Origin of the sequence: Streptomyces sp. NPDC085946, from assembly GCF_044540485.1 — a bacterium.
In the GTDB taxonomy this organism is placed as follows: domain Bacteria; phylum Actinomycetota; class Actinomycetes; order Streptomycetales; family Streptomycetaceae; genus Streptomyces.
In genome coordinates this window covers 274,908-316,243 of sequence record NZ_JBITSF010000010.1, presented here as the reverse complement: position 1 = coordinate 316,243, position 41,336 = coordinate 274,908, and the positions used below count along the sequence as shown (strand labels likewise).

24 protein-coding genes and 1 pseudogene (1 of these 25 only partly in view) are annotated in these 41,336 nt (G+C 69.3%); 15 read left to right on the top strand and 10 right to left on the bottom strand.

All coding sequences use genetic code 11. From position 1 onward, the window contains the following. Nucleotides 1-164: 164 nt before the first annotated feature. Nucleotides 165-1,976, bottom strand: coding sequence for a coagulation factor 5/8 type domain-containing protein (locus ACIF8T_RS22170; RefSeq protein ID WP_400037575.1), 1,812 nt, complete (start codon nucleotides 1,974-1,976; stop codon nucleotides 165-167). 354 nt (nucleotides 1,977-2,330) lie between these two features. Here ACIF8T_RS22170 and ACIF8T_RS22165 point away from each other — a divergent pair, with 354 nt between their 5' ends. The 3 genes from ACIF8T_RS22165 to ACIF8T_RS22155 all read left to right on the top strand — a co-directional run bounded on the left by ACIF8T_RS22165 (nucleotide 2,331) and on the right by ACIF8T_RS22155 (nucleotide 8,640). Further along, a complete protein-coding gene (locus tag ACIF8T_RS22165) occupies nucleotides 2,331-4,229 on the top strand; it encodes a discoidin domain-containing protein (protein ID WP_400037573.1) in 1,899 nt (632 codons plus the stop codon). A gap of 201 nt (nucleotides 4,230-4,430) precedes the next feature. Further along, entirely contained in the window at nucleotides 4,431-6,320 is a 1,890-nt protein-coding gene (locus ACIF8T_RS22160) for a DNA/RNA helicase domain-containing protein (protein ID WP_400037571.1), read from the top strand. Between the two features lie 205 nt (nucleotides 6,321-6,525). Further along, entirely contained in the window at nucleotides 6,526-8,640 is a 2,115-nt protein-coding gene (locus tag ACIF8T_RS22155; protein WP_400037595.1) for a DUF2075 domain-containing protein, read from the top strand. Between the two features lie 56 nt (nucleotides 8,641-8,696). Here the strand turns inward: ACIF8T_RS22155 and ACIF8T_RS22150 are convergent, their stop codons facing one another. Then, nucleotides 8,697-8,825 (bottom strand): DUF6408 family protein, encoded by a 129-nt coding sequence (locus tag ACIF8T_RS22150; RefSeq protein WP_400037569.1) that lies wholly within the window; start codon nucleotides 8,823-8,825, stop codon nucleotides 8,697-8,699. Nucleotides 8,826-9,210: 385 nt separating this feature from the next. Here ACIF8T_RS22150 and ACIF8T_RS22145 point away from each other — a divergent pair, with 385 nt between their 5' ends. Further along, entirely contained in the window at nucleotides 9,211-9,738 is a 528-nt protein-coding gene (locus ACIF8T_RS22145) for a DUF1648 domain-containing protein (protein ID WP_400037567.1), read from the top strand. Between the two features lie 114 nt (nucleotides 9,739-9,852). Here the strand turns inward: ACIF8T_RS22145 and ACIF8T_RS22140 are convergent, their stop codons facing one another. Further along, nucleotides 9,853-10,065 (bottom strand): hypothetical protein, encoded by a 213-nt coding sequence (locus ACIF8T_RS22140; protein WP_400037566.1) that lies wholly within the window; start codon nucleotides 10,063-10,065, stop codon nucleotides 9,853-9,855. Nucleotides 10,066-10,264: 199 nt separating this feature from the next. Here ACIF8T_RS22140 and pglW point away from each other — a divergent pair, with 199 nt between their 5' ends. Both pglW and pglX read left to right on the top strand, forming a co-directional pair. Further along, entirely contained in the window at nucleotides 10,265-14,938 is a 4,674-nt protein-coding gene (gene pglW / locus ACIF8T_RS22135; RefSeq protein WP_400037564.1) for a BREX system serine/threonine kinase PglW, read from the top strand. Beyond that, nucleotides 14,935-18,531: a BREX-2 system adenine-specific DNA-methyltransferase PglX gene (gene pglX, locus ACIF8T_RS22130; RefSeq protein ID WP_400037562.1), complete on the top strand. Its 3,597-nt coding sequence runs from the start codon at nucleotides 14,935-14,937 to the stop codon at nucleotides 18,529-18,531. Before pglW ends, pglX begins: the two co-directional genes overlap by 4 nt. On the opposite strand, the gene ACIF8T_RS22125 is transcribed toward pglX, so the two are convergent. Next, nucleotides 18,458-19,045, bottom strand: a complete 588-nt coding sequence (locus ACIF8T_RS22125; protein ID WP_400037560.1) for an ATP-binding protein — start codon at nucleotides 19,043-19,045, stop codon at nucleotides 18,458-18,460. The two genes, pglX and ACIF8T_RS22125, sit on opposite strands and share 74 nt — an antisense overlap. Nucleotides 19,046-19,207: 162 nt before the next feature. On the opposite strand from ACIF8T_RS22125, the gene ACIF8T_RS22120 reads away from it, so the two are divergent. The 5 genes from ACIF8T_RS22120 (at nucleotide 19,208) to pglZ (ending at nucleotide 28,803) form a co-directional block, all read left to right on the top strand. Beyond that, nucleotides 19,208-20,038 (top strand): helix-turn-helix domain-containing protein, encoded by an 831-nt coding sequence (locus ACIF8T_RS22120; RefSeq protein WP_400037558.1) that lies wholly within the window; start codon nucleotides 19,208-19,210, stop codon nucleotides 20,036-20,038. Nucleotides 20,039-20,052: 14 nt separating this feature from the next. Beyond that, complete coding sequence (locus ACIF8T_RS22115; RefSeq protein ID WP_400037556.1) at nucleotides 20,053-20,238, top strand: DUF397 domain-containing protein; 186 nt, start codon at nucleotides 20,053-20,055, stop codon at nucleotides 20,236-20,238. A gap of 255 nt (nucleotides 20,239-20,493) precedes the next feature. Further along, entirely contained in the window at nucleotides 20,494-21,369 is an 876-nt protein-coding gene (locus ACIF8T_RS22110) for a hypothetical protein (protein ID WP_400037555.1), read from the top strand. A 628-nt stretch (nucleotides 21,370-21,997) separates the two neighbouring features. After that, nucleotides 21,998-25,879, top strand: a complete 3,882-nt coding sequence (locus ACIF8T_RS22105) for a phage resistance protein (protein WP_400037553.1) — start codon at nucleotides 21,998-22,000, stop codon at nucleotides 25,877-25,879. After that, nucleotides 25,876-28,803 (top strand): BREX-2 system phosphatase PglZ, encoded by a 2,928-nt coding sequence (pglZ, locus tag ACIF8T_RS22100; RefSeq protein ID WP_400037551.1) that lies wholly within the window; start codon nucleotides 25,876-25,878, stop codon nucleotides 28,801-28,803. Before ACIF8T_RS22105 ends, pglZ begins: the two co-directional genes overlap by 4 nt. 59 nt (nucleotides 28,804-28,862) lie before the next feature. Here pglZ and ACIF8T_RS22095 read toward each other — a convergent pair whose 3' ends face one another. Further along, entirely contained in the window at nucleotides 28,863-29,078 is a 216-nt protein-coding gene (locus tag ACIF8T_RS22095) for a DUF397 domain-containing protein (RefSeq protein ID WP_400037549.1), read from the bottom strand. Further along, nucleotides 29,075-29,934, bottom strand: a pseudogene (locus ACIF8T_RS22090) (Scr1 family TA system antitoxin-like transcriptional regulator). The gene ACIF8T_RS22095 and the pseudogene ACIF8T_RS22090 overlap by 4 nt, the downstream one beginning before the upstream one ends. Nucleotides 29,935-30,108: 174 nt before the next feature. Between ACIF8T_RS22090 and ACIF8T_RS22085 the strand changes: the two are divergent. Beyond that, nucleotides 30,109-30,558, top strand: a complete 450-nt coding sequence (locus ACIF8T_RS22085; RefSeq protein WP_400037547.1) for an ATP-binding protein — start codon at nucleotides 30,109-30,111, stop codon at nucleotides 30,556-30,558. Nucleotides 30,559-30,588: 30 nt separating this feature from the next. Here ACIF8T_RS22085 and ACIF8T_RS22080 read toward each other — a convergent pair whose 3' ends face one another. From ACIF8T_RS22080 to ACIF8T_RS22065, 4 genes are all read right to left on the bottom strand, one after another. Continuing rightward, nucleotides 30,589-31,641 (bottom strand): CBS domain-containing protein, encoded by a 1,053-nt coding sequence (locus tag ACIF8T_RS22080; RefSeq protein WP_400037545.1) that lies wholly within the window; start codon nucleotides 31,639-31,641, stop codon nucleotides 30,589-30,591. Beyond that, entirely contained in the window at nucleotides 31,638-33,455 is a 1,818-nt protein-coding gene (locus tag ACIF8T_RS22075; RefSeq protein WP_400037544.1) for a DUF262 domain-containing protein, read from the bottom strand. Before ACIF8T_RS22075 ends, ACIF8T_RS22080 begins: the two co-directional genes overlap by 4 nt. Before the next feature lie 219 nt (nucleotides 33,456-33,674). Continuing rightward, nucleotides 33,675-33,887 (bottom strand): hypothetical protein, encoded by a 213-nt coding sequence (locus tag ACIF8T_RS22070; RefSeq protein ID WP_400037542.1) that lies wholly within the window; start codon nucleotides 33,885-33,887, stop codon nucleotides 33,675-33,677. 293 nt (nucleotides 33,888-34,180) lie between these two features. Then, the gene (locus ACIF8T_RS22065) at nucleotides 34,181-36,298 is read right to left on the bottom strand and encodes a reverse transcriptase domain-containing protein (protein WP_400037540.1); all 2,118 of its coding nucleotides are present in this window, start codon (nucleotides 36,296-36,298) and stop codon (nucleotides 34,181-34,183) included. Between the two features lie 408 nt (nucleotides 36,299-36,706). Here ACIF8T_RS22065 and brxD point away from each other — a divergent pair, with 408 nt between their 5' ends. The 3 genes from brxD to ACIF8T_RS22050 all read left to right on the top strand — a co-directional run. Beyond that, the gene (brxD, locus tag ACIF8T_RS22060) at nucleotides 36,707-38,056 is read left to right on the top strand and encodes a BREX system ATP-binding protein BrxD (RefSeq protein WP_400037538.1); all 1,350 of its coding nucleotides are present in this window, start codon (nucleotides 36,707-36,709) and stop codon (nucleotides 38,054-38,056) included. After that, complete coding sequence (locus ACIF8T_RS22055) at nucleotides 38,056-40,263, top strand: DEAD/DEAH box helicase (protein ID WP_400037536.1); 2,208 nt, start codon at nucleotides 38,056-38,058, stop codon at nucleotides 40,261-40,263. The genes brxD and ACIF8T_RS22055 overlap by 1 nt, the downstream gene beginning before the upstream one ends. A gap of 290 nt (nucleotides 40,264-40,553) precedes the next feature. Then, nucleotides 40,554-41,336, top strand: the 5' portion of a protein-coding gene (locus ACIF8T_RS22050; RefSeq protein ID WP_400037534.1) for a hypothetical protein. Its footprint extends 723 nt past the window's final position; 783 of the gene's 1,506 nt are visible here — the first part of the coding sequence; the start codon lies at nucleotides 40,554-40,556; the stop codon falls past the right edge of the window.

Genomic DNA, 41,336 nt, shown 5'->3' with positions numbered 1-41,336 from the left:
GGGGGGGCGGGGGGGGGCGGGGGGGGCCCCCCCCCGCCGGGGCCCCCCCCCCGCCCCGCCCCCCCCCGGGGCGGGCGGGGGGGGGGGGGGGGCCCGGGGGGGGGGGGGGCCCCCCCCCCCCCGGCTCCGCGGGGAGGAGCGGAGGAGGCCGGGGCCGCCGCCCGTCAGGGGTACGACACCACCGTCGACGGCACGGTGCTGCTGCCCGACGTCGGTGCCCCGGTGTCGTTGATGACGCACTCGTACTGCCCGTTGCCGCCCAGGGAGACCACCAGCAGGTGGTGGAAGCGCACGCCCGGCCGGACCGGGGCGGCGAAGCCGTGGTGCTGCACGATCGTGGGGTCGACGTTGTAGTAGCAGTAGCTGCCCAGGCCCCAGCCCTCGTGCGTGGTCACGTGGTCGCCGACCTTGTAGGCGGCGTACCCCTTGAGCGGGCCGTTCTGGATGGCGGCCTGGTCCGGGGCGTCGTACGCCTTCTCGTTCTGGAAGAAGACCGTGCGGCCGCGCTCGCCGTTCCACTGCACGTCGTACTTGTTGAAGTGCTCGACGAACAGGCCCGTCGCGAGGACGTCGGAGCCGTTGACGACCACGCCGTAGTCGGCGCGGTTGGTCTCCCAGCCGACGCCGTCGCCGTGGTCGGCGCGCCAGACCCAGGTGTGGTCGATGATGGTGTGGCGGCTGTTGACGACCATGCTGGTCGTCGCCTTGCCGGGGCCCGCCCCGCCGATGCGGATGAACACGTCCTGGACGGTGGTCGGGTTGGCGGAGTGGTCCCGGGACGCGCCCGCCGGGCCGACCTCCAGCAGGGTCGCGGAGTTGACCGGTCCGGCGTCGATGAGGAAACCGGCGAGGCGTACGCCGTCGACGTCGGCGACCTTCAGGGCGGTCACGCCGTTGTCGGGAATGATCGTGGCGTACCCCAAGCCCAGGACGACGGTGTCGGCGCGGGTCACCCGGACCGGCTGGTCGACGTGGTAGATGCCGGGGGTCAGGAGCAGGTTCAGGCCCTGGTCGAGCGCCTGGTTGAGGGTGGCCGCCGAGTCGCCGGGGCGGGCGACGTAGAAGCGGGTCAGGGGCAGGGAGGTGCCGCGCGGGGTGCCGTTGCCCCAGGTCACGCCCCGGGCGCCGGTCCGCTTCTCGGGCAGGAACACGCGGAACCGGTCGCCGCTGACGTACAGGAACGGCTTCTCGCGGGAGACCGGTGTGGTCGGGAGCGTGGTGTACGGCGGGTTGGGGAAGCTCTGCGCGGGAGCGCCCTCGACGCCGGAGAACACCATGTTCCAGACGCCGTTGAGCCAGCCGCCGACGACGCTGTCCCGGGTGTACCACTGCTGCTGCGAGTACGGGCCGACCTGGCCGTCGATGCGGCTGTCGGCGATGTAGCCGCCGCTGGCCCAGCCGTAGCCGCTGGGCGCGAGGTCGAGGCTGCCGCGCACGTGCATCCGGCGGAACGGCGCGGCCTGCGCGACCGCCCAGCGGTTGGTGCCGCTGACCGGGACGAGGGCGAGGTTCTCCGCCGACCGCCAGAAGTTCTGGGTGGCGTTGCCGCCGAACCAGCCGGCGTCCACCGTCACGTCGCCGTTGATCGTCGTGTCGTCGGGGGAGAGGCCGAGGCCGGCGATGGAGGTGTAGAAGCCGATCTGGGCGTTGAGGCCGTGGTAGGTGCCCGGCTTGAACAACAGCGCGTAGCGGCCGGTGCCGAACTGGGCCGACTCCTGACGGGCGAAGACCTCGTCCAGCCTGGCCTGGATGCCGGGCGTGGACGGGTCGAACACCAGGACGTTGGGTCCGAGGTCGCCACCGCCCCGCAGACGGCGCGGCCGGCCGCGCCCGGTCGAGGCCGCCGAGGGGGCGGAGGCGGGGGCGGCCGAGGCCACGGAGGGCAGGGCCGCCAGGACGGGCGCGGCGGCCGCGGCACCCAGGACGGCCCTGCGGCCGATCGCGGGCGGCGGGGAGGAGGGGGAGTCGGTGGACATGGGACGGCTCTCCTGGTTCAGGAAGTGAACGGTGTGGGGGTGGTGGGAGCGCTCTCTTGCCGCTGAATAGTTCATCGGCGCACCAGATGCGTCAAGGGTTGGGGCGAGAGTGGAGAGAGTGCGTCAAAACCCTTGACGAGGGCACTTGTTGAGGCTTAACTCACGTCCTAAATTAAGCTATGAGTGCAGCTGGTCGGACGAGTGGCGGGCGAGCCCCGCCGCCCGCGTCGGCGTGATCGGCGCGCGTGCCACCGCCGACACGCCACCAGCACGCCACCAGCGATGCACCACCGGTGACACGCCACCGGCTGTGCGCCCGGGACCCGGCACCCCCAACTCCCCTAGGAGAGCCGCATGCCATCCCGCACCCCCCGCAGATCCCGCACCCTCCTGACCGCCCTCGCCGCGACCGCCGCGCTGTCGACGATGCCCGCCTTCGCGGCACCCGCCCCCGGGGCCACCGCCGCCGGGGCCACCGCCGCGGCCGCCTGGGACACCGACCTGGCGGCGGCCGCCCGCACCGCGAACCCGGCCTCCGTGACCGCTTCCGGCAGCGAGAACGCGGGCACCGCCCCCGGCCTCGCCTTCGACGGCAACGGCACGACCCGCTGGTCCAGCAACTTCGCCGACGACGCCTGGATCCGCGTCGACCTCGGCTCCACCGTCCGCATCCACCGGGTCGTCCTGGACTGGGAGGCGGCCCACGGCAAGCGCTACGCCCTGGAGGTCTCCCGGAACGGCACCGACTGGACGCCCTTCTACACGGAGACGGCCGGCACCGGCGGCACGGTCACCGCCCACACCTACCCCCAGGAGGTCACCGGCCGCTACGTCCGCCTGCGCGGCATCGAACGCGCCACCCCGTACGGCTACTCCCTGTGGTCCTTCCGCGTGTACGGCGGCGCACCGGCCCCCGCCTCCACCACCCGCACCAACCTCGCCCTGAACCACCCGGCGTACGCGAACTTCTACCAGCACGCGGGCAACTCACCGGCGTTCGCGACGGACGGCGGCTGGCCGGCCGACCTGAAGGCCGACGCGAGCCGCTGGTCCAGCGACTGGAACGCCGACCGCTGGATCGCGGTGGACCTCGGCGCAACCTCGACGATTGACACCGTCGACCTGTACTGGGAGGCGGCCTACGCCGTCGACTACCGGCTCCAGGTCTCCGACGACAACCGCACCTGGCGCACGGTGCACCAGCCGTCCGCGTCAGAGGCCGCCGCCCGCCGCGCCGACGTCAGGTCGCCGTCCGAGGCGGTGGGCCTGCACGACACCGTCCGCCTGCCCCAGCCGGTCACCGGCCGCTACGTCCGCGTCCTCGGCGTCGAACGCCGCTCCTTCCACAACCCGGCCCCGTCGACCGCCCAGTTCGGCTACTCCCTCTACGAGTTCCAGGTCTGGGGCACCGGAGGCAGCGCGGCGGCCGCGTACCCGGCCCTCCCCGCCGACCAGCAGGGCACCTACCGCACCACCTTCTTCGACGACTTCACCACTTCCGGGCTCGACCGCTCCAAGTGGCGGGTGGTGCGCACCGGCACGGAGATGGGCCCGGTCAACGGCGAGGCACAGGCGTACGTCGACTCCCCGGACACCGTCCGCACGGAGAACGGCAGCCTGGTCCTGACCCCGAAGTACTGCAAGGGCTGCACCCGGGCGGGCGGCGGCACCTACGACTTCACCTCCGGCCGCATCGACACCCACACCAAGTTCGACTTCACCTACGGCCGGGTCAGCGCCCGCATGAAGCTCCCCGTCGGCGACGGCTTCTGGCCCGCGTTCTGGCTGCTCGGCAGCAACGTCGACGACCCGTCGGTCTCCTGGCCCTCCTCCGGCGAGACCGACATCATGGAGAACGTCGGCTACGCGGACTGGACGAGCACCGCCCTGCACGGCCCCGGCTACTCCGCCGACGGCAACATCGGCGCCCGCCAGACCTACCCCGACGGCGGCCGGGCCGACCAGTGGCACACCTACGCGGTGGAGTGGACCCCGACGGCGATGCGCTTCTTCGTCGACGACCGCCTGGTCCAGGAGACCACCCGCACCAAGCTGGAGTCGACCCGCGGCCAGTGGGTCTTCGACCACCACCAGTACGTCATCCTCAACTTCGCCCTGGGCGGCGCCTACCCGGCGGGCTGGAACAAGGTCACGAGCCCCTACTGGGGACTGCCGCAGTCGAGCGTGGACCGGATCGCCGGCGGGGGAGTGCGGGCGGAAGTGGACTGGGTGCGGGTGGAGCAGAAGGGGTGACCGGACGGGCCACGGGCGATCCGGTCGCCCGTGGCCCTTCTCGCCGTCACCCCGGCGACCACTCGTACGGCGGTCAGCTCCAACAGGTAATCTCGAGCGCATCGTCAACGCGGCCCGACGGGCTTCCGCTCCGCCTCGGCGGAGTCTCGAAGGACATGCCCCCACCCGCACGAGTCTCTTCGTGCTGCCTGGGGGAAGTCCTTGCTGTTCCGCGCGTCCGCGAAGACGGTCGCCGTCATGGCGCTCGACCGTTCGCTGTTCCTGCACCTCACCGACAACTTCGCCCATATGCACGGTTACCGGCCCGGTGCCTCGGAAGTGCGCTCGTGGGAGCGCAGCATCCCCGTCCTGGCCGCCGCGCTCGACGATGCGGGTCTGGGTGACGTGGAGGTCATGCTGGAATACGCGCTCCCGCTGAACAGCAAGCGTGCCGATGTCGTGCTCGCAGGCGTGCACCCCTCCACCGGAGAGCCGTCGTACGTCGTGGTGGAACTGAAGCAGTGGAGCCAGGCACTGCCCCACGAGGACGACGCCACCCTCTGCCACGTCGACGCCTACGCCCACCCGGTCCTCAACCCCATCGAGCAGGTGCGCCGCTACTGCGACTACCTCGTCAACTTCAACGGGGCGGTGGCCGAGCACGGACACCGGGTCAGCGGAGTGGCGTTCCTGCACAATGCCACGGAGTTCGGTGTCACCGGTCTGCGGGAGATCGAGCGTGACGGTCGCGGGCTGCTCTTCACCGGAGAACGCCGCGGCGCCTTCCTCGACCATCTCCGTTCCAGGCTGAGCGACAGGCATCCCGGAGCCCGGGCCGCGGACGAACTGCTCGCGGGCGCAACGGTGCCGTCCAAGCAGCTGATGTCCGTGGCCGCCGAGGAGGTGAGGGAACGCCAGCAGTTCGTCCTCCTCGACGAGCAGCAGGTCGCGTACCGCATGGTGCTCAACGCGGTGGAGAAGGCCAAGCACGCCGACCGCAAGGAGGTGGTCATCGTCACCGGCGGTCCCGGCACCGGCAAGAGTGTGATCGCCCTGCAGTTGCTCGGCGAGCTGTACCGGCGCGGCATCCCGGCACTGCACGCCACCGGCTCGCAGTCGTTCACCAAGACGATGAGGAAGGTCGCGGGCTCCCGTAAGCGGGAGGTCCAGGACCTGTTCAAGTACTTCAACAGCTTCATGACCGCCGAGAAGAACAGCCTGGGCGCGCTGATCTGCGACGAGGCCCACCGCATCCGGGAGACCTCGGCCAACCGCTACACCCGTGCCGAGCACCGGACCGGCAGGGCCCAGATCGACGAACTCATCGACGTCGCCTACGTGCCCGTCTTCTTCCTCGACGAGCACCAAGTCGTACGCCCCGGCGAGATGGGCACCGTGGCCGACATCAAGGCGGCGGCGGCCAAGCGGGACATCCCCTGCCACGTCGTCCCGCTGGACAGCCAGTTCCGCTGCGGTGGCAGTGACGCCTACCTGCGCTGGGTGGTCCGGCTTCTTGGTCTGGAGCCCGGCGGACCGGTCGTCTGGGAACCCGACGACCGCATGCAGCTGCTCGTCGCCGACAGCCCGCGGGAGATGGAGGCGTTCCTCGAGGCCCGCCGTGCCCAGGGCTACGGCGCCCGCATGTCCGCCGGCTACTGCTGGCGCTGGTCCCCGGAGCCCAAGCCCGGCGAGCCACTGCCGCCCGACGTCGTCATCGGCGACTGGGCCCGCCCCTGGAACCTGCGCGGCGACCGCTCCGTGTCGGGTGCGCCCCCGGCCGCACTGTGGGCCACCGACCCGGCCGGCTTCGGGCAGGTCGGCTGCGTCTACACGGCCCAGGGCTTCGAGTACGACTGGTCCGGCGTCATCATCGGCCCCGACCTGCTCTGGCGCGGCGGCCGCTGGATCACGGACCGCACGGCCTCCAAGGACCCGGTCTTCAAGAAGTCCACCCCGGACGCCGACGTGGACCGCCTGATCCGCAACACCTACAAGGTGCTGCTGACCCGGGGCATGGTCGGCACGATCGTGTACTCGACGGACCGGGAGACGCGGGAGAAGCTGCGGGAGCTGGCGGGCGGCCGGCTGGAGCGGCAACCTTCCACGGTTTGATCCGGGACCGGGACGGATCCTCGCCACGAAGAACGTGTTCCAGCCATGATGGCTGCGCTTCGGGCCGACAACGGTGTCGCCGTCTTCCACCGGGCGGCCGCCTCCTTAAGATCACGGGTACTGATCGCGGCCCGACGGGCTTCCCCACGAGGACACGCCCCCACCCGCACGAGTCACTCGTGCTCTGGGGGACCACCTCGTGTCCATGCTCCTGCTGAGGCTGGCAGCACAGGATCTGCTGACCCTGAACTCGAGGCGCCGTATGGTGCCTCACCTGGCCGCCCGGTGGCGGCACTTCCGAGGCGCCGACGCTTCGCTGACGGAACGTTCCGCGTGGGCCGAGAGCCTGGTGAACCTTGCTGAGGATCTGGTCGCCGCCGGTCGCGGAAACGTGGAGATGATCGTCGAGTGCGCTGCCACCCTCGACGAGGCCGACCGCCCCGGTGACCCGAGGCTCATCGACGTCGTCCTCGTGGGCCATCACCCCGAAGAGCGAAGGCTGTCCGTTCAACTGGTCGAGTTGAAGCGCTGGTCCATGGTGACCAGAGTGGAGCAGGCCACGGCGGACCTGGTTCACGTATCGGGGATGGGCAGGAAGAAGCATCCGGCTCTGCAATTACGCGAGTACTACGAGGCATTCACGGGCGGCAGGGGCCCGCTGCACGGGCTGGACTTCGAATGCGGTGGTTTCGCCTACCTGCACAACGCCACCGACGCCTCCGTCCGGCCCTTGGTCGAGGTGGGCGCACCGACCGGCCCCTACGCCCATGTCTACACCAATGACCGGCGCGAACAGCTGCTGTCCGACCTCCGCAGGCACTTCGCCGACGAAGGCGGCGCCTCCGCGGCCGAGCTGCTGCTGCAGAACATGGGGCTGCGCAATACACCCTTGCTCGACGCCATGATCCGCTCCCGCGGGGAGGACACGGTCTTCACCCTGCGCGGCCGGCAGAAGAAGGTCGCCGACCAGATCCTCGACACCGCCGCCAAGGTCCTGCCGGATCCGCGGCGGCCCGCCCTCGTGCCGGACGAGCGGCGTGTGATCTTCTTGGTCACAGGTGGTGCCGGCACGGGGAAGAGCGCCGTCGGCCTCCAGCTGAAGGCGGAGCTGGAGGCCGACGGCCACACGGTCAAGTACGCCAGCGGCAGCAGGGCCTTCAACGGGGCGATCCAGGAACACGTCGGCTACGGCGACCGCGAGTTCAAGGAGACCTTCACCTACTTCAGCAACTTCGTCACCCCGCCGGACCCGCCCCTTGACGTGCTGATCTGCGACGAGGCGCACCGCCTGCGGGAACGCTCGACCAACCGGTTCTGGAAGCCCGAGCAGCAGGGCACCAAACCCCAGGTCGACGAGCTCCTCGACGCGTCCCGCCTGACCGTGTTCTTCCTCGACGAGGGTCAGTGCGTGCGACCGAACGAGGTCGGAACCGTGGATCTGATAGAGGACGCGGCGCAGCGGTACGGCGCCAGTCTCCTCCGGTACGAACTCCGGGAGCAGTTCCGCTGCGGCGGCAGTGACGCCTACATCCGCTGGGTGCGCGCCGTGCTCGGGATGACGGACGGGGAGCCGGAGCAGTGGACGCCGGACGGGCTGATGCACGTCGAGGTGGCGGACAGCCCGGAAGAACTCGAGCGGATCATACGCACCGAAGCGCTCGCCGGGGCGTCCGCCCGCCTCGTCGCAGGGTACTGCTGGCCGTGGACGAAGCCGATCGGCAAGGAGAGGCGCCTGGAGAACGACGTACGGATCGGTGACTGGCACAGACCGTGGAACGCGGACAGCGACGCGTTCTGTGAGAACGGGGCGCCACCGTGCAGGATTTGGGCCGTGCACGAGAAGGGGCTCGATCAGATCGGCTGCGTGTACACGGCTCAAGGGCTCGAATGGGACTGGTGCGGCGTGATCATGGGTGAGGACATGGTGCGCCGGGACGGCCGGTGGGTGTTCCGCCGGGGCAAGGAACGGAAGGACCCGGAGACCGGCGTCAAGCGCGTCGCCGTCCCGGGGTCGTTCGACCCCAAGGTGCGGGCCGGCAGCGTCGACGACCAGGAGTTCGCCCGGCTGATCCGCCATGCCTACCACGTGCTGATGACCCGGGCGAGCCGCGCGACGGTGCTCTACTCCACGGACGAGGAGACCCGGAAGTACCTGAAGGACCTGGTCGGCGAGGTCCAGGTCCACGGCCTGCGCCCCACCTGGGAGAACCTGCCGGAGGAAGCACGCATACCGCACCTGCCCCGGCCCCGCCGGGGGAGACGCCCTCGCAGGAGGCGCCAGGACTCGGGCCCGCAGACGTCTGATCCGCGTCTGTTCTGACACACGTCGCCGGACACGTGGAGTGGCGGGCTCTCCGGGCCCGCCACAAGCCCGGGTCAGAAGACCAGGCGTGCTGCCGCCGTCAGGGCCGCCACCACGAGATTGGCGGCGACACCCACGGCGACGTCGACCAGGATCTCGCGAAGCCGGTTACGACGTGCAGGCTCGTACTCAACGGGGTTCACGGGTATCCACTCCTTGGCGTGAGCTGGGAATGGCAGGGACCGCCCTACCGGGCATCCGCACTCACACCGCGTGCGACACGCGCTGGAAACCACTCGTCAGTCACGGCCGAGGACCGGGACACGAACACCGCCGACGTACCCTCCGGGAAGGGGCGCAGCGGTGAACAACATTAGTGCAGTGCCAAGTTGCGGCTGTTCATTTTCGGTCGCCGACGGGCACGCGATCACCGGTCCTGGGACAGTCGATGTGCCGCCCTGGATGGATGCGGGGGGGCGACGAGTCGGCCGGAGCACCCGAGAATCGGCGGCAACTGCCCCGGTCTGAGCGCGACTTCCGGAAAGCTGAGTCTTCCCGGCCTCAAGCAGGCATCGGATGATCGATGGCATGCTGTTCACTCCTCCCCTGCGATTCTGGCTGTTCCCCAACGCCGTCCTCCTTGCCGTGATGGTCGTCTGGGGCGCGATCCGTTACCCTCGCCTGTCGGTGCGGATGCCGGAGCACATCGGCGCCGACGGAGTGGACGCCTGGACGGACCGGTCGATCGGCGGCGCGTTCATCCTGGTCTTCGTGTACGCGGGCATGACGGTGCTGATGACCGGCTGTGCGGAGCTGACCTTGCGCATGACACCACGTAACGAACTGGCGGACACGGGCAAGCCGTCGTCCGCCACCGGATCGTTCTCGTTCCTCCTCAACCGGCCTGGCAGCCGCGCGTCGGCACGCCGGATCGCACGATCCCTGTTGCTGTTCAACACGCTCATCGGGCTCTCCCTGCTCATGGGCTGCGGAATCCTGTGGCGTTCCACGCCCGACCCGGACGTGCCCGGATGGCTGCTCGCCGCGATGACGGCGCCGCTTCTCGCCGGCACCGCTCTGACGGTCGCCGCGGCCCTGGGGGACCGGAAACACTGAAGTCTCTGCGGCCTCGGGGACCAACCGACGGAGTACGAGATCCGGCAGGGGCCGAGCCTGAGAAGCATCACCTTTGAGGGTGTGGCCGGTGTCCTCACTCCTGATCGGCAACCGTCACAGCCCTCTGACCACCACGTGGTCGCCGCACAGCTTGCGCAGGCCGTCCTCGTCGGAGGCGAAGACGGTGACCGGCGCCGGCTGCCGCAGGGCGACGGCGGCCAGCTCCTCGGGGAGGGTGAGGGTGTACTTCTTGGTCGCCATGTCGGCGACCATGGACGCGGACAGCCCGCGGTTCGCCGTCTCCCCGTCCGCCTGGGCCGATTTCATCGGACACGCCGCAAGCTGGACTTTCTTCCGCATGTAGGGTCATACCTCCGAAAACTAGCATTTCAGCCGCACAGTCCTAATGTCCTATAGTCCCGTCCTTCGCTCCCTCTTCCCATGTATCCGGCAACCACTAAGATCGGTCCGCTGGGCCCGGACGGCGGGGTGACGGGTCCTGTGGGAACGACGAGTGGGGACAGGCATGCGGGAAGGCCGGTGGGCCACGGTCACCGAGTCCGAGTTCGATCACGAACGCCGCGGCCTGGAGGCGATCCGGGAGCGGTTGCCGGACTCCGACCCCTGGCGCGCCTGGTCGAACTTCACCTTCACCGCTCACACCGGCCACGTCCGTGAGGTCGACCTGCTGGTCGTCGCGCCCGGCGGCGTGTACATGATCGAACTGAAGGACTGGCACGGCTCGGTCAGCTCGGAGAACGGCACCTGGGTGCAGACCACCCCCGGTGGCCGGCGCCGCACGCACGGCAACCCCTTGCACCTGGTCAACAAGAAGGCCAAGGAGCTGTCCAGTCTGATCGGGCAGGGGCAGGGCGGCCGGCACGTCTGGATCGGCGAGGCGGTCTGCTTCACCGACGACGGGCTGCGCGTGCGCCTGCCCGCCCACGATCAGAACGGCGTCCACACCGTCGACGAGCTGGTCGAGCTGCTGAAGCAGCCCCCGCGCGACGAGCGGCGCCGCGTCACCGCGATCGACTCCCGGCACATCAAGGCGGAGCTGGACCGCATCGGCATCCGCCGCAGCGAGGCCGAGTACAAGGTCGGCCCCTACGAGCTGAAGCGGCGCCCCTTCGACTCCGGCCGGACCTGGGCCGACTACGAGGCGCACCACACGGAGCTGCCCGAGCGCGCCCGGGTCCGCGTGTACCTGAGCGAACGCGGCTCGGACGCCTCGCTGCGGCAGTCCGTGGAGAACGCCGCCCGCCGCGAGGCGGCCGTCCTGCAGCGGTTCCGGCACCCGGGCGCGGTCTCCTACCGGCAGTACTTCCCGACCGGGCATCCCGCGGGCCCCGCGCTGGTCTTCGACTACGACCCGCGGACGATGAAGCTGGACGAGTACCTGGTCCAGTACGGCGCGAAGCTGGACATCCTCAGCCGGATGGCCCTGGTCCGACAACTCGCCGAGACCATACGGTCCGCGCACGCCAAGCGCATCCACCACCGGGCCCTGACCGCCCGCTCCATCCACGTCCTGCCCCGCCCGGACGGCGGCCAGGGCAAGGCGGTCGGCGAGGAGGCCGCCTGGCTCAGCCCGCGGCTGCAGATCTCCGACTGGCAGATCGCCACCCAGCGCGGCTCGGACTCCTCCCAGGGCGGGACGCGCCTGGCCCCGACCGCCCTGTCCGCGATGCACCTGGCCGACGACGAGGACCCCTACCTTGCGCCCGAGCTGACCGCGCTGCGCCCCGACCCGGTCTCCCTGGACGTCTACGGCCTCGGCGTCCTCACCTACCTGCTGGTCACCGACAAGGCCCCGGCTGCCAGCCAGGCCGAGCTGCGGGCCCGCCTGGAGGCCGGGGAGGGCCTGCGGCCCAGCTCCCTGGTGGACGGCCTGTCGGAGGACGTCGACGAGCTGGTGCAGGCAGCCACGGCGTACAACCCCGACCGGCGCCTGCACAGCGTCGACGACTTCCTGGAGATGCTGGAGGTCGTCGAGGACTCCCTCACCGCCCCCGCGTCGGCCGCCGCGCCCGAGACCGCCGCCGCACCCGAGAAGGACCCGCTCGACGCGGTCCCCGGCGATGTGCTCGACGGCCGTTGGGAGGTGCGCCGACGGCTCGGCACGGGTTCCACCAGCCGCGCCTTCCTCGTCCGTGACCTGGAGTCCGAGGCGCGCCGTACCCGCCCGCTGGCCGTGCTGAAGGTGGCCCTGTCCGACAGCCGGGGCGACATCCTCGTCCGCGAGGCCGAGGTCATGGGCCGCCTGCGCCCCCACTCGGGCATCATCCGCCTCGTCGAACCGGAGCCCCTGCGCATCGCGGGCCGCACCGTCCTCGCCCTGGAGTACGTGGGCGACGAGCGGGACGACAGCGACGAGCCGGGCGAGCGGAAGGCGCCCCGCCGCCGCGAGGAGACGGTGGCCCGCCAGCTCCGCGACGAGGGCCGGCTCCCGGTCGACCAACTGGAGGCGTACGGCGACTACCTCTTCGGTGCCGTCGACTTCCTGGAGGGCGAGGGCGTCTGGCACCGCGACATCAAGCCGGACAACATCGCCATCCGCGTCCGCCCCAACCGCACCCGCGAGCTGGTCCTCATCGACTTCTCGCTGGCCGGCTACCCGGCGAAGAACACCGACGCGGGCACCGAGGGCTACCTCGACCCGTTCGTCGACGTCATCACGCGCGGCACCTACGACTCCCACGCCGAGCGGTACGCGCTCGCCGTCACGCTGCACCAGATGGCCTCGCGCGAGCTGCCCAAGTGGGGCGACGGCAGCGTCCCGCCCCGCATGACGGACCCGAAGGAGTGGCCGTACCCGACCATCGCGGCCGAGGCCTTCGACCCGGCCGTGCGCGACGGGCTCGTCGCCTTCTTCCAGAAGGCCCTGCACCGCGACGTCAGCAAGCGGTTCCCCGAGCTGAAGCCGATGCGGGACGCCTGGCGCAAGATCTTCCTCGACGCCTCGCGCACCGTCCCCTCCAGCCACCGCAGCCGCCACCCGGCCCCGGCCGGTACCGGCAGCGGCTCCGGCGCGGACGCCCCCGGGACGGAGCAGACCCCCCGCGGCGCCATCGCGGACGCCGAGCCGGAGACCGCGGAGCAGCAGCGCGACCGCCTCGCCGCCGAGGTGACCCGCGACACCCCGCTGACCGTCTCCGGCCTCACCGGCGCGGCCCAGTCCTTCCTCTACGGCCTGGGCATCACCACCGTCGGCGAACTCCTGGACTACAGCCGCCGCAAGCTCGTCAACGCCCCCGGCCTCGGCGCCAGGACCCGCAACGAGGTCCAAAAGCGGCAGCGGGAGTGGGGCGAGCGACTGCTCGCAACCCCCGTCTCGCCGCTCACCCCCCAGGGCCGCGCGGAGGCCAAGGAGGAGCTGGAACAGCTCACAGCCGCCGAGTCCGCCCTCGCGGGCACCCTGGCGACGGCCGACGCCGCCGGCGGTCTGTCCGCCCGCGCCCTGCGCTCCGTCAGCCTCGACGCCCTCGCCACGATCTTCGTGCCGGTCGTCAACAACAACGGCTCCAACCGCAACAAGGCCGAGATGGTGCGGCTGCTGCTGCGCCTGCCCGACGAGCACGGCGTCCTGCCGGACATCGGGGTGTGGCCCAAACAGAAGGACGTCGCCGAGGCGCTGGGCCTCAGCGCCGGGCGCATCCCGCAGATGCTCAAGGAGGAGCGCAAGCGCTGGAAGGCCGACCCGGCCGTCCGCGCCCTGCGCGCCGAGATCCTCGACCTCCTCGCCGGCATGGGCCGGGTCGCCTCCGCCGTCGAGATCGCCGACGCCCTCGCCGTGCGGCGCGGCAGCCAGCTCGCCACCCGCGAGCAGCGGCGCGCGCTGGCCCTGGCGGCGGTCCGCGCCGTCGTCGAGATCGAGCAGCTCGCCCCCGACGAGGCCGAGTTCCAGCACCAGCCCAACCGCAAGGCCACCGAGGAGTCGCTGGGCGCGGGCCTGCTCGCCCTGGACGTGCGCGAGCACGACGCGCCCGACACTCCCACCGCGCCCGGCCTGCTCGACTACGCGACCAGGCTCGGCCGCGCCGCCGACCGCCTCGCCAAGCTCGACACCCTGCCGACAGCGGCGACCGTCCTGGCCGAACTGGGTGCGGTGGCCATGCCGCCCGGCGCGATCGACTGGGACGAGCGGCGCATGGTCGAACTGGCCGCCGCCGCGTCCGTCAACGCCGCCGCCACCCCGCGCCTGGAGATCTACCCGCGCAACCTGCCGCTCGTTCGCGCCCTGCGCCTCACCCAGGCCGGCCTCGTGCGCCGGATCGACGGCGTGCCGGAAGGACGGCAGCCCGGCCTGACCGGCGAGGACATCCACGAACGGGTGCGCGCCCGCTTCCCCGAGCTGGTCGTTCCGGACGGACGCGGCGGCACCACCCACGAACTGCCCACCGGCGGCCCGCTCACCAAGGCCCTGCGCGACGCGGGCTTCGAGCTGTCGCTCAGCACGCGCGAGGACACGGGCACGCTCCGCTACCTGTCGGCGCGGGTGGACGACGCCTCCAGCTACCTCACGACGGGCGCCTGGCGGCACTCGACGCGCACGGGAACGGTGACCCGGTACGCGGACGACCCGCTGCTCGCGGGCGCGGTGCGCGCGGAGGAACGGCTCCTCGCCTCGGCCCGCCGGGACGGCTACCGGGTGCTGACCGTACGGCAGCAGCTCGTCCGGGACGCGGTGCGGGAGCTGGGCGCCGAGCGGCTGGGCGCGCAGGCGGTGTCGGTGACCGAGCTGTTCCTCCAGGCCCTGCGCGCGCAGGTCACGTCGGGCACCAAGCCCACCTGGGAGACGCTGCTCAAGGCGGACGCCGCCGAGCCGGGCTCGAAGGGCGCGGTGCGGTTCGCGGAGTACGCGCGGACGGCGTGGGGCTCGGTCGAGCCCCGCATAGTCGAGCTGCTGGGTAACGGCGCCGACGGCCCCGTCCTGCTGACGGAGGCCGGGGTGTTCGCCCGGTACGACGCGATGGGCGTCCTGGACCGCCTGGCGTCGGCGGCCCGGCAGGGCGGACGGGGGCTGTGGCTCTTGGTCCCGCAGAGCGACCCGTTGCGCGAGCCGAGGCTCGGGCAGGTGGCCGTGCCGTACCAGGCCGGCCTGGGGGAGTGGATCCAGCTTCCGGACACGTGGGTGGGCAACCGTCACCGCGGGTCCGGCGAGAACGTGGCAAGTGGTGTCGAGGGAGACGCGAAGTGATCGACCGCAAGGCTCTGTTGGACGACCTGAAGCAGCAGGTCAAGGCGGTCGAGGCCGACCTGGGCAAGCAGGTCAAGGCGCTCGGTGAGGTCAGCGCCCGGCTGCGCGCCGAGTACGACCAGGCCCGCAAGCTCGGGCGTACGGCGGCGACGTGGAACTCGTGGCTGGACGAGCGGGTCACGCAGGTCGCGGTGGCCTGGGTGCTGGGCACGGTCTTCGTCCGGTTCTGCGAGGACAACCGGCTGATCCCCGAGCCCTACCTGACCGGGCCGGACGGCGACCGGCGCGAGCTGGCGGAGACGCGGTACGACGCGTACGTCGAGACGGACGACAACCCGACTTACCGCGGCTGGCTGGAGAAGGCCTTCGACGAACTGGGTCAGGGCCAGGCGGGCCGGCTCCTCTTCGACAAGCGGCACAACCCGCTGTACCAGATCCCGCTCTCGCACGACGGAGCGCGGGAACTGGTCGAGTTCTGCCGCCGGCGCGACGAGGCGGGCGTCCTCGTCCACGACTTCACCGACCCGCTGAACGAGGACGGTACGGAGGGCTGGGACACGCGGTTCCTGGGCGACCTGTACCAGGACCTCAGCGAGGCTGCCCGGAAGACGTACGCGCTGCTCCAGACGCCGGAGTTCGTGGAGGAGTTCATCCTCGACCGGACGATGAACCCGGCGGTGCGGGAGTTCGGGTACGAGGAACTCAAGATGATCGACCCTACGTGTGGGTCGGGGCACTTTGTGTTGGGGGCGTTTCGGCGGTTGGTGCGGTTGTGGGGGGATGGGCAGCCGGGGAAGGACGTGCACGAGCGAGTGCGGGGAGTACTGCACTCAGTGCACGGCGTCGATGTGAACCCATTCGCGGTGGCCATTGCCCGGTTCCGACTGTTGGTTGCGGCCATGGCAGCGAGTGGGGTGCGGACCCTGGAGGAGGCGGCCAAGTACGAGTGGCCGATTAACCTGGCGGTTGGGGACTCGCTCATCAAGGCGAGGCGCTCTCAGCAGGGCAACCTGTTCGGAGAGGTAGACGAGGTCTCCGCGGATGAGCTGGCCGAGTTCAAGTATGCCACGGAGGACGTGCACGAGTACCCGGACATTCTGCGACCGGGACGATACCACGTGGTGGTGGGAAATCCACCTTACATCACGGTGAAGGACAAGAAACTCAACGAGCTTTATCGGGCATTGTATCCCGCATGTGCGGGCACATACGCGCTCTCGGTTCCTTTCGCTCAGCGGTTCTTCGAACTGGCCAAGCGTGGGGACGCAGAGGGGCAGGGCTATGGCATGGTCGGACAGATCACTGCTAACTCCTTCATGAAGCGTGAGTTCGGGACGAAGCTCATTGAGGGATACCTCGGGCATGCGGTGGAGCTGACCGAGGTTATCGATACATCGGGTGCGTATATTCCAGGCCATGGGACGCCGACGGTCATCCTGATTGGCAAGCAGCGAGGTGGAGATGCGCGATCGCCACTCATCCGTACCGTACGAAGTGTGCAGGGCGAGCCGTCGGCGCCCGAGAATGCCGAAGAGGGTCTCGTTTGGCGTGCCATCGTGGAGCAGATCGACAAGCCTGGCTCAGTGAGCCAGTGGGTGTCCGTTGACGACTTGGACCGCAAGAAGTACTTCGGCCGGCAGCCCTGGGTCTTGACTGATGGCGGGCTGGAGATGATTGATCAAATCAATCAAGCGAGCGACCAAGTGCTCAAGTCGGTTATCGAGCCTCCAATCGGTCGGGCAGTTCGGGTCGGCGCTGACGGTGCGTTTCTTCGGCCAATCCGACCCACATATCAGACACGCGCCGACCGTCGGGGTTTGTCGCCGTTTCTCACGGGTGATGTGGTTCGAGACTGGGCTTCCCGCCCCGACGAGGCGATTTGGTTCCCTTATGCACCGGGATTCGACGTTACGAGTCTTACAAGGGAGCTCTGGCCGATGCGTCGGCTGCTGGAAGTCCGGAGCACCTTTCAAGGAGATATGGCAGCAGCGGGACTGAAGTGGTGGGACTACATGCAGTACACCGCTTCGGCTTACAAGACACCTCTGTCTATCATGTTCGCGTTCGTGGCCACGCATAACCATTTCGTGTTGGATCGTGGCGGAAGCGTGTTCAATCGTCATGCTCCAGTGATCAAGTTGCGAGAGGGGGCGAGTGAGGAGGAGCACCTGCGGTTGCTTGGGCTGCTCAACAGTTCCACGGCTGGTTTCTGGTTGAAGCAGGTAAGCCACAGTAAGGGAAACGCGACGGCAGCTAGCGGGATGCCTGATCAGCCATGGTCTTGGAACTATGAGTTCACTGGCACAAAGCTGGAGGAGTTCCCGCTTCCTGCTGAGTACCCCCTTGCACTTGCTGCTGACCTTGACGTGCTTGCTCAGCAGCTTGCAGCAACGAGCCCTACGTCTGTGGCCGCGAAGTCTGTTCCTACTGCCAGTGTTCTTCGTGAGGCTCGTGCGACTTGGGAATCGACTCGGGCTCGCATGATTGCACTTCAGGAGGAACTGGACTGGCAGGTTTATAGCATCTACGGCCTACATGCCGAAGATCTGCGTGCGCCGAACGTCGATGTGCCCGAACTTGCTGCAGGAGAGCGTGCGTTCGAGATTGTTCTCGCCCGCAAGATTCAGAGTGGAGAAGTGTCCACGAAGTGGTTCACCCACCACGGTCATACTCCTGTTACCGAGATCCCCGCCCACTGGCCCGCCCCCTACCGCGAGATCGTCCAGAAGCGCATCGACGCCATCAAGTCGAATCGCGCCATCAACATGGTTGAGCGCCCCGAGTACAAGCGTCGCTGGGCCGCCGAGGGCTGGGACGCGCTTCAGGAGAAGGCTCTGCGCTCCTGGCTGCTCGACCGTATGGAGAAGCGCGAGCTCTGGTTCGACGAGAACGGTCAGCCCGCCATCCTCACCCTGGCCCGGCTCACCGACGCGCTCTCCCGCGACGAGGACTTCGTCTCCGTTGCCAAGATTTACGCGCCCCGCAAGGATCTGCCCAAGGTCGTCGCCGAGCTGATCACCGACGAGCACGTGCCGTTCCTCTCCGCGCTGCGCTACAAGCCCTCCGGCCTGAAGAAGCGCGCCGACTGGGAGGAGGTGTGGGACCTCCAGCGCAAGGAGGACGCCGCACCCGACGAGCAGACCAAGCGGAAGATCCGGGACTCCATCCCCGTGCCGCCGAAGTACACCTCGGCCGACTTCCTCCGTCCGTCCTACTGGAAGGCGCGCGGCAAGCTCGACGTGCCCAAGGAGCGGTTCATCTCCTACGGGCAGACCAATTCCGCCACCCCGGACCTCTACGGCTGGGCCGGCTGGGACCACAAGGAGCAGGCGCAGGCGCTGGCGACGTACTTCACCAACGCCGCGCTGTCCACCGAGGAGATCACGCCGTTCCTCGCTGGCCTGCTGGAACTCCAGCCGTGGCTGTACCAGTGGCACAACGAATTCGACATGCTCTACAGCGGCTCCCCGGCGGACTTCTTCGCCGCCTACCGCCAGCAGAAGCAGGGCGAGCACGGGCTCACGGACGACGACCTCCGTGGCTGGCGTCCTCAGGCCGCGACCCGAGGTCGTCGCGCAGCAGTGAAGCGGTAGTCAGGAGCAGATCGATTTCCGACGGTTCAGGGGCCACCCGGTGCGTGGGCGGGTGGCCCTGGGCCCGCACGCGCAGCTCCGCCCACACGGTCTTGCCCGGGGCTGCTGGGCGAGGGTTGACGCCCCAGTCGTCCGCGAGGGTGGCGACGAGGAAGAGACCCCGGCCGGACTCGGAGAGCGAGTCGGTCGCCCCGGGACTGGCCGGAGGCCGTTCGGCGCGGGTGTCGGTCACCTCGATGCGGAAGGTGTCCCCGGCCGCAGTGAGGTGGACCTGGAAGTCTCTGCCGGGGACGTGGCTGTGGCGTACGGCGTTGGCGGTGAGTTCCGCCGTGATGAGGGTGAACGTCTCGTTGACCGGGGTCGTGTAGAGGTAGCCCCACTCGTTCAGCCGGTGTGAGACGAGTCGGCGGGCGAGGCGGGCACCGCGCGGCGTCGAGGTGAAGCGCATGGTGAACTCGCGTTCGGGTGCGGGACGCTGCGGCACATGCCCGTTCGGGGGAGTTGCTGACTTCATAGGGTCAACGGTCTAAGACCCTGCGTAGCGTTGACTAGGAGTGATGCGCTGACGGGTACGGGCTGTACCCGGGGTCGGTGCGCTTGTACGTGCTGTTGGGCGTGACCGGTTCCCAGGCCCCCGAGTTGGCTGACGGGGCGGTTGTACGAGAGGAGCTGCGGCGTGGACGACGAGGTTCAGCAGCCGGAGTACGAAGTTGGGACGGGCATGCTGTGCGTGTTCGGGCGGCAGTTGAAGTTGTTCCGGGAGCGGGCGGGCCTCGACCGCGCCGAGTTTGGGTCGCTAACCGGGTACTCGGCCTCGACGATCGCGTCGTTCGAGCAGGCGAGACGCATTCCGCCGCCGAAGTTCATCGACCAGGCGGATGAAGTGCTGGGGGCGGGTGGGGTGCTGAGCGCGAGCAAGGAGGAGGTAGATCGGGCTCAGTATCCGGCGTTCTTCCGGGACGCGGCCAGGTTGGAGGCCAAGGCGGCAGCGCTGCATGTGTACGCGACGAAGGCAGTACCAGGGCTGTTGCAGACGGAAGATTACGCGCGAGCGGTGTTCTCCATGTGGCGTCCGCTGTTGGACGAGGAGACCATCAACCAGCGGGTCGCGGCTCGCCTGGCACGGCAAGAGGTGTTCTCCCGAACCTCGATGCCCACCATTAGCTTCGTCATCGAGGAGTTCGTGCTGCGACGACCGCTCGGTGGGCGGACTGTGATGCAGGGCCAGTTGGAGCAGATCCTGCTGTATGGGCACCGGCGCAACGTGGAAATCCAGGTGATGCCGATCGAGCGGGACGAGCATGCTGGGCTGGAAGGTCCCTTCACCTTGATCGAGACGCATGAAGGGCAGAGGATCGCCTACGTGGAGGCGTACAAAGACAGTCGTCTCTACACGGAGCGGAGGCTGGTACGAGAGATCGAGGAGCAGTACGGCATCCTTCGGGCTCAGGCACTCACTCCGCGCGAGTCGCTGGCCGTCGTCGAGAAGTTGCTTGGAGAGAGATGAAAGCCCAACAGCTCATGCAGCCCGTACCTGAGTCGGTCTGGTTCAAGAGCAGTTACAGCACGGGCTCGGGCGGCGAATGCATCGAGGTCGCCGTCCGCCCCGCCAGGGTCCACGTCCGCGACTCGAAGGACACCACCCGCGCCGCACTCGCCGTACAACCCACGGCATGGGCCGCGTTCGTCGAGTTCGCGGCACGCTGACAGACGTGGCGCCGATCGCTGGGCCCTCCGGCGAGTACCCGCTTGCCGGAGGGCCCAGCGCGTCCCGTCTCCACGGCGTCTGCAACAGCCCGGAGCCTCGCCGAGCGACCGAATCTCGGCGGAGGTCGCGTCCCCGGGTGGTGATCGCCATCGTGGGGAACCCGGCCCGCACGCCGCCGTCACTCACACAACGGGGTCCCAACGGAGCTGACACTGTCCGGCCCTTGCGGCGCGCAACTCCTGTAGGTTCCTGCCATGAAGCAGGGTAAAGAGGTCGAGAACCCCGAGTCGCGTTTCTTCGCACTGCTGGTGGCGGCAGCGAAGCTTCCGGGCGTGCGGATCCACCGGGAGGCGTACCTCCGGAGTGCGCTGGCTCGCCACTGCTCCGAGGACGACATCCGACGAGCGATCGAAGAGACCCCCGCTGCGGCGGGCATCACCGTCGAGGTCCTCGACAAGGTGGCCAACGACTCCATCCGCTACGAGACGGCCAAGGTCAGCGCCCTCTCCGCCGCCGCCGGGATCCCCGGCATCCTCGCCCTCCCCGCCACGGTCCCCGCCGACACGGCCCAGTACGTCGGCCACATGCTGCGTATCGCGCAGAAGCTCGCCTATCTCTACAGCTGGCCCGATCTTTTCTCCGACGAGGGCGATGACGCCGACGACGCGACCATGGGGGTGCTCACGCTGTTCTTCGGCGTGATGTTCGGAACCCAGTCGGCGAACGCCGCTGTGGGGAAGGTCGCGGGCATGATGTCGGAGCAGGTCGCCAAGAAGCTGCCCCAGAAGGCGCTCACCCAGGGCGTCGTCTATCCCATGGTGAAGAAGATCGCAGCTTACCTCGGCGTCAAGATCACGAAGGATTCGTTCGCAAAGAGCGTCTCGAAGGCCATCCCTCTCGTCGGGGCCGCCGTCTCCGGCGGGCTCACCTTTGCGACCTACCTCCCGATGGCCAAGAGGCTAAAGAAGCACCTCGCCGGCCTGCCGCTGGCGGAACCGTCGCACCGAGTGATGGACGGGGAAGTCGTGGACGGCGAAGTCGTCGAAGAGCACGAGACCTTCGCCGCAGCACACGCTGAACAGCACGGCGCGGACACTCCTGCCCCCGAGCTGGAGGAACCGAGGTCCTGACGCCGCGAGTGCCCTCCTGCCCCTCGAAGGGGCGGCCGACGCGGAGGGAGCGTTCTCGTCATCGAGTCACAGCGCGGCACGGGTCCCGGAGAGCAGTCACCGGGAGGCGAGCGTGATCGTCCAGGCAGACCGGCGGTAGGTCTGAGGCCGTTGCGTGCGGCGAGCAGTTCGCGTCGCCCCTCGATCGGGGACTGGCCCGGAACACCCCTCATGGTCGCGCCGCACCTGCTGGACGCCTACCGGTCGGGGCGACGGCGGTCGCACTGTCCCCTGCGGAACCGGGGTGGCCCGCAGGGAAGAGTGCGCGACGGCATACGGCACGGGGGCGACGGGAGTACCGATGTAGGGTGCTATGCGCAGGCCGTGCGGGTGACGTTCAGTACGAGGGGGACGAAGAGTGCAGACGCCGCGAAACCGTCCGACCTGAGCCGGTCGGCGCCGTGAGCGCCGTCCCGCCCGGTCACCGCACGACCCGATCCGTCCCCGCCGCCGGCTAGGACGACCGGCCGCCGCACCGGCCATCCGTACCTCTGCCCCCCACCCCCCGGACCGGCCCCGGCGGCGGATCCCGCACGGCACGAGTACGAGCAGCAGCACCGACCACCGTCAGGGAGAGCGAGAACCCGCAATGGCCCAGCAGCCCCTCCTCCGCGATGTCATCGACATCAAGGAGTCCATCTCCACCTCGGACTTCGTGCTGTCCCTCGCCGAGGCGACGACGCCTGAGGGCGCCCAGCATGCGCTCAAGGACTACGTGGTCACCGAGCGGCTGCTGGAGAACTTCGACGAGGCGCTGGCCCTCATCAAGGCGGCGCTGGACGGGCACCGCTCCAAGGCGGCGTACCTGCACGGCTCGTTCGGTTCCGGTAAGTCGCACTTCATGGCCGTGCTGTACGCACTGCTCAGCGGCAACCCGGCGGCCCGCGCCCGCACCGAGTTCGACCCGGTGCTGACCAAGCACGAGTGGCTGCAGTCGGACGGCAAGAAGTTCCTGCTGGTGCCGTACCACATGCTCGGCGCGAAGGCCCTGGAGCAGCGGGTGCTCGGCGGGTACGTGCACCACGTCAAGAAGCTGCACCCGGACGCCCCCACCCCGCAGGTGTACCGGACCGACTCCCTCTTTGACGACATCCGCGCCATGCGCGCCAACATGGGCGACGAGGCCGTCATCCGCGGACTGGGCGGCAGCGACGCGGACGGCGGCGAGGAGGATGAGTGGGGCGAGGGCTTCGCCTGGACCCCGCAGCTCCTGGACCTCGCGCTTGCCGCCGAGGAGAACCACGAGGCGGGCGTCCCGCTCAACCTCCGTAACCCCTCCACCCCGGCCGAACTGCGGGCCAAGCTGGTCAACGACGCCAGCACCAACCTCCTGCCCGGCTTCGCAAAGAACGCCGCCGAGGACGAGCACGGCTTCATCTCCCTGGACGCCGGTCTGTCCGTCATCGCCGAGCACGCCAAGTCGCTCGGCTACGACGGGCTGATCCTGTTCATGGACGAGCTGATCCTGTGGCTGGCCACCCTCATCCATGACCAGAAATTCGTGGCCCGCGAGGCCAGCAAGATCACGAACTTCGTGGAGGGCGGCGATGCCCGCCGCGCCATCCCGGTTGTGTCGTTCATCGCCCGCCAGCGTGACCTGCGCGAACTGGTCGGCGAGGAGGTGTCCGGCGCGGCTGAGTCGTCCATCCAGGACACCCTGAACCTGGCCTCCGGCCGGTTCGACAAGATCACGCTGGAGGACCGCAACCTCCCGCAGATCGCCCACGCCCGCCTCCTCAAGCCCAGGGACGCCGAGGCGAAGAACCTCATCGACGCGGCCTTCGAGCAGACCAAGCGGGTCGGCCCGCAGGTCTGGGACACCCTGCTCGGCTCGGAGAAGGGCGCCACCGGCGCGGACGCGGAGTCGTTCCGGCTGACGTACCCGTTCTCGCCGGCGTTCATGGACACCCTCGTCCACATCTCGTCCGCGCTGCAGCGCTCCCGCACCGGTCTGAAGCTGATGGGCCAGCTCCTCGCCGACCACCGCAACGAGATCCGGCTCGGCCAGCTCATTCCCGTCGGCGACCTCTACCCGGTGATCGCGGAGGGCGGCGACAAGCCGTTCACCGACAGCCTGAAGGTCGTCTTCGAGGCCGCCGACAAGCTCTACAAGACCAAGCTGCGGCCGTACCTGCTCAGCTCGTACGACATCACCGAGGACGACGTCGAGCAGTACCTCAACCGGCCCGAGGCGATCACCGACCCGCAGCGCGCCAACCGCTGCCGGATGTTCGTCGGCGACAACCGGCTGGTGTGCACGCTGCTGCTGTCCGCGCTCGCGCCCAGCGTGCCCTCCCTGTCCGACCTGACCATCCGGCGGCTCGGCGCGCTCAACCACGGCTCGGTCCTCGCGCCCATCCCGGGCGCCGAGGTCGGCATCATCAAGAACAAGGTCGCCGAGTGGGCCGCCCGGTTCCCGGAGATCAAGGAGACCGGTACCGACGCCAACCCCGGTGTGCGGCTGGAGCTGTCCGGCGTCGACGTGGACTCCGTCATCGCCAACGCCCAGGTCAACGACAACCCCGGCAACCGGGCCGCCCTCGCCCGCCGCCTGCTGTCCGAGGAACTGGGCGTCGAGCACGGCCAGTTGAGCGACCAGCTGCACTTCACCTGGCGCGGCACCGCCCGCACCGCCGAAATCGTCTTCGGCAACGTCGCCGACGAGGACGAGCTGCCCGACCACGACCTGATGCCGCAGGAGGAGGGGCGCTGGCGTATCGCCATAGACCTTCCCTTCGACGAGGGCGAGTGGGGCCCGGTCGAGGACGTCAACCGCATCCAGCGGCTGCGCGAGCGCCAGCAGGGCGAGCGGTCCCGCACCGTCGCCTGGCTACCCGCGCACCTGTCCGCGCAGCGCTTCGCCGACTTCCGGCGCCTCGTCGTCATCGACAAGGCCCTCGCCGACGAGCACCGCTTCGACACCCAGTACGCCGGCCACCTCAACGCCGACAACCGCAGCCGCGCCAAGGGCCTGCTCGAAACACAGCGCGAGGCGCTGCTCAAGCAGGTCAAGGGCGCGTTCAAGCAGGCGTACGGACTCGCGCAGAAGCAGGCCGCCGACGTCGTGCCCGACTTCGACGACCACCTCGTCGCGCTGCCCGACGTCGACGGGCTCACCCTGTCCTTCGGGCAGAGCCTGCACGACGGCATCCGGCACATCGCGGGCCGACTGCTCGCCCACCAGTACCCGGCCCACCCCGACCTCGACCCCGACGGCACCGGCACCGCTGTCAGGCCCGCCGACGCCAAGAAAGTGTTCACCCACGTCCGGGACGCCGCCGAGGCCCGCGACGGGCGGATCGAGGTCCCGGCCGCCGATCGCAAGCTCATGCAGCGCATCGCCGGGCCGCTGCGCCTTGGGCACCAGAAGGAGGCGTACTTCGAGCTGTCCCGCTACTGGGCCGACCACTTCCGGCAGCTCGCCAGCTCCCAGGGTGTCACCGGTGACCTGTCCCTGATCACGCTCACCGACTGGACCGACAAGCCCGACCCGCGCGGCCTGCCCGACTTCCTCTCCCGGCTCGTCGTCGCCGCCTTCGCCGAGATGGACGACCGGGTGTGGGTGCGCGGCGGGACCGTTCTCGACCCCGCGCCCGAACTGACCGCGATCAAGGATCACGACGCGCTGCGCAGCCAGCCGCTGCCTGCCGAGTCCGACTGGGACACCGCACGCCGGCGCTTCGAGGTGATCTTCGGTGCGAAGCCGCCCGCGCTGCGACGCGGCCGGATGGTCAACCAGTTCGCCCGCCAGATCATCGACGCCGCCCGCGCCCACCGGGACCACGCTGCCGACCTGGTACACCAGCTGGAGACGCACGCCTCCTTCCTCGGCCTCGACCAGACCGCCGACACCGGAAGGCTCGCCCTCGCCCGCCGCTCCCTGCAGCTGCTGGACGCGCTCACGGCGGAGGCCGGCAAGGGCGCGGCCGGGGCGAAGAAGACCGTGGAGGCCCTCGCCACCTTCGAGCTGGGCGAAGCCAGCGCCGACCGGTACGGCACCTCCATCAAGAAGGCCCGCGCCGTCGCGGAGGCTGTCGCCTCCGCCCCTTGGAGCACCCTGGAACTGGCCGCCGGACTCGGACCCGAGGGCGAGGCGCTGCTCGACTCGCTGCGCAACGTCGCCCGCGACGATCAGCGCACCGCCGACCTGCGCGACGCCCTGGCCCGTACCCAGCGCGAGGTCGTCGCCCTCATCAAACGCAGCCAGGCCGCAGCCAATCCGGGGCCTGCGCCCGTCACGCCCCAGGACTGGGCCGACAATCAGCCCTTGGATACCCCGACCAGCGATCCGCGCATCCCGTACACCCCGCAGCAGCCCTCCCCGGCGAGCAGCGGCGGGACGGCGCGGAAGTCGGGACGCCGCAGCACGACCGTGCGCCGGGCTGTCGCCGACCTCCAGGCGGAACTGTCCGAATTGGCCGTCCGGCACCCCGACGCGACCATCGAGATCAGCTGGAAGGTCGTCGAATGACGGACACCGTAACCGCCGTCCCGGGCGCAGTCCGGCTGAACACCGCGACCGTCACCCAGTACCTGTCCTCGCAGACGCACCTCGCTGACTCCCTCACCGGGGGTGGCGGGGGCCGGCGCCGGGTGGTGCTGCTGCGGTCCGCACCCCAGTGGGACGGCCCCGCCGAACCCGTCTGGGGCGAGGGCCGCACGGCCGGCGTCGAGGTGGCGCCGTCCCCGCTCGCCGTCCACGAACTCGTCCTCGACCACCTGGCGGGCCGCCGCCCCGGCCCCGCCGTGCTGGTCGTCCTCACCGACCGCGAGCAGCACGAACTCGACCCGGCGATCCTCGCCCGCGTCCACAAGCTGCGCATCGACACGGTCGACGGCTGGGACGTCGTCCGTGACGCGTTCGGCGCCCGGCAGATAGACCCCCGGCTCAAGGACGTCAACTGGGCCGCCGAGGCCCTGCTCGACGCCACCCCGCCGACCACCGGCGGCTGGCCGCCCGTACCCGGCGGCTGGCTGTCCCGCCAGTACGCCCTCACCGCGCTCGCCCAGCGACGCCTGCGCCTCGGCCGCTACGACACCGAGGACGGCACCCGCCGCCCCGGCGACGACCGGCTCGACGCGCAGGCCCTGCTGCACTGGTCGACCCGGCCCGGCGCCCCCGAACGGTTCCTGGCCCTGCGCGGCCCGGAACGCGCAGGACTGGCCGCCTTCCTCGGCGAGGAGGACCAGGCGGGCCTCGCCGGACGCGCCCTGCTCGCCCTCGTCGACGCCGAGCGCGGCGCGGACGCCGCCGCCTTCGGCCTGGTGTGCGCGGCCCTGTGGCAGCACGCCGAGCCCGCTCCCGAGACGTACCGGGCCCGGGGCCGCGCCGAACGCTACTTCGGCGACCAGCCCCCGGCGGCCGGCGACCAGCTCGACGCCCTGGTGACCGTCTTCGGCCGGGCCGCAGAGGAGTACGTGACCACGCTGCTGGCGGCCGGGCACCGCACCGGCGGCACCGACGCGGACCAGGCCCGCGAGGCGCGCCGCACCACCGGCATCGTGCTCGACCGGGCCGCCGCGCTGGCCCGCCAGTTCGGCGCGGAGCAGGCCGTCGCGGCGAGCCCTGTCCTGCGCGGCGGACTCGACGCCCGCTTCACCGCCGTCGGCCAGGCCCTCGCCACCGGCGACACGGCCGCGGTGGCGGACGCCGTACGGAAGCTGGAGGACCACCGGCTCGCCGCCGAACCGGAGGAGTCCGCCCGCGTCGAACGCGCCCGCATGGGACAGCGCCTCGCCCGCTGGCTCGCCACCGACCCGGCCGCGGACGCGCCCACCGTCGCCGACGCCCTGCAGCGGCACGTCGCCGAGACCGGCTGGACCGACCTCGCCCTGGAACACATCGAGGCCGGTGGCGACCCGGACCCCGTCCTCAAGGCCGCCTACGACACCCTCGGCGCCCGCGTCAGGGACCGGCGTCGGCGGATCGACGCGTCCTTCGCCCGCTACCTGGCCTCCTGGACCGAGGCCGGCACCCAGCCCGGCTCCATGCTCACCGTCGAGACCTTCCTCGACCGCGTGGTCGGACCGATCGTCCGGCGCGGCGAGGAACGGCGGGTGCTGCTGCTCGTCCTCGACGGCATGAGCGCGGCCATCGCCAACGAACTCGGTGAGGAACTGCGCCGCTCCTGGGCCGAGTTCGACCCGCTGCCCGAGGGCGGTGCCCCGCACCGGCGGGCCATGGCCGCCGCTCTGCCCACCGTGACGGCCGTGTCCCGCACCTCGCTCTTCGCGGGCACCCTGAGGAAGGGCACCCAGGCCGACGAGAAGCGGCTCTTCCCCACGCTGAAGCTGTGGGGCGGAGCCCCGGCCGCCGTGTTCCACAAGGACGACCTGCGCACCGAGACCGCGGGCGAGACCTTCGGTCCGGCGCTCACGGAGGCACTCACCGACGGCCGGACGCACGTCGCCGTCGTCCTCAACGCCATCGACGACCGGCTCGCCAAGGAGCAGAAGCTCGGCGACGGCGCCTGGCGGGTGGACGACGTCCCCGGCCTGCGCGACCTGCTGCGGGTGGCGGCGGCCCAGGGCATGGCCGTCCTCCTGACCAGCGACCACGGCCACGTCGTCGACCGGCACGGTACGAAGGTCGATATCGCCGCCGACCCCGCCTCCGCCCGCCACCGCATGCCCGGCGGCGGCCCGCTCGCCGAGCAGGAGATCGCCCTCACCGGGCCGCGTGTCGTGTGGCCCGAGCCCGGCGCTTCCATCGTCGCCCTGTGGGACGCCGATTCCCGCTACACCGCCCTCAAGGCCGGCTACCACGGTGGGGCGTCGCTCGCCGAGGTCACCATTCCGGTGCTCGCGTTCCTGCCCTTCGGGGCGGAACCGCCCAAGGGGTGGCGGGAGCTGGGAGACCAGCGACCGGTCTGGTGGGCTTCGGAAGAGACCGGCAAGCCACCGCTGCCGGACGAGCACACCGCTCGGCCGATGACCGCAACGGCTGCGACTCCCAAAAAGCCGACGGGCAAGGCCAAGAAGAACCAGGCGGAAGTCGCCCGGATGCACAACACGCTCTTCGACGTGGCGCTGACGGCCGGGGGAGACGACGCCCTGCTCACCCCGACCGTCGTCTCCCGCACCGAGACGCTGGTGACGGCACTGCTCGACTCGGAGACGTACCAGGCGCAGCTCGGCGGACTGGCCCGCAAGCCGCAGCAGGAGCAGGTCCACAAGGCACTCGCCGCCCTGCTCGACGCGGGCGGTACCCTGCCCGTCACCGCGCTCGCCCAGCGCGCCGGCATGCCCGTCACCCGGGGCGACGGCTTCGCCGCCGTCCTGCGGCAACTCCTCAACTACGACGGAGTCCAGGTGCTGGAGACCTTGCCGGACGGTCGCACCCTGCGGCTCCACGAGGCGCTGCTGCGCGAGCAGTTCGCCCTCGGAGCGGGCTGACGACACGACTCCGGGTGCCTCCGAAACTTGTCCCGGAGGCACCCGGAGCATGTTCGTCGTCAGACGGCGGTCCCACCCACGTAGGAGGTGAACGCCGCCCACTGCTCATGGGGGAAGGTCAGTGCCGCGTCCGTCTGCGCCTTCGAGTCCCGGACATGGACGGTGCCGGGCGCGGTGGCGACCTCCACGCAGTCGCCGCCACCTGATCCGCTGTAGCTGCTCTTGCGCCAACTCAGTTCGGCTTCGCCGTGGCAGGCGTTCCGATCAACGATCATGCTGCGGCCTCTCCTGCCAGTCTCCCGAGCGAACGTGCAGAATCCTCCGGGGTCAGCGCCTGCGAGCGCAGCTTGCCGTAGCGCAAGCTGAAAGCGCTGACCTGGGCAGGATCGGTCACCACGGACCCCACCTCCTGCGACTCGACGTATCCGACCTGGCGGTGCTCCGCAGTCTCGAGCACGACGAAGCCGCCGTTGAGTCCCGGATGAAAACCGTAGGCAGCGGGCATGACCTGGAGGCTCACGTTGCGCAGTTCCGCCAGCGTCACCAGCCGACGAAGTTGTTCCCGCATCACTTCATCACCCCCGACGGGGTTGGTGAGCGCCGTTTCGCCGACCACGAACGACAGCTCGACGATGGGGGAGCGCGTCAACAGTTGCTGGCGGTTCAGGCGAGCTTCCGTGTGGAGATCGATCACCTCGTCCTCCAACGCCGGGCAGTGCGCCGCGAACAGGCTCCGGCGTATGCGTCGGTCTGCAGAAGTCCAGGCACCAGAAGCGGGTCGTAGGAGAAGCGGCTCACCGCTTCGGTCTCGATTGAGGCGAAGTCCTGGAAGAACTCGGGCAGCTTGGCCCGGTCCACGTCCTCCTGGAGCACCCGCAACGCCCCGCCTGCCCCCAGCACCCGCTCCGCGGCATCCGTGAACGCGGCCTTGGCCGGGCGTCGCCCCTGCTCCACCGAGGCCACCTGCTCCAGCGAGTAGCCGATGGCGTCCGCGAGGGCCTGCTGCGTGAGCCCCGCCCGTTCGCGGAAGAGGCGGACCAGCTTGCCGTAGGCGCTCCACACCGAGGGGCGTCCCCTGCCCGGTGACCGCCGGCCGGTCGTCCGGCACTCCCGCTCGCCCGTCCTGCCCATCACGCCCCCTGCCCGCCGCAGTGTCCCGTACCGTCCTCAACGACCCGGTCGTCGTCCGGTCCCGGGCACGGACCCGTACGGATGCCGTACCAGCCCGTACAACAGCCGTACCGCGCCGCCGGGTACGACTGTCCGACCTGGCCCGGTCCAGCCGGGTGACGAGACGGTCACTCCATGAAGTCGATCGACGCACAGGCCGAGGCACCCGCGAACGTTCCGCCGTTCACCATCCGCCTCAGCGCCACCGGATGTGGGGCACGCCTCGCTCGCCGTCTCGCCGTGCAGCAGCTCGCGGCCTGGGGAATCTCGTACGACGCCGAGGTGTCCCACGCCGTCGCCCTCGTCACGGCGGAGCTGACCGCCAACGCCGTCACCCACGGCCGACTGCCGGGGTGGGACTTCAGGCTCTCCCTGTTGCGGCTCCAGGAGCACGTTCGCGTCGAGGTGATCGACGCGCGGCCCGAACGGCTGCCGCAGACAGCCCCCGCCGCCGAGGGCCGCTCACTCGAAGCGGACGCGGGACGAGGGCTGCTCCTCGTATCGGCGTACGCCGAACGATGGGGCTGCGAGGCACGGGACACCTGCACGAAGACGGTGTGGGCCGACATCGCGTGCCCGCACTGACGAGTCCCGCCCCCATCGCCCCGCGTCACCTCACGGTGCGAACGCCCGCAGTACGTTCGCGAAGGTCGTCAGCTCGTCGAGCATCTCCTGCGGAAGCGGCTTCTCGTCGAAGTGGGCGATCCGGTTGCGGATGTCCTTCACCCGCTTCAGCAAGGCGATGAACTGCTCCCGGGGCATGTTGGCCCACTTCAACGCCTCCCAGTTTTGGTCGGCCCGCTCGGCGAGGGACTGCTTCGTCTGGTCGCCGTCCAGGAGTTTCAGGTAGTCGCCGAACATCAGGTCCGACACCTGGCCGGTGCGGTGCTCCGGCTTCCTGTTCGTCTGGACCGCCTTGATGGCCTCCGCGTCCAGTGCCGCGCCCAGGCAGCGGCGCAGCAACGACTCGATCTCTCCCACGATGAAGAAGGGCCGCGCCGCCCCCTCGAAGCGTTCCGTGACGTCCGCGGCGGTGACGATGCCCGACAGGCAGCCGTCGTCGCCGCGGACGAGCAGGTAGCCGTGCTCGCGGATGACCGGGAGGGCGGTGAAGAATTCCTGGCGGGCGTCGGCGACGGGCAGCGAGTCCTTCTCCATCGCGTTGTCCAGCGTGGCCGGCTTCCCGGCCTCGTACATCTTGGCCACGGACCCCCAGGTGACGACCCCGTGGACCTGCGCCATGCCGGTGGTCACCGGCACCTGGGAGAGACCCTTCGTGCGCATGAGGAAGGTCGTCTGGGACAGGGGCGTGCCGGGACCCACGGACACCAGGCCGCGCCGCGCCGACGGGATGTCGCCGAGCAGCAGCCGCTGCGGCAGGGCGTTCGAAGGCAGGGCCTCGTCCGTCGCGTCGGCCTCGTCGTCCATGTCGGCGGGTGTGCGCTGCGGGGGAACGGACGTCAGCGGCACGACCTCGACGGTGCTGCGCAGGCCGCAGACCGCGAAGTCCGGCAGCGTGGTCAGTCCGGCGTCCGTCAGCGCCTGCGAGATGCGGTGCACCGAGCGGTGGTCACGGACCCTGACCTGGAACAGGTCGAGGATCTCCTGCACGGACACGGTCCTGCCCTTGAGCGAGGAGGCGTCCCGCTCATCCGGCCTGGTCGTCATCGGACGTCGCCCTCCGGCAGGTCACGGAGCATCGTCCTCTTGCCCATGGCGGAGTGCACGAGGTCCTGCAACTGCTTGGAGCGGTCGCGGTAGAAGCGCTCGTAGTCGTTCTCGCGCAGTGCGTCCGGATCGATCAGGTGGGTGGTCAGGACGTCGTCGAACCACTCGGGCCGCATGTCGGACGCGGCGATCATCGTGGACAGGTACGACGACGGCGCTCCCGTCATGTCCATCGCGGCGCGGTAGGACAGGGGGGTCTTGTTCACGATCGAACTCGTGGGCAGGCCGTGGCTGTCGCCCCGCCGGAACCACGTCTTGGGGAAGATCTGTCGGACGTCCACGCTGTACTCGTCCAGCCTGCCGGGACTGAGCGGGGCATCCGTGTAGTGCCAGTCCACCGCGCCCTGCTTGATCAGCAGGGCGTAGATCCCCTTGTAGGCGGCGCTGTTGCGGGTGGTGAGGGTGTCGAGGCGGTCAGTGAAGAAGAACGCCTCCGTGACCGTCTCGGGTGCCCTCTCGCCCTGCGCGATCCAGGGGACGAGCTGTTCGACGTCCTTGGTGAAGCGCGTCTCCGTGGAGCCGCCGTACATCTCCCCGAGCACGCCGCACCAGTACCACTGCTCGATCTTCTCCTCCGCCCCCAGACCGTCCATCCCCGTGTCGAGGATGGCGCGGACGGCCGCGAGCGGGATGAGCTGTGTCCGGTACGGCAGATCGGCCGGGCGGACGATGCACTGCCGTTCCAGGAAGTCGCCCACCCAGGCGAAGGCGTCGGCGAGCTTGGGTGCCAGGCGCACGAAGTCGGCCAAGGGGAGGTCCAGCAGGTCACGGCGCTTGCAGGACACCGTGGCTCCGAGGCCCTCCTGCTTCCGCTCCCAAGTGCGCACCAGCGCGATGGCCTGCAGGAAGTCGATGCTGCTCAGCCCGTTCTCGATGCCGCTCTCCAGGCGGCCGAAGACCGGGTACTTACTCGCCAGCCCTTGCTTGATCTCCCGCCACACCACGGGAAGCTGGTAGTAGTCCCCGGTTCGCTCCACGTACTCGCGGTCTCCGGCATAGGTCGCGGTGAGCAGTTCGAAGACGTTCAGGGGCACGCCGCCCGTGTTGACCCGCTCGAACACCGCGCAGACGGCGTCCATGGAGGTGGAGGCGGCCAGCCGGATCATCGGCACTTGGAAGGCACGGACCTGCTGGAGGACCGCCTCGTCGAACTGGCCCCACAGGTCCCAGTTCCGGTCCTCGTCCGCCTTGATGTACGCCTTCTTCCACTCGTTCACACGCTGGGCGTCGAAGACGAAGTGCAGAGGGAAGAGGCCGGCCGCGCACTCGGCCTCGGTGGTGCGCAGGTCCAGCACCACGGTGCGGTTGAAGTCCGTCCGGAGCACCTTGTCGGCCGGCACGGACACGATGGCCTCGTCGCGGTCCGCGGACGGCCCGACGGCCTTCGCGATGTCGACGTAGTACCACCGCTGAATGGGCTTGCCCCGAGAGTCTGCCGTCTCCACCGGAGCGTCCAGCCACAGGGCCTGGAAGAGGGAGGTGAGGCGCTGCTGCCCGTCCAGCAGCAGGAGATCGGCCTCCGGGTCGCCGTCCGGCCGGGCGCCGGTGAGGGTCCGGGAGCGGAACCGGGTGGCGCCGCCGGTCTGCAACGTCATCACGACGCCGAGCGGGTAATCCAGCGTGACCGTCGCGATGATCGCCCGGATCCGGTCGTCGTCCCACTTCCAGTTCCGCTGGAAGTCCGGCAGTTGTAAGGAACCCGAGGCGACATCCGCCAGGACGTCCTTCAGCTTCACGTTGTCGAGCGCCGCCATGTGACTCCACTTTCCACCTTGTTGCCTGTACGGAGAGTGATTCCAGCAGCGCTCTGTGGTGAACGTCAACCGATTCGCAGAACACCGAGATCACTGCGAGTATCGCCCGGCTGAGGTCCGAGGAACGGGACTTCGAAAGAGCGACGCCGGGCTCGCTGCGCATGCGTCGAACGTTGCAGACAGGGACGGCCTGCTCTCGGCAGGCCGTCCCTGTCGGTGCTACACGTCGCGCTTCACGTGGTGGAGCACGTTCATCCCCGCACTGAGGACGGCGAGGAACGCACCACCACTGCTCGTGAGAGTCGCCAACGGGCTGACCTCGAACGCCATCGTCGTGACGGCAGTGCCGAGAGAGACAACACCGGAGACGAGAGCGACGATGGTGATGTCACGCGCCGGGTGGTGGCACGTCTGGTGGGTCGAGTTGGTCAACACCGTTCCTCCATGGACTTGTCGGCTCGCTTGCGGGAAGAGGGCACGACTCACCGAGGTGAGTAGCCCTTCCCAGCGATGCGCGTACGAGCTCTACGGAGCCCGCAACCAGCACGTTGCTGATAGGTACACGCATGCAGAGCGAGTCAAAGAGTCCTCCGGGAAACCGGGTATCGGCCTACGGGACCCATGATGCCGCCCACCGTGTCGCTGCACGGGCAGCCCCAGGAACATGGCCGGATACCACCGGTGTGTTGTCCCGACTGCACCCTCTGGGCACTGCGCCACTCTGATCACTTCTTGGACTTGTGGAGTTTGGTGGCGGTTAGGCGCTTCTTGCCCATCTCGATGATCAGGCCGGCGGCCTTGAACGTGAGGTTGAGGGCGACGGTCTCGGGAACCTGCTGGCCGGGGCCGAGGTGTCCGGTGATGTAGTCGCCCATTCGGACATCCGGGTCCAGGCGCTTGAGCACCATGCAGGCGATGGACTCGGCCTCGACCTCGTTGCGCGCATGGATCTCCTTGGCGTCCTCGTCCGAGAAGGGCTGCGAGTACCGGTCAGGCCAAGTTTCCCCCGGGGCGGCGCCGAGGTGCCCGCAGAACAGGTGGCCGAGCTCGTGGGCGAGCGTGGCGTACCGGTCCAGTGGTGACAGGTTTTGATTGACCTCGATCTCGAACAACGTCGGGTATGTCTCCGGCGGGTCTCCACGCCTGCTGCCGGGACGCTTGATGGAACCGCCGGACCTGCTGCGGTACGTGCGTCCGCAGGAGGAGGCCCCGTGGTCGACCAAGGTGAGCCGGATACCCAGGGGCGCGAGGTTCGCTTCGGTGTGATGCCAGACCTTGAGGACCTCCTTCTCTCCAGCACGAGAGGACACCGACATCGGGGCGGTGATCCCCTTGGGCAGAGGCAGGGCTCCGGGCAGGGCCTCGGTGTCCCCGACGTCGTACACGAGCATGTAGGGCCCACGGGGCTGGAAGATCAACAGTGGCTTGGCGCCGGGTTTGAGCACCCGCCGGTACTTCGACTCCCAGTCCGAGGAGGACAGGACGTAGCGTGCCCCCGGCTTCTGGATGTGGACCACCATCGCGTTGAACGGCGCGTACCGCTTGAACCGGCCGACGAACTCGAGCATCTGCAGGTAGTCCGAGGACGAGCGATAGCGCTGGGCACCGCGGATGAGGTCGTCGATCGAGTCCTTGGCCAGATCTGCCCGGGAGGGCTCAACCTCCTCGTCCCAGGGCAGATCGAGCCCATGCTGCACGATCACCGGGTCCTCGTACTCAAGGGGAATCTCGCGCAACCGCTTCCAGTCCGCGAGTTGTTTCTCGGCCCAGTCGAGCTCGACCATGTGCGCGAACGACAGCAACCCGGTCACGTGGGCGTCCAGCACGGCCAGGTCCTTGAAGCCCTGGTGACGGCGATGCTGCTCGATGCCGAACGACGCGGCCCCCCGCACATGCCTGGTGATGCGGCGCTTGTACTCGCGCGTCAGACGAGGAGCGGGACCGTCGACGAGGATGCCCAGCACGCTGCGGCGCGCACCGGGACGGGCCACATAGGTCTTCTTCGCGTTGAGCCTCATGCCCAGCGGTTTCAAGGCCTTCTTCACTCCAGCGACGAGACGGTCGACGTCGTCGTGGTGAACGAGCCTCCTGCTCGAGAAGTACATGTCGTCGCTGTAGCGGGTGTAGCGCAGCCCCAAGGACTCGACCTGGTGGGTGACCACCTCGTCGACGTCGCGCATGACGATGTTCGACAGGTACCCGCTTGTGGGAGCGCCCTGAGGCAGGAATCCCTCGCGGGTGTACTTGTAGATCAGGTCAGGCCGGCGAACGGAGAAGTGCTGCCCGACGGCCTCCAGGTACACGCTGCGCCGCCCGGTGCCGCGGTTCGGCCAGGTCTGGTTCGGCTCAGGCGGCGACACGGTGACCAGCCGGGCCGTGGTGTAAGCGCTCAGGGTGCGGGCGGTACGACGCAGGCCGATCTCCCGCCGGCCGTCCTCATCCTCCACGAGATCGATCCGGTACTCGCGCTCCGTCGGGCGCGTCCAGGCGTCCTTCAAGGCGGCGTAGACGTGCCGCTCCCTGATACTCCCGAAGAAGTCGGCGATGTCCAGGCGGATCACGGTGTGGGCTCGCAGATGGACGGCGGCACAGTCCACGACCGAGCGACCGCGCCGGTAGGCGAACGCTGCCGGGTGCGGCTGGAACCCAGCTGGAAGAGTCTCCAGACGGGCCAGGATTTCCTGCTGCGTCCGGGACAACCGAGGAACCGGGGTGTGCAAGGTCCGCAACCCGCCGCGGTGCTTGCGGATCCGGTGCTCGGTGTACGGGTAGATCGAGCCGCTGACCACCGCTTCGAGGAACTGATCCGGGGAGAGGTCCGTGAAGTCGTCTACCGCCGTCACCGAGCCGCCCCGTCCCTGAATGTGAGATGCAGCCGGCGAGCCTCACCTTGAGCACCGTCAGGCAAGCCACGAGCGGTCCGCTGTATCCCTCCGCCACCCTGTGCAAGCACAGGGACCGGTCTTCGGCACCCGGTGTGATCAGCACCGAGATGCCCCGGACCCGGGGGCCCATCGCAAGGGATGGGTTCCTGAGACCCGCCGACTGCGTTGAGCCGGATCGTAGTCTCCCTGCACGTCGAACTCACAGGCAGGTCACCTGATGGCACACCGAACCACGGTGCCCCTACCGCCACCTGGCAGCACGACGACGGCTGTACGGCAACACTGCTGGACCCATATAGTCCCGAACCAGGCATCTCGGTTCTCCGTCGAGGCATTGGTGCACAGGCAGATGGAACACTGGTCCCCGTGAGCACCACCGGATCCAAGCGCCCCGCACAGGTCAGCGCCGCCCGCCGCCGTACTGTCATCGATGCTCTGCGCCGCGGGGCCGTACCTGAGAGCGGGCTCGACCTGCTCGCCACCGGGCTCGACCGTTTCGAGGCGGCCCTCGACGCGGAACTGGACGCCGTCGCGTCCGGCGGTTCCGTGTTCAAAGCGGTGCGCGGTGAGTACGGGTCCGGCAAGACCTTCTTCGCCCGCTGGCTGGGGGAGCGGGCCAAACGCCGCAACTTCGCCGTGGCCGAGATCCAGATCTCCGAGAACGAGACGCCGCTGCACAAGCTGGAGACGGTCTACCGGCGGCTCACCGAGCGCCTCACCACCTCCAGCTTCCCGCCCAGCGCCCTGCGGCCGGTGGTCGACGCCTGGTTCTACGCCTTGGAGGAGGACGCCCTCGCGGCCGGCGCGACCGAGGAGGAATTGCCCGGCGAGGTGGAGAAGCTGCTCGTCGCGCGGCTCACCGAGGTGTCCCGGCACGCCCCGTCCTTCGCCACCGCCCTGCGTGGCTACCGGGCCGCCCTCGCCGACGGCGACGAGGCGACCGCCGCGGCCGTGCTGGCGTGGCTCGGCGGCCAGCCGCACGTCGCGGCCTCCGCCCGTCGGTCCGCCGGGGTGCGCGGCGACCTCGACCACTTCGGGGCGCTCGGCTTCCTGCAGGGCCTGCTCACCGTGCTGCGCGACTCCGGACATACCGGTCTCTTCGTCGTCCTCGACGAGGTGGAGACGCTCCAGCGGGTCCGCTCCGACGCCCGCGACAAGGCACTCAACGCGCTGCGGCAGCTCATCGACGAGGTGCACTCCGGCCGCTTCCCCGGCCTGTACCTCGTCATCACCGGTACACCCGCCTTCTACGACGGTCAGCAGGGCGTGCAGCGCCTGGCGCCGCTCGCCCAGCGGCTCGCCACCGACTTCACCACCGACCCGCGCTTCGACAACCCCCGCGCGGTGCAGATCCGGTTGCCCGGCTTCACCCAGGAATCCCTGGTGGGTCTCGGCGTCACCATTCGGGACCTGTACGCGGACGCCGCCACATCACCCGAGCGTGTGCGGATGGTCACCGATGATGCCTACGTCGCGGACCTCGCACGGGCCGTTGGCGGGGCGCTGGGCGGAAAGGTCGGCGTGGCGCCCCGGCTGTTCCTGAAGAAGCTCGTCGGGGACGTCCTCGACCGTGTGGACCAGTTCGATGACTTCGATCCCCGGCGGCATTACAAGCTGACCGTCGCGAGCAGCGAACTCACCGACGTAGAGCGGAACCTGGCCGCCACGGTCACTGGCGGTTCCACGTCCGCCGACGACATCGACCTGGAGCTGTGATGGCGGATGGCGACGACCCGGCCGGGACGGACTCGGCCGGGGGAGGGAGCGACGTACTCGACCGGCTCGACCCCGTCGTCCTGCACCACATCGTCAACACCCTCGGCTGGCCCGACCTGCGCCCTCTTCAGCGGGCGGCGATCACACCGCTCATGGACGGTGAGGACGCCGTCCTGCTGGCCCCGACAGCCGGCGGCAAGACCGAGGCGGCCTGCTTCCCGCTGCTGTCAGCGATGGCCGAACAGCGGTGGACCGGCACCTCGGTGCTGTACCTGTGCCCCCTCAAGGCGCTCCTCAACAACCTCGTCGCCCGCGTCGACACCTACGCCCAATGGCTGGGGCGGCGTGCGGCGCTCTGGCACGGGGACACCAAGGAGTCGCAGCGGCAGCGCATCCGCACCGAGGCGCCGGACATCCTGCTGACCACGCCCGAGTCGCTCGAGGCGATGCTGATCGGCGTCAAGACCGACCACGCGCGGCTGCTGGGAAGCGTCCGGGCCGTCGTCGTCGACGAGGTGCACGCCTTTGCGGGCGACGACCGGGGCTGGCACCTGCTCGCCGTGCTCGAACGGCTGGAGCGGGTCACCGGCCGGCCCATCCAGCGCGTCGGGCTCTCGGCGACCGTCGGCAACCCCGAGCAACTGTTGCACTGGCTGCAGGGGGCCAGCTCCGGCAGCCGCACCGGGCAGGTCATCGCGCCGGGTGTCCACCTGCCCGCCACCGGCGCGGCCGGACACGGGGAGCAGGTTGCCGCAGACCCGCCCCGCCGGCCCGCGGGCGAGGTGGAACTCGACTACGTGGGCTCCCTCGACAACGCCGCCAAGCTCATCGCCGCCCTGCACCGGGGGGAGAAGCGGCTCGTCTTCTGCGACTCGCGCCGCCAGGTCGAGGAACTGGGCGCCGCGCTCCGGGCCCGGGAGGTGACCGTCTTCCTGTCCCACGCCTCCCTCTCCGTCGACGAACGCACCCGCTCCGAGCAGGCGTTCGCGGAAGCGCGCGACTGCGTCATCGTCTCCACCTCCACCCTCGAACTCGGCATCGACGTCGGCGACCTGGATCGCGTCATCCAGATCGACTCGCCGGCCACCGTCGCCTCCTTCCTCCAGCGCATCGGCCGCACCGGCCGACGTGCGGGCACCGTACGCAACTGCTTGTTCCTCACCACGAGCAAGGACACCCTGCTGCAGGCGGCGGGACTGCTTCTGCTGTGGTCGCGCGGCTGGGTCGAACCGGTTCTCCCACCGCCCGAACCGCGCCACCTCGTGGCCCAGCAGCTCCTCGCCGTCGCCCTGCAACAGCACAAGCTCGGCGACCAGCTGTGGGAACAGCAGTGGAACGGCCTCGCCCCCTTCGACCGGTCCGCCGCCCCGATCCTGAGCCATCTCACCGAGGAGGGCTTCCTCGACAGCGACGGCGGCCTGCTGTTCATCGGCCCCGAGGCGGAACGCCGCTTCGGCAAGCGGCACTTCATCGAACTCACCGCGTCCTTCACCGCGCCGCCGCAGTTCACCGTGCTGTCCGGACGCACCGAGATCGGCCGCACCGACCCGAGCGTGCTAACCGAGGAACGGCCCGGCCCACGGCGCCTGCTGCTCGGCGGGCGAAGCTGGCAGGTCACCTACATCGACTGGACGCGCAAACGAGTCTTCGTCGAACCCGCCGACAGCGGCGGCATCGCCAAGTGGATGAACGGCGGCATCGCGGGCCTCTCGTACGCCCTGACGCGCGCCATGCGCGAAGTGCTGCTGGGCACGGACCCGCCCGTTGCATTCACCCGGCGAGCTGGGGCATGTCTGGCCGGACAGCGAGAGACTGATGGGCCTGGTACCGTGCACCCGGGCGGCACGCTGATCACCCGTACTGGTACTGACGTCCGTTGGTGGACCTGGGCCGGCTACCGCGCCAACGCCACCCTCGCGGCCACCCTTCCCTCGGTTGCCGACCCCTTGCAACGTCCCACCGACTGCTGGCTGCGCCTGCGGGAAAATCTCACCCCGGCAGACTGGCACGCGGCTCGCGAGAGCGTCGGCGAGAACTTGGTCCTGCCTGACGTGGACTCCCGGGCCGTACGAGGCCTGAAGTTCTCCGCCGCCCTTCCGGACCGCCTTGCCGTCGCCACAGTCGCGGCCCGCTTGGCCGACTTCGACGGGGCCCGCGCAGTGTTGTCGGAGCGAGTGCGCCTCGTCGATTCAAACGGTTTTTCCTGAACTTGATAAATAAAAGTTCGCAGCGACCTGAAAATCCCGCACAGTCGATGAACATGCCATACCCTTCAGGATCGGATTCTCTTTCTCTCCCGTCGCATGGGCAGCTATGGAAGCATCAGGAATTCGAGGCCGCCGGAACATCGGTGAACTCGGACACGTACGGTAGGCCGCTTCCGATGCAGAACCCCACCATGAGCTGAGCGTAGATGCGGCTGCAGTGAAGGTGGGTAAGTCACCCGATGGGCTTACTAACTGGTGCGCCCGCCGGGGTTGTTCAATAGCCTTTCTGTATGAAGGAACAGCCTCTTGTCACTGTGCACCCCCCGGACGAGCGCGGCCTCAGAGAAGTCAGTATCGAAGGCCGATCCTTGGGACGCGCGTGGTCGTTAAGGGATTTGCGTGCGATTATTCACCGCGCCGGCCTTCCGAAAAAAATGGATTTCGAGGATCAATCGCGCGTTCGATGGATCGGGGGAGGTGTCGAGGTGTGGCCCCATCGCCGGTGGAGGCGGCGCACGATGGGCTTTGTTACGGCGGTCGGATTCATTGTCACATCGGCAGTCGTCGGAAGAATAGGCCTAATAGATGCGTTTAGGGCGCTCACATACGGAGGGCGCGTCGCAGGAGTTTCATTCATTGTCGCGTCGATTGTGGAAATGCTGGCTGTCGTAGCGACTTTTGACTACTGGAGAAAAAGATATTTCAAGCATTCTGGGCTGGTTGTGCTGATTGGAACTCTGGTTGCTTTTGCCGTCAACCTGCTGCTCCTTGTCGTTCATCTTTACGGTGGTGAATATACGCATTACTTGTGGCTTTGGCCGATTCTTCTTGCGTGGTCTTTGTGGTCCCTCTGGATGTTGCACCGTCAAAACATTTGGCGTGAAGTCCTTCATCCTAAGGGGGTGGCAGCCGGTGTAGTTGCATCGACTCTGCTGGCTGTGGCGAACCTTGCCTACTCTCAGGTGTACTTGCCTTATGCGACCACCAGCGCACTTCCGTTGCAAGTTGAATTCGGAAAGCCAAATCTAAATGAAAACGGGGAGGTTCTGCATGTGCCGACCCGCATCCGCTAC

What these genes read in the sequence shown, in the direction of transcription:
- ACIF8T_RS22095 (WP_400037549.1), bottom strand. Translation starts at nt 29,078, where the DNA reads ATGATCGTTGATCGGAACGCCTGCCACGGCGAAGCCGAACTGAGTTGG.
- pglZ (WP_400037551.1), top strand. Translation starts at nt 25,876, where the DNA reads ATGACGGACACCGTAACCGCCGTCCCGGGCGCAGTCCGGCTGAACACC.
- ACIF8T_RS22155 (WP_400037595.1), top strand. Translation starts at nt 6,526, where the DNA reads ATGCTCCTGCTGAGGCTGGCAGCACAGGATCTGCTGACCCTGAACTCG.
- ACIF8T_RS22055 (WP_400037536.1), top strand. Translation starts at nt 38,056, where the DNA reads ATGGCGGATGGCGACGACCCGGCCGGGACGGACTCGGCCGGGGGAGGG.
- ACIF8T_RS22145 (WP_400037567.1), top strand. Translation starts at nt 9,211, where the DNA reads ATGCTGTTCACTCCTCCCCTGCGATTCTGGCTGTTCCCCAACGCCGTC.
- ACIF8T_RS22080 (WP_400037545.1), bottom strand. Translation starts at nt 31,641, where the DNA reads ATGACGACCAGGCCGGATGAGCGGGACGCCTCCTCGCTCAAGGGCAGG.
- ACIF8T_RS22085 (WP_400037547.1), top strand. Translation starts at nt 30,109, where the DNA reads ATGAAGTCGATCGACGCACAGGCCGAGGCACCCGCGAACGTTCCGCCG.
- ACIF8T_RS22115 (WP_400037556.1), top strand. Translation starts at nt 20,053, where the DNA reads ATGCAGCCCGTACCTGAGTCGGTCTGGTTCAAGAGCAGTTACAGCACG.
- ACIF8T_RS22110 (WP_400037555.1), top strand. Translation starts at nt 20,494, where the DNA reads ATGAAGCAGGGTAAAGAGGTCGAGAACCCCGAGTCGCGTTTCTTCGCA.
- ACIF8T_RS22125 (WP_400037560.1), bottom strand. Translation starts at nt 19,045, where the DNA reads ATGAAGTCAGCAACTCCCCCGAACGGGCATGTGCCGCAGCGTCCCGCA.
- ACIF8T_RS22105 (WP_400037553.1), top strand. Translation starts at nt 21,998, where the DNA reads ATGGCCCAGCAGCCCCTCCTCCGCGATGTCATCGACATCAAGGAGTCC.
- ACIF8T_RS22075 (WP_400037544.1), bottom strand. Translation starts at nt 33,455, where the DNA reads ATGGCGGCGCTCGACAACGTGAAGCTGAAGGACGTCCTGGCGGATGTC.
- pglW (WP_400037564.1), top strand. Translation starts at nt 10,265, where the DNA reads ATGCGGGAAGGCCGGTGGGCCACGGTCACCGAGTCCGAGTTCGATCAC.
- ACIF8T_RS22165 (WP_400037573.1), top strand. Translation starts at nt 2,331, where the DNA reads ATGCCATCCCGCACCCCCCGCAGATCCCGCACCCTCCTGACCGCCCTC.
- ACIF8T_RS22140 (WP_400037566.1), bottom strand. Translation starts at nt 10,065, where the DNA reads ATGAAATCGGCCCAGGCGGACGGGGAGACGGCGAACCGCGGGCTGTCC.
- ACIF8T_RS22170 (WP_400037575.1), bottom strand. Translation starts at nt 1,976, where the DNA reads ATGTCCACCGACTCCCCCTCCTCCCCGCCGCCCGCGATCGGCCGCAGG.